At 65.0% G+C, this 55,832-nt stretch carries 58 protein-coding genes, 1 tRNA gene and 2 pseudogenes (1 of these 61 running past the window's edge); 32 read left to right on the top strand and 29 right to left on the bottom strand.

From position 1 onward, the window contains the following. Positions 1–37 precede the first annotated feature (37 nt). From AC1D34_RS17445 to AC1D34_RS17475, 7 genes are all read left to right on the top strand, one after another. The gene (locus tag AC1D34_RS17445; protein WP_476824845.1) at positions 38–199 is read left to right on the top strand and encodes a hypothetical protein; all 162 of its coding nucleotides are present in this window, start codon (positions 38–40) and stop codon (positions 197–199) included. Positions 200–231: 32 nt separating this feature from the next. Beyond that, the gene (locus AC1D34_RS17450) at positions 232–495 is read left to right on the top strand and encodes a hypothetical protein (protein ID WP_476824846.1); all 264 of its coding nucleotides are present in this window, start codon (positions 232–234) and stop codon (positions 493–495) included. A gap of 104 nt (positions 496–599) precedes the next feature. Further along, the gene (locus tag AC1D34_RS17455) at positions 600–773 is read left to right on the top strand and encodes a hypothetical protein (RefSeq protein WP_476824847.1); all 174 of its coding nucleotides are present in this window, start codon (positions 600–602) and stop codon (positions 771–773) included. A 294-nt stretch (positions 774–1,067) separates the two neighbouring features. Next, complete coding sequence (locus tag AC1D34_RS17460; protein ID WP_476824848.1) at positions 1,068–1,586, top strand: WYL domain-containing protein; 519 nt, start codon at positions 1,068–1,070, stop codon at positions 1,584–1,586. Positions 1,587–1,625: 39 nt separating this feature from the next. Next, a complete protein-coding gene (locus AC1D34_RS17465) occupies positions 1,626–1,754 on the top strand; it encodes a hypothetical protein (protein WP_476824849.1) in 129 nt (42 codons plus the stop codon). A gap of 52 nt (positions 1,755–1,806) precedes the next feature. After that, positions 1,807–2,088 (top strand): hypothetical protein, encoded by a 282-nt coding sequence (locus AC1D34_RS17470; protein WP_476824850.1) that lies wholly within the window; start codon positions 1,807–1,809, stop codon positions 2,086–2,088. Positions 2,089–2,601: 513 nt separating this feature from the next. After that, positions 2,602–4,221 carry a recombinase family protein gene (locus AC1D34_RS17475; protein WP_476824883.1) on the top strand — a complete coding sequence of 540 codons (1,620 nt, stop codon included), beginning with the start codon at positions 2,602–2,604 and terminating at the stop codon, positions 4,219–4,221. Here AC1D34_RS17475 and AC1D34_RS17480 read toward each other — a convergent pair. Continuing rightward, a tRNA-Met gene (locus AC1D34_RS17480) sits at positions 4,178–4,254 on the bottom strand. The two genes, AC1D34_RS17475 and AC1D34_RS17480, sit on opposite strands and share 44 nt — an antisense overlap. 315 nt (positions 4,255–4,569) lie before the next feature. Between AC1D34_RS17480 and AC1D34_RS17485 the strand changes: the two genes are divergently transcribed. Continuing rightward, positions 4,570–4,917, top strand: coding sequence for a hypothetical protein (locus AC1D34_RS17485; protein WP_476824851.1), 348 nt, complete (start codon positions 4,570–4,572; stop codon positions 4,915–4,917). A 37-nt stretch (positions 4,918–4,954) separates the two neighbouring features. Here AC1D34_RS17485 and AC1D34_RS17490 read toward each other — a convergent pair whose 3' ends face one another. Next, complete coding sequence (locus tag AC1D34_RS17490; RefSeq protein WP_441489575.1) at positions 4,955–5,593, bottom strand: class I SAM-dependent methyltransferase; 639 nt, start codon at positions 5,591–5,593, stop codon at positions 4,955–4,957. A gap of 49 nt (positions 5,594–5,642) precedes the next feature. After that, positions 5,643–6,827 (bottom strand): tRNA 2-thiouridine(34) synthase MnmA, encoded by a 1,185-nt coding sequence (mnmA, locus tag AC1D34_RS17495; protein WP_476824852.1) that lies wholly within the window; start codon positions 6,825–6,827, stop codon positions 5,643–5,645. A 239-nt stretch (positions 6,828–7,066) separates the two neighbouring features. Here mnmA and AC1D34_RS17500 point away from each other — a divergent pair, with 239 nt between their 5' ends. The 3 genes from AC1D34_RS17500 (at position 7,067) to sciP (ending at position 9,587) form a co-directional block, all read left to right on the top strand. After that, positions 7,067–8,527: a flagellar hook-length control protein FliK gene (locus AC1D34_RS17500; protein ID WP_476824853.1), complete on the top strand. Its 1,461-nt coding sequence runs from the start codon at positions 7,067–7,069 to the stop codon at positions 8,525–8,527. Positions 8,528–8,540: 13 nt separating this feature from the next. Beyond that, entirely contained in the window at positions 8,541–9,206 is a 666-nt protein-coding gene (locus tag AC1D34_RS17505; protein ID WP_476824854.1) for a flagellar hook assembly protein FlgD, read from the top strand. Between the two features lie 105 nt (positions 9,207–9,311). Beyond that, positions 9,312–9,587 (top strand): CtrA inhibitor SciP, encoded by a 276-nt coding sequence (gene sciP, locus AC1D34_RS17510; protein ID WP_038359348.1) that lies wholly within the window; start codon positions 9,312–9,314, stop codon positions 9,585–9,587. Between the two features lie 84 nt (positions 9,588–9,671). On the opposite strand, the gene AC1D34_RS17515 is transcribed toward sciP, so the two are convergent. Genes AC1D34_RS17515 through AC1D34_RS17525 form a run of 3 tightly spaced genes read right to left on the bottom strand, consistent with a single transcriptional unit; the run spans position 9,672 to position 12,115 of the window. Continuing rightward, positions 9,672–11,507: a carbamoyltransferase family protein gene (locus AC1D34_RS17515; protein WP_476824855.1), complete on the bottom strand. Its 1,836-nt coding sequence runs from the start codon at positions 11,505–11,507 to the stop codon at positions 9,672–9,674. A 10-nt stretch (positions 11,508–11,517) separates the two neighbouring features. Continuing rightward, on the bottom strand, positions 11,518–11,667 hold the full coding sequence (locus AC1D34_RS17520; protein ID WP_162835449.1) for a DUF5989 family protein: 150 nt from the start codon (positions 11,665–11,667) through the stop codon (positions 11,518–11,520). Positions 11,668–11,680: 13 nt separating this feature from the next. Then, the gene (locus AC1D34_RS17525) at positions 11,681–12,115 is read right to left on the bottom strand and encodes an SxtJ family membrane protein (RefSeq protein ID WP_476824856.1); all 435 of its coding nucleotides are present in this window, start codon (positions 12,113–12,115) and stop codon (positions 11,681–11,683) included. 252 nt (positions 12,116–12,367) lie between these two features. Here AC1D34_RS17525 and fliF point away from each other — a divergent pair, with 252 nt between their 5' ends. The 5 genes from fliF to flbD all read left to right on the top strand — a co-directional run bounded on the left by fliF (position 12,368) and on the right by flbD (position 17,517). Further along, positions 12,368–14,044, top strand: a complete 1,677-nt coding sequence (gene fliF / locus AC1D34_RS17530) for a flagellar basal-body MS-ring/collar protein FliF (protein ID WP_476824857.1) — start codon at positions 12,368–12,370, stop codon at positions 14,042–14,044. 98 nt (positions 14,045–14,142) lie between these two features. Beyond that, a complete protein-coding gene (fliG, locus tag AC1D34_RS17535) occupies positions 14,143–15,147 on the top strand; it encodes a flagellar motor switch protein FliG (RefSeq protein ID WP_441477659.1) in 1,005 nt (334 codons plus the stop codon). A gap of 2 nt (positions 15,148–15,149) precedes the next feature. Next, the gene (locus AC1D34_RS17540; protein WP_476824858.1) at positions 15,150–15,761 is read left to right on the top strand and encodes a FliH/SctL family protein; all 612 of its coding nucleotides are present in this window, start codon (positions 15,150–15,152) and stop codon (positions 15,759–15,761) included. Beyond that, positions 15,758–16,108 (top strand): flagellar motor switch protein FliN, encoded by a 351-nt coding sequence (gene fliN / locus AC1D34_RS17545; RefSeq protein WP_113510893.1) that lies wholly within the window; start codon positions 15,758–15,760, stop codon positions 16,106–16,108. Before AC1D34_RS17540 ends, fliN begins: the two co-directional genes overlap by 4 nt. 44 nt (positions 16,109–16,152) lie before the next feature. After that, positions 16,153–17,517 (top strand): sigma-54-dependent transcriptional regulator FlbD, encoded by a 1,365-nt coding sequence (gene flbD, locus AC1D34_RS17550; protein WP_441505135.1) that lies wholly within the window; start codon positions 16,153–16,155, stop codon positions 17,515–17,517. 26 nt (positions 17,518–17,543) lie between these two features. On the opposite strand, the gene AC1D34_RS17555 is transcribed toward flbD, so the two are convergent. From AC1D34_RS17555 to AC1D34_RS17565, 3 genes and pseudogenes are all read right to left on the bottom strand, one after another. Continuing rightward, complete coding sequence (locus tag AC1D34_RS17555; protein ID WP_476824859.1) at positions 17,544–17,861, bottom strand: hypothetical protein; 318 nt, start codon at positions 17,859–17,861, stop codon at positions 17,544–17,546. Between the two features lie 131 nt (positions 17,862–17,992). Next, a pseudogene (locus AC1D34_RS17560) lies at positions 17,993–19,251 on the bottom strand (MFS transporter). Positions 19,252–19,345: 94 nt separating this feature from the next. Beyond that, positions 19,346–19,675 (bottom strand): hypothetical protein, encoded by a 330-nt coding sequence (locus AC1D34_RS17565; RefSeq protein WP_476824860.1) that lies wholly within the window; start codon positions 19,673–19,675, stop codon positions 19,346–19,348. A gap of 288 nt (positions 19,676–19,963) precedes the next feature. Here AC1D34_RS17565 and flhA point away from each other — a divergent pair, with 288 nt between their 5' ends. Next, positions 19,964–22,048 (top strand): flagellar biosynthesis protein FlhA, encoded by a 2,085-nt coding sequence (gene flhA / locus AC1D34_RS17570; RefSeq protein WP_476824884.1) that lies wholly within the window; start codon positions 19,964–19,966, stop codon positions 22,046–22,048. A gap of 7 nt (positions 22,049–22,055) precedes the next feature. On the opposite strand, the gene AC1D34_RS17575 is transcribed toward flhA, so the two are convergent. Beyond that, the gene (locus AC1D34_RS17575; RefSeq protein WP_441505139.1) at positions 22,056–22,610 is read right to left on the bottom strand and encodes a helix-turn-helix domain-containing protein; all 555 of its coding nucleotides are present in this window, start codon (positions 22,608–22,610) and stop codon (positions 22,056–22,058) included. Between the two features lie 153 nt (positions 22,611–22,763). On the opposite strand from AC1D34_RS17575, the gene AC1D34_RS17580 reads away from it, so the two are divergent. Beyond that, entirely contained in the window at positions 22,764–23,651 is an 888-nt protein-coding gene (locus AC1D34_RS17580) for a DMT family transporter (RefSeq protein ID WP_476768091.1), read from the top strand. Positions 23,652–23,712: 61 nt separating this feature from the next. Here AC1D34_RS17580 and AC1D34_RS17585 read toward each other — a convergent pair whose 3' ends face one another. Both AC1D34_RS17585 and copM read right to left on the bottom strand, forming a co-directional pair. Further along, entirely contained in the window at positions 23,713–24,750 is a 1,038-nt protein-coding gene (locus tag AC1D34_RS17585) for a lysylphosphatidylglycerol synthase transmembrane domain-containing protein (RefSeq protein WP_441489561.1), read from the bottom strand. A 150-nt stretch (positions 24,751–24,900) separates the two neighbouring features. Continuing rightward, complete coding sequence (gene copM, locus AC1D34_RS17590; RefSeq protein ID WP_476824861.1) at positions 24,901–25,284, bottom strand: CopM family metallochaperone; 384 nt, start codon at positions 25,282–25,284, stop codon at positions 24,901–24,903. A 100-nt stretch (positions 25,285–25,384) separates the two neighbouring features. Here copM and AC1D34_RS17595 point away from each other — a divergent pair, with 100 nt between their 5' ends. Beyond that, positions 25,385–26,080, top strand: coding sequence for a GNAT family N-acetyltransferase (locus tag AC1D34_RS17595; RefSeq protein ID WP_476824862.1), 696 nt, complete (start codon positions 25,385–25,387; stop codon positions 26,078–26,080). A gap of 31 nt (positions 26,081–26,111) precedes the next feature. Here AC1D34_RS17595 and fliJ read toward each other — a convergent pair. Beyond that, positions 26,112–26,507: pseudogene (gene fliJ / locus AC1D34_RS17600) on the bottom strand (flagellar export protein FliJ); the annotation flags it as partial. A 241-nt stretch (positions 26,508–26,748) separates the two neighbouring features. Here fliJ and AC1D34_RS17605 point away from each other — a divergent pair. Continuing rightward, entirely contained in the window at positions 26,749–27,954 is a 1,206-nt protein-coding gene (locus AC1D34_RS17605; protein WP_476824863.1) for an MFS transporter, read from the top strand. Here AC1D34_RS17605 and fliI read toward each other — a convergent pair. Then, entirely contained in the window at positions 27,941–29,281 is a 1,341-nt protein-coding gene (gene fliI, locus AC1D34_RS17610; RefSeq protein WP_476775241.1) for a flagellar protein export ATPase FliI, read from the bottom strand. The genes AC1D34_RS17605 and fliI overlap by 14 nt on opposite strands. 344 nt (positions 29,282–29,625) lie before the next feature. Between fliI and ctrA the strand changes: the two genes are divergently transcribed. Then, positions 29,626–30,327, top strand: a complete 702-nt coding sequence (gene ctrA / locus AC1D34_RS17615) for a response regulator transcription factor CtrA (protein ID WP_069882553.1) — start codon at positions 29,626–29,628, stop codon at positions 30,325–30,327. Positions 30,328–30,546: 219 nt separating this feature from the next. On the opposite strand, the gene AC1D34_RS17620 is transcribed toward ctrA, so the two are convergent. The 6 genes from AC1D34_RS17620 to chpT form a co-directional block, all read right to left on the bottom strand. After that, on the bottom strand, positions 30,547–31,437 hold the full coding sequence (locus tag AC1D34_RS17620) for a CheR family methyltransferase (protein WP_476824864.1): 891 nt from the start codon (positions 31,435–31,437) through the stop codon (positions 30,547–30,549). Beyond that, on the bottom strand, positions 31,434–32,552 hold the full coding sequence (cheB, locus tag AC1D34_RS17625) for a chemotaxis-specific protein-glutamate methyltransferase CheB (RefSeq protein ID WP_476824865.1): 1,119 nt from the start codon (positions 32,550–32,552) through the stop codon (positions 31,434–31,436). Before cheB ends, AC1D34_RS17620 begins: the two co-directional genes overlap by 4 nt. Before the next feature lie 103 nt (positions 32,553–32,655). After that, the gene (locus AC1D34_RS17630; RefSeq protein ID WP_043237911.1) at positions 32,656–33,021 is read right to left on the bottom strand and encodes a response regulator; all 366 of its coding nucleotides are present in this window, start codon (positions 33,019–33,021) and stop codon (positions 32,656–32,658) included. 30 nt (positions 33,022–33,051) lie between these two features. Further along, entirely contained in the window at positions 33,052–33,546 is a 495-nt protein-coding gene (locus AC1D34_RS17635; RefSeq protein ID WP_441505145.1) for a chemotaxis protein CheW, read from the bottom strand. Continuing rightward, positions 33,543–36,155 carry a hybrid sensor histidine kinase/response regulator gene (locus AC1D34_RS17640; protein ID WP_476824866.1) on the bottom strand — a complete coding sequence of 871 codons (2,613 nt, stop codon included), beginning with the start codon at positions 36,153–36,155 and terminating at the stop codon, positions 33,543–33,545. Before AC1D34_RS17640 ends, AC1D34_RS17635 begins: the two co-directional genes overlap by 4 nt. Positions 36,156–36,270: 115 nt before the next feature. Further along, complete coding sequence (gene chpT / locus AC1D34_RS17645) at positions 36,271–36,912, bottom strand: histidine phosphotransferase ChpT (protein ID WP_476824867.1); 642 nt, start codon at positions 36,910–36,912, stop codon at positions 36,271–36,273. Between the two features lie 138 nt (positions 36,913–37,050). Between chpT and AC1D34_RS17650 the strand changes: the two genes are divergently transcribed. Next, the gene (locus AC1D34_RS17650) at positions 37,051–37,914 is read left to right on the top strand and encodes a 3'(2'),5'-bisphosphate nucleotidase CysQ family protein (RefSeq protein WP_476824868.1); all 864 of its coding nucleotides are present in this window, start codon (positions 37,051–37,053) and stop codon (positions 37,912–37,914) included. A 92-nt stretch (positions 37,915–38,006) separates the two neighbouring features. On the opposite strand, the gene AC1D34_RS17655 is transcribed toward AC1D34_RS17650, so the two are convergent. Further along, positions 38,007–38,657, bottom strand: coding sequence for a YHS domain-containing (seleno)protein (locus AC1D34_RS17655; protein WP_441505148.1), 651 nt, complete (start codon positions 38,655–38,657; stop codon positions 38,007–38,009). A 45-nt stretch (positions 38,658–38,702) separates the two neighbouring features. Here AC1D34_RS17655 and AC1D34_RS17660 point away from each other — a divergent pair, with 45 nt between their 5' ends. The 4 genes from AC1D34_RS17660 to AC1D34_RS17675 all read left to right on the top strand — a co-directional run bounded on the left by AC1D34_RS17660 (position 38,703) and on the right by AC1D34_RS17675 (position 42,538). Then, on the top strand, positions 38,703–39,281 hold the full coding sequence (locus AC1D34_RS17660) for a DUF1134 domain-containing protein (protein WP_043237907.1): 579 nt from the start codon (positions 38,703–38,705) through the stop codon (positions 39,279–39,281). Between the two features lie 86 nt (positions 39,282–39,367). Then, positions 39,368–40,630, top strand: coding sequence for a coiled-coil domain-containing protein (locus AC1D34_RS17665; protein WP_441505149.1), 1,263 nt, complete (start codon positions 39,368–39,370; stop codon positions 40,628–40,630). A gap of 103 nt (positions 40,631–40,733) precedes the next feature. Continuing rightward, on the top strand, positions 40,734–41,672 hold the full coding sequence (locus AC1D34_RS17670) for a sugar kinase (protein WP_441505150.1): 939 nt from the start codon (positions 40,734–40,736) through the stop codon (positions 41,670–41,672). Positions 41,673–41,677: 5 nt separating this feature from the next. Beyond that, positions 41,678–42,538, top strand: coding sequence for a TIGR01459 family HAD-type hydrolase (locus AC1D34_RS17675; RefSeq protein WP_476824869.1), 861 nt, complete (start codon positions 41,678–41,680; stop codon positions 42,536–42,538). A gap of 7 nt (positions 42,539–42,545) precedes the next feature. Here AC1D34_RS17675 and AC1D34_RS17680 read toward each other — a convergent pair whose 3' ends face one another. The 3 genes from AC1D34_RS17680 to ribA are packed head-to-tail and all read right to left on the bottom strand — an operon-like array spanning position 42,546 to position 45,748. Next, entirely contained in the window at positions 42,546–43,097 is a 552-nt protein-coding gene (locus tag AC1D34_RS17680) for a hypothetical protein (RefSeq protein WP_476824870.1), read from the bottom strand. Continuing rightward, complete coding sequence (locus AC1D34_RS17685) at positions 43,000–44,637, bottom strand: hypothetical protein (protein ID WP_476824871.1); 1,638 nt, start codon at positions 44,635–44,637, stop codon at positions 43,000–43,002. Before AC1D34_RS17685 ends, AC1D34_RS17680 begins: the two co-directional genes overlap by 98 nt. A gap of 31 nt (positions 44,638–44,668) precedes the next feature. Next, positions 44,669–45,748: a GTP cyclohydrolase II RibA gene (gene ribA / locus AC1D34_RS17690; protein WP_476824872.1), complete on the bottom strand. Its 1,080-nt coding sequence runs from the start codon at positions 45,746–45,748 to the stop codon at positions 44,669–44,671. Between the two features lie 325 nt (positions 45,749–46,073). Here ribA and AC1D34_RS17695 point away from each other — a divergent pair, with 325 nt between their 5' ends. Then, positions 46,074–46,655 carry a cytochrome b gene (locus AC1D34_RS17695; RefSeq protein WP_441505154.1) on the top strand — a complete coding sequence of 194 codons (582 nt, stop codon included), beginning with the start codon at positions 46,074–46,076 and terminating at the stop codon, positions 46,653–46,655. Between the two features lie 10 nt (positions 46,656–46,665). Here the strand turns inward: AC1D34_RS17695 and AC1D34_RS17700 are convergent, their stop codons facing one another. From AC1D34_RS17700 to AC1D34_RS17715, 4 genes are all read right to left on the bottom strand, one after another. Beyond that, positions 46,666–47,505 carry an SAM-dependent methyltransferase gene (locus AC1D34_RS17700; RefSeq protein WP_476824873.1) on the bottom strand — a complete coding sequence of 280 codons (840 nt, stop codon included), beginning with the start codon at positions 47,503–47,505 and terminating at the stop codon, positions 46,666–46,668. Beyond that, positions 47,502–48,296 carry a glycosyltransferase family 4 protein gene (locus AC1D34_RS17705; protein ID WP_476824874.1) on the bottom strand — a complete coding sequence of 265 codons (795 nt, stop codon included), beginning with the start codon at positions 48,294–48,296 and terminating at the stop codon, positions 47,502–47,504. The genes AC1D34_RS17700 and AC1D34_RS17705 overlap by 4 nt, the downstream gene beginning before the upstream one ends. 57 nt (positions 48,297–48,353) lie before the next feature. Further along, positions 48,354–48,755 (bottom strand): 6-pyruvoyl trahydropterin synthase family protein, encoded by a 402-nt coding sequence (locus AC1D34_RS17710; RefSeq protein WP_069879596.1) that lies wholly within the window; start codon positions 48,753–48,755, stop codon positions 48,354–48,356. A gap of 63 nt (positions 48,756–48,818) precedes the next feature. Then, positions 48,819–49,826, bottom strand: coding sequence for a zinc-dependent alcohol dehydrogenase (locus AC1D34_RS17715; RefSeq protein WP_476824875.1), 1,008 nt, complete (start codon positions 49,824–49,826; stop codon positions 48,819–48,821). 45 nt (positions 49,827–49,871) lie between these two features. On the opposite strand from AC1D34_RS17715, the gene mdoH reads away from it, so the two are divergent. Continuing rightward, the gene (mdoH, locus tag AC1D34_RS17720) at positions 49,872–51,692 is read left to right on the top strand and encodes a glucans biosynthesis glucosyltransferase MdoH (protein ID WP_476824876.1); all 1,821 of its coding nucleotides are present in this window, start codon (positions 49,872–49,874) and stop codon (positions 51,690–51,692) included. Continuing rightward, positions 51,689–52,447 (top strand): FkbM family methyltransferase, encoded by a 759-nt coding sequence (locus tag AC1D34_RS17725; RefSeq protein ID WP_476824877.1) that lies wholly within the window; start codon positions 51,689–51,691, stop codon positions 52,445–52,447. Before mdoH ends, AC1D34_RS17725 begins: the two co-directional genes overlap by 4 nt. Before the next feature lie 22 nt (positions 52,448–52,469). Here AC1D34_RS17725 and AC1D34_RS17730 read toward each other — a convergent pair whose 3' ends face one another. After that, entirely contained in the window at positions 52,470–52,850 is a 381-nt protein-coding gene (locus AC1D34_RS17730; protein WP_476824878.1) for a hypothetical protein, read from the bottom strand. Positions 52,851–53,009: 159 nt separating this feature from the next. Here AC1D34_RS17730 and AC1D34_RS17735 point away from each other — a divergent pair, with 159 nt between their 5' ends. The 3 genes from AC1D34_RS17735 to AC1D34_RS17745 form a co-directional block, all read left to right on the top strand. Further along, a complete protein-coding gene (locus AC1D34_RS17735; protein WP_476824879.1) occupies positions 53,010–53,990 on the top strand; it encodes a hypothetical protein in 981 nt (326 codons plus the stop codon). A 174-nt stretch (positions 53,991–54,164) separates the two neighbouring features. Beyond that, positions 54,165–54,944: a 2-oxo-tetronate isomerase gene (otnI, locus tag AC1D34_RS17740; RefSeq protein ID WP_476824880.1), complete on the top strand. Its 780-nt coding sequence runs from the start codon at positions 54,165–54,167 to the stop codon at positions 54,942–54,944. Between the two features lie 3 nt (positions 54,945–54,947). Next, a protein-coding gene (locus AC1D34_RS17745) for a glucokinase (protein WP_476824881.1) crosses the window boundary here: on the top strand, positions 54,948–55,832 show its 5' portion. 120 nt of this gene lie beyond the right edge of the window; the window shows 885 of its 1,005 coding nt (coding positions 1–885); it begins with the start codon at positions 54,948–54,950; its stop codon lies off the right edge, out of view.

Below are 55,832 nucleotides of genomic sequence, written 5' to 3' on the forward strand. Positions count from 1 at the left end.
CGCATGACCAACCCCCGCACGATTGAGGATTAGGAAGATGACTCCCGCCCAGGAAGCCCTGTTGCTCGAACTCGCCCGTAGTACCGCCCAGATCCAGCTCGCCCTCGTGATGCTGGTTGGGAAGACCTGCGAAAGCTACAAGAACACCGCCGCGTACCAGATGAACGCTGAGCTGCGCCAAAGGGAAGTGCGTTTTTAGGATGCCATCGCCCAGTTGACGGGAGTCGAGAAGTGAAGATGCAGGGCGGGACACAGCAGATCGTAAAGGCCCAGCGCTCCGTCATAGGCGGAGAGGGCAGCGTCGTAATCTACGGGGAAGATCGCGCCGGCTTCTGGCAGGGTCAGGCCCCCGCAGTCGCCGCCCTGGTCCAGGCAGCAAACAAGACGCAGCCCGAGGGCCTCGGCCTGAAGGCGTATTTCTACGCGACCCTGGTCGACACGCCGAACGGCACGCAATGGCGGATCGAGGGTGAAGCACCTTGGCAGGACTGGTGAAACATTCTCGGCCGATAATATGCAATTAATTGCAAAACCCGGCCACTCTGCTAGAACGAAAGGCAGGGGCTTCGGCCCACGGTCATACCGCCAAGGAGGGCACCATGCGCCGCAAGATTTTCAGGATCGCTTTCACCTATGCCGGCCGCGAGAACCGTCAGGACGTGATGACCGCGCCGCGTGGTTGTCTGACCCTCGCCGGGACCGAAGACTGGTTCCTCGCCAATTACTGCACGCAGGGCTCGCTCTACAGCCTCGACCCCGTGCGGGAAGTCTGATGCCCTGCAATTAATTGCAATGAACAAGGAGAGCGACGATGCCGATCAAGATCGTGAAGAAGCGTCATGTCGAGACGGCGCGAGAACCGGCCCCGCTGGTGGAGGAGCCGCGCAAGAAGCCCGACGCCCCGCTGGCATCAAAATCGTCCGAAAGCCCTAAGCCGGCCCTGACCAACCCCGTCCTCGTCGTCTGCAGCTTCTGTAAGCACGGCTACCTCCAGCCCTGCCACGGCGAGAACGACAACTGCATGAACGCCCGCTGGAAGCGCGAGCGCCTCGCCCAGGAGAACACCGTTGTCGTCGCCCAAAGACCTGACGCCCACCACGAAGCTGGCCGAAGCCGAGCGCGAGTTTCTGCATCAGGTCCACAGCCGCCAGAAACTCCCGCTTGCGTCCAAGGAAATTGAGCGCGCCCGCGCCGCCTGCCGCCGGATGGGGCTGTGCACCTTCGACCGGCAGAACAATCGCTGGACGCTGACCCCGCTGGGTCGCGCGACGCTCGTTGCCCAGACCGGCCAGACGGCCACCGCAGAGGCAACGCCAGCCAGGCCCAGCCAGCCCGCCAAGCCGAGCATGGTCAATGCCGGCCTGATGCGGGACATCGTGCTGCAGTACACAAACTGGCAGGGCGAGTTCGGCATCCGCCGCGTCCATCCGGTCGGCCTGCTCTGGGGCGTCAACGAGTGGCACATCGAGCCACAATGGCTGCTCGAAGCCTGGGATCTCGACAAGAAGGTGATGCGGACCTTCGCCCTGCTGAAGATCAGCGCCATCGAAGCCGTGAAGAAGGGAGCCCGCAATGCGCCTGCCTGAAATCGCTCACGACCAGCTCGCACCCGGCAGGCGACGCTGATGCCGATCATCATCAAGAAGAAAGTCGTCTCACCCACGCCGGACGAACTGGTCTCCCAGGGCGGGGCAGGGGTGCCAGCGGTCAATCCGGCCCTGGAGGCACTCTCTATCCCCCCTTGGCAAACCTGACCCCTCACGGCCCTACGCCGATGGCCAATATGCCTTCGTCCGCAAGACCGGCATGAAGGGGCTCGTCTCCTGGTGGCTGATCTGCTCGTACCTGAGACAGCACCACGCCTGCGAGGCGGTCTCGCCCGAGGTCTATGCCGACATGGCGCGCGACCTGAAGCAGAACTTCGACAAGCTCGAAGGGCCGTATGCCCATCTCGTGACGCAGGCGCGGATCGAGGCAGGCGCTCCGCTCGACCTCAAGGCCACCGACTTGCCGGCCGCCACCCGCACCGCCGCCTCCGCTCTGGTCCATCTGAACTGGGGCCTGAAGATCGACCACGTTCACGCCTGATTGCAATTAATTGCACAGCACTGTAATTTAACAGCCATGAAGGAAGGCTACGCCATGACCGTCGAGATCAAGGACGACACGCCGCTCCGGCTTGCTGCCGTAGCCCGCCATCTGCCGGGGGCCGGTGGGATCGCCATGCTGCGCGGCCTCATCGCCACGGCCAAGCTGTCCACCCAGCTGATCAACGGCCAGCCGCATGTCACGCTCAGCGATGTCCGCGCCGCGCTCGCCCCCGATCCGGCACCCGAGCCCGAGGTGGTCGCCGAACCGTTCCCGGCTCCGACACGCGGCTTCAAGGTGGTCAAGAAGAAGCGCTGAGCCGTGGCCATCATCATCCGAAAGGCGGTGCGGGCTGCGCCGCCAGACCCGCTCGTCGGGGCACCGGAGACCGGCACAAAGCCTGTGCTGGTCAAGTATTCTGTGGGCGAGCCCTTGATTGACCTCGAATATGTCCGCAGACTCGCCCGCAAAGCCGCGCGTGAAGACCACGCATTGGCGATGCGGAAGTGAGCCATGCGCAGAGCAGCCATTTACGCCCGTTTCTCGACCGACCTTCAGAACGAGCGCTCCACCGAAGACCAGATCGACCTGTGCCGGACCTACGCTGACCGCGAAGGGCTGGAAGTCGTCAAGACATACGCTGACAAGGCTCGCTCCGGGGCCTCGCTGATTGGACGTGACGGCCTCCTGACCTTGCTGACCGCTGCCGAGCGCGGCGAGTTCCAGGTCGTCATCGTCGAAGCTCTCGACCGCCTCTCCCGCGACATGGAAGACCTCGCCGGCCTCTACAAGCGGATGACGCATTGGGGCGTCGAGATCCGCGCCGTCCACGAAGGCGTCGCCAATACGCTGATGGTCGGCCTGCGCGGGCTGATCGGCCAGATGTTCCGAGAGGACAACGTCCACAAGGTCCGACGCGGCATGACCGGCCTGGTCAAGCAGGGCCTGTCGGCTGGCGGCATCGCTTATGGCTACAGGCCCGATCCCGCCAAGAAGGGCACGCTCCTGATCAAGGATGACGAAGCCACCATCGTCCGTCGCATCTTCGACAGCTATGTCGCCGGCATGTCGCCGCGCGCGATCTGCTACCAGCTGAACGACGAGAACGTCAGACCGCCTCGCGGCCGGAACTGGAACGCCTCTGCGCTGAACGGCTCGCTGGATCGTGGCTACGGCATCCTGCACAACCAGCTCTATGTCGGCCGTATCGTCTGGAACAAGGTCCGGATGATCAAAGACCCAGACTCCGGCAAGCGGCTCTCCCGCGCGAACCCGAAGTCCGAATGGCAGTCCACCGATGTGCCGGAGCTGCGCATCATCCCGCAGGATCTCTGGGACGCCGCCCACGAGAAGGAGCGCAGCCCGCACGCGGAGACCACGAAAGATCATCGTCGTCCGAAGCGGCTGCTCTCGGGCCTGCTGAAGTGTGGGGCCTGCGGCTCGGGCCTGTCGACCAATGGCAAGGACAAGAGCGGCAAGGTCCGTGTCCGATGCACGTCGGCAGCGGAGAACGGCACCTGCCCCGACCCTAAGACATTCTACCTGGAGCCCATCGAGCGGACGGTGATCAGCGCGATGAAGGAGGAGCTGACGCACCCGAAGCTGATCATCGAGTACATCGAAGCCTATGTCGCCGAGCGTAAGCGACTCGCCCATGAGCGCATCGTGAACCGCTCGAACCTGCAGCGGAAATGGGACGCCCTCAACCGCGAGGGCGAGCGTCTGCTGGACATGCTTCAGAAGCTCGACGATCCCGGCCCCGATGCGATACCGCGTATGAACGCCGTGGCCAGGGAGAAGAAGGCGCTCCAAGCCGAACTCGACGCCGTGCCCCAGGAAGAGCAGGTGGTGGTCCTGCACCCCGCCGCACTCAAGCGTTACCAGGACCAGCTGAAGCAGCTGTACCGGGATCTGAACCATGGAGACGATGCGGACGGCGTCGCGGCCATCAGCTACCTGCGCGACCTCGTCAGTGCCGTGACGGTGTACAGGGACGAGAGCCGCAAGGGCGGCATCCGTGTGAAAATCACTGGAAAGCTGAACGCTTTGCTCGGCGCTCCCGCTCCGGAAAACGGAGTGTGGGGAGCGATGGTAGCGGGAGAGGGACTCGAACCCCCGACACGCGGATYATGATTCCGCTGCTCTAACCAGCTGAGCTACCCCGCCCCAAGACCGGCGACAGCGGCGCCGGTGGCTTGCGATGGCGCGGATATAGGGGGCACAGCAGTGAGCCGTCAAGCCTGCTGGTGCATGCTTCACATCCTTTACACAGATGCGGGGGGCTTCCCCGGAGGCAGACATGGCAATTGTCCAGGGTCCGCCATGCTTACCTGCAATGACGGGACGCTTGATCCTGGCCACGCCATGCCTAGTTCACATGAAAGGGGTACAAATGTTGGTCATCGCTGGCTGGGCTGCATGTTGCTGCCGTTGCCGCAGTGCGCTGTCGCTCGCGAGGCCATGATCCAGGAGCCCTCGCATATGAGCTCGCTCGTACAAGAACAGTTCAGCTTCTCGATGGGTTTGAAGCTGCTCGCCCGAAGGAGCCTGCTCGCTGCCGCAGCTGTGCTATCGCTGGTGACCGTGCCCTTCGTGATGATCGCTCCCGCCGCGGTGCAGGCTGCCGAACCCTGGCAGCAATCCTGCGCCTACAAGACCCAGTTCGGYGTGCTCGGCTCGGGCATGGGGATTGCCGCCGACTACTGCACGCGTCTGAGCTTCTGCCAGAGGATGGCTGAGCAGAACGATCCGAACATGGTGCAGAAGGGCTGCTTCGGCTTTGCGCCGCAAGCGGCGAACGCGCAGGCCTCCTCCAGCAAATATCGCTGAGCGCAGGTTTCGCTGAGTAACTGCGCTCGGCCGGGCTTCAGGCCTTTGCCGGGCGCTTTCTCAGTCTGACGACCTTGAAGTAGCCCTTGCCGACATGGACGGTGTCATAGCGGCCTGTCCGCGCGGCCCAATCCGTCAGCCGGCGGACCTTGAAATCCGTGCTCCAGCCGATCGCCTTGGCGATCGGTGCGAGCGCGGCCCAGAGCGGCGCTGTCAGCGCACTGTCGTCGACCAGCCGGCTTGAGATGATGATCTCGCCACCTGGCTTCAGGACGCGGTCCATTTCATCGAGTGCCTGTTCGGGGTTTGGCACCAGCGTGATGACGAACTGCGCCGTCACCGCATCAAAGCGCTCGTCGCCGAAGCCGAGGCGGCAGGCGTCCATCACCATCAGCCCCTTCACATGCTTCAGCCCCTGGCTGGCGACCTTGCGGTTGGCCACTTTCAGCATGTCGAGCGAGAGATCGGCGCCAAGCACACGGCGGTCCGGCGTGAAATAGGCAAGCGTCAGGCCGGTGCCGACGCCGATTTCGAGAATATCGGGGCCACAGGCACAAGCAGCCGCAACGGCTTCGCGCTGGGCGCGGGCGAGCAGCCGCAAATAGACCTTGTCGTAGAACTTTGCCCAGGTGGCATAGACCCGCTTCTGGCCTTCGAGGTCATAGGTCACAGGCATAGGGCAGCTCGACTGGATCGGAGTGGCGTGGGGGGAGGCGGGGCCGCAGTCACGAGGCGGCGAGGGCAAGCTCGAGCCGGGCAGCGGCAGCCTGGGCCGCAGGCGAGATGATGGTACCGCCGCCCAGGACACGAGCACCGGATCCGGCATGGTCGTAGATCACGCAGGCCTGGCCGGGAGAGACGCCTTCCTCCTCGCCCGCGAGCACGATGATGAGGCCGGAATCGTCACGCCGCAGCCGGGCTTCGCGCGGGGCGCGGGTCGAGCGGACACGTACCGCCACATCGAGGCCTTCAGCCGGCAGGGCGTCCAGCGCGACATCGCCGATCCAGTTGAGATCGCGCAGCCGGACTTCACGCACGCCGAGAGCCTCGCGCGGTCCGACGATGACACGCGCCTGTTCGGCATCGAGCCTCAGCACATAGAGCGGTTCCGTCGTGCTGATCCCAAGCCCCTTGCGCTGTCCGACAGTGTAGCGAAGGACACCTTCATGGCGGCCCAGCACGCGTCCATCGAGATGGACGATGTCGCCGGGGCGCGCAGCACCGGGCTTTAGCCGTTCGATGACGTCGGCATAGCGGCCATTCGGCACGAAGCAGATGTCTTGGCTGTCTGGCTTGTCGGCGATGGCCAGGCCGAGCTCGGCGGCAAGGGCGCGGGTCTGAGCCTTGTCGATTTCGCCGAGCGGGAAACGCAGCAGGTCGAGCTGATCCTGCGTCGTCGCATAAAGGAAATAGCTCTGGTCGCGGGCTTCGTCCGCGGCGCGAAAGAGGCCGCGATGGCCGCTGCCAAGGGCCCGGCTGACGACATAGTGTCCCGTCGCCAGCGCATCGGCGCCGAGTTCGCGGGCGAGCCCGAGCAGGTCGCGGAACTTGACGGTGCGATTGCACTCGACGCAGGGAATGGGCGTCTCGCCGGCGAGATAGCTCTCGGCAAAGCGCTCGATCACGGCGTCGCGGAAGCGGCTCTCATAATCGAGAACATAATGCGGGATGCCGATCGTCTCGGCGACGCGGCGGGCGTCATGAATGTCCTGTCCCGCGCAGCAGGCCCCGGCCCGATGGACAGTGGCTCCGTGATCGTAAAGCTGCAGGGTCACGCCGACGACATCATAGCCTTCGCGCTTGAGCAGGGCGGCCACCACCGACGAGTCCACGCCTCCGGACATCGCCGCGACGACGCGCGTCGCCGCGGGCGGCTTGGCGATGTCGAGGGAGTTGAGGGGGGAGGTCATGGCGAACGGGATCATCCTGGCGAAGGCGACTATGTGGCGGTTCTATACCGGCTTTGACAGGGGCGGGCCAGTGAGCGATCGGCAAATCCTGCCGCCTCATCGGAGAGGGCAAGGAGAATCTTGCCGCGAACGGTCCAGGCATGGCCGCTACCGCCTTGAAAACAAAGGAAGGGCATCCTGGCGCGAGACTTGCTGCTCGCGGCCTGGGCATGTTCCTGCCCGCGGTCCGGATTTACCTGATGTCTGCCGTCTCCTCCTCAGTCGCCTCGACCAATGCCGAGCAGGCTGCCTCGCGTCGCCGTGCGCCAGAGCGTGGCTCTGATGGCGCCGCCGCGCCATTCAGTCTGCCTGAGGGCAGCGGCGATCAGGACGCGTCGGCGACGGTGAAGGACGACGCTGCGGCGACTAAGCCGGAGACAGGGGGCAAGGCCGGCGCGGCGCAGGAGCAGAAAGCCGCTGCATCCGCGCCGGCGGCGGTGCAGCCCCTGGTGCTGCTCAAGGGAGCTACCGCGGTGGCGCCGGCCGCGGAGACCGCCGAAACAGCTCCGACTGCGCCCCAGCCCAAGCCGGATATAGGCGCGCTCGTCGCCATCGTCGTGGCCGAGCAGGCCGCAGCCGGCAAGGCGCCCGTCGATGGCAAGCCCGGCGCCGAAGAAAAATCCGCGGATTCCGAGCCGAAGGAAGCGGCCTCGGCTGACAAGCCTGTCGAGGCCGCTGTCGTGATGGCAACTCCCGTGCCCGCGATAATCCCGGTCACCATCACTCTGCCGCTGGTCAGTGGCGATGGCGTTCCGGCAGGCAATGGCGATGAAGCCGCGGCGGCCAGCGCTAAATCAGCTCAGAGGATTCCCGCTGGGATGGAGCAGGCAACTGCTCCCACCCTGAATATTGTGCCCGCGGTGTCCGCTGCCGAGGCGCCTGGAATGGTTGCTGGCTCCGCGACCGATGCCGCCGCGTCGACCTCCGAAGGCGACGAGGTCGGCAAGCCGGCGGAGAAACCTCATACGGGACCGGCGGTCGCCGCATCAAAGGAAATCGCGACCGGCCCGGCTGCTAGCACCGTCGCCGCGGGACCACCGCTCACCGACCTGTTCAAGCCCGTCGAAGCCGTACAACAGGCGCCGCTGCCGATTGATCTGTCCGCGGCCGTGGCACCGCGCTCCGGTAAACCGGAAGGCGTTGCCGGTCTGCCCGATATCGATCCGGCCAAAGCGGCGCAGCAGTCCTCGGCCGGCATGCATCGCGGCATGGCTGATGGCCAGCCAACACCTCTCCATGTCGTGCCGATCGAGATCGGCCTGCGCGCACTCGCCGGCAGCAGGCGCTTCGATATTCGGCTCGACCCGCCCGAACTTGGTCGCGTCGACGTCAATCTCGAGATCTCAGAGAAGGGCGAGGTCAGCGCAAAACTGGTCGTCGACCGGGTCGAGACCTTGCACCTGCTTCAGCGGGATGCCCGAACGCTCGAGCGTGCCTTCGAGCAGGCCGGTCTCAAACCTTCCGATAGCGGCGTCGATATCACATTGCGCGATCCGAACGATCAGCCCGGTTTCCGTCAGCAGCGGCAGGATGACGAGGCGCCGCGCCGTGCCCGTATTCAGCTTGATGCCGCCGAGCTCGGCGACGCCTCAGCCATTCCGGCGCAGCCCGCGCCCATCCGCCGCCTCGTCAGGCTCGGCGGCGTCGATCTCAGCATCTGAAGGGGCGCGGATCATGACCGTTTCCAACACCTCGTCGAGCACCTCCACCAATTCCGCCACCAATCTCAGTGGCGGCGGAAGTTCTATCGCCAATAATTTCGATCAGTTCCTGACCCTGCTGACGACCCAGCTCAAGAACCAGAGCCCGCTCGATCCGCTCGACACCAACCAGTTCACGGCGCAGCTCGTGCAGTTCGCTGGCGTCGAGCAACAGCTCAAGACCAACGAGACGCTGGGCTCGCTGCTTGGTCTCAGCGCCGCCAGCACTGCGACCAATGCGGTGGGCTTCATCGGCGCGACGATTACGGCCGAGGGCGCGACGGCGCGGCTGAAGGACGGCGACGCCTCATGGAAGATCAACGCGCCGAGGGGCGGCTCCGCGACCATCACCATCAAGAATTCCACCGGTAGCGTCGTCCAGACCTTGACCAGAAACCTCGATGCGGGCGACCAGACCTACAAGTGGGACGGCAAGACCTCGACCGGCGTGAATGCGCCTGCGGGCGATTACACCATCAGCATCGACGCCAAGGACACCACCGGACAGGCGATGACCGCCAAGACCCAGATCAGCGGCGTCGTCGACGGCGTTGACTTCACCAGCTCGATCCCGATGCTCAAGATCGGCACCATCAGCGTTCCGATCGACAAGGTGAAGACCGTGGTGCGGGGGCAGTGAGCATTCGTGCCGATACCGAAATCCGACGCTATCGCTTTAGGCAATTCTTAAAGCCGCGGTCTTAAGGTCAACACAACTAGGTCTGTTGAGTTGTGTGAGTGTATCATGACCGAGCCGTTGCGACCGCGGGTGAAGTATGTGATCGGCCCGGACGGAAGTCCGCTGACGATTGCCGATCTTCCGCCAATGAATACGCGCCGCTGGGTCATCCGGCGCAAGGCCGAGGTGGTTGCTGCCGTGCGCGGCGGCCTGCTCAGCCTTGAAGAGGCTTGCCAGCGCTATACCCTGACCGTTGACGAGTTCCTGAGCTGGCAGATGTCGATCGACCAGCACGGGCTCGCCGGGCTGCGCACCACGCGCATCCAGCACTATCGTCAGTAGGCCGGAAGAGCGGAGCGTTCGCGCTTTGCAAGATCGGTCCTGTCCGGACACAAAAGGCGCGCCGCGAGGCGCGCCTTTTGTGTTTCAGTCGAGCTCGAAAGCTTCCTTGTAATCGAGCTTGAGGCCGGGATCCTGCACCTCCTTGCGGAGGATGCAATTGCCGGCGACGAGGATCTCGATCTCCGACCCCATGAAGCAGCGGAAGGCGTCGGTGGCGTTGCAGATGATGGGCTCGCCGCGCACATTGAAGCTCGTATTGACCAGCACCGGGCAGCCGGTCAGGTCCTTGAAGCGGCTGAGCAGCGCATGATAGCGCGGGTTGGTATCCTCATGCACCGTCTGGATGCGTGCGGAGTAATCGACATGGGTCACGGCCGGAATGTCGGAGCGCGGTACGTTGAGCTTGTCGATGCCGAAGAGGGCCTTCTCGGCCTCGCTCATGTCGCGGCGGCGCTCTTTGCGCACATCGGCGACGAGGAGCATATAGGGCGAGTCGGTATCGAGCTCGAACCAGGTCCCGACATCCTCGCGCAGCACCGATGGCGCGAAGGGGCGGAAGCTCTCGCGGTACTTGACCTTGAGATTCAGCGTCTTCTGCATCGCCGGCGAACGTGGATCACCGAGGATCGAGCGGCCGCCGAGCGCGCGCGGACCGAATTCCATGCGGCCTTGCATCCAGCCGACCGCCTTGCCCTCGGCCAGCGCCTGGGCGGTGGCCTCGATCAGGGCGCCGTCACCGAGAACCTCGAAGCGCGCGCCGGCAGTCGTCAATTCGGCCTCGATCTCGGCTTGCGCGAAGCTGGGGCCGAGATAGCTGCCCAGCATTGAATCACCGCCGCCTGGATTGAGCCTTCGCGGGTGGCCACCGAAAAGGTGATAGCCGGCAAGCGCTGCGCCAAGCGCCCCGCCAGCATCGCCGGCCGCCGGCTGGATCCAGAGGCCGTCGAATATGCCCTCACGCAGGAGCTTGCCATTGGCGACGCAGTTCAGCGCGACGCCACCCGCCAGGCACAGGTTCTTCTGGCCGGTTTCAGCCCGCACCGAACGGGCGAGGCGCAGCACGATCTCCTCGGTCACCGCCTGGATCGAGGCAGCCATGTCCATGTGGAACTGGGTCAGCAACTGTTCGGGCGCACGCACCGGCTGGCCAAACAACGCGGCGAAGCGCTCGTTCGTCATGGTCAGGCCGGTGGCGTAGTTGAAATAGCTCTGATCGAGCTGGAAGCTGCCGTCCGGCTTCAGATCCACCAGTTTTTCGAGCATCAGGGCGGCGTAGCGCGGCTCGCCATAGGGCGCGAGGCCCATGACCTTGTACTCGCCGGAATTGACCTTGAAGCCGATGTAATAGGTGATGGCGGAATAGAGCAGCCCGAGCGAATGCGGGAAGTGCAGCTCCTTATGGATCTTGAGATCGCTGCCCTTGCCGATGGCGAGCGTCATCGTCGCCCATTCGCCGACGCCATCCATGGTCAGGACGGCCGCGTCCTCGAAAGGCGAGGGGTAGAAGGCCGAGGCCGCGTGCGAGAGATGATGCTCGGTGAAGAGCAGTTTCTCGGCATCGAAGCCGGGCGCGATCTTGCGCAGTTCCTTGCCGATGATGTGCTTCTGGAACAGCTTTTCACGCAGCCAGAGCGGCATCGCCATGCGGAACGAGCTGAAGCCGCGCGGGGCGAAAGCGAGATAGGTCTCTAGAAGTCGCTCGAACTTGATGAAGGGCTTGTCGTAGAAGACGACCGCGTCGAGTTCGTCCAATCCGCAGCCGGCAACCGAGAGGCAGTACTCGACCGCGCGATGCGGAAAATCGGCATCGTGCTTCTTGCGGGTGAAGCGCTCCTCCTGAGCGGCGGCCGCGATGGTGCCATCGACGACGAGCGCGGCGGCGCTGTCGTGATACAGGCCCGAGATCCCCAGAACGCGCATGCGGGCCCGATCAGAACAGGGTGTAGACGAAGGGCGCCACAGCGCTGCCATGCGTCAGCACGAGCAGGCCGCCGAACAACAGGCTGATCAGCAGGATCGGGATCAGCCAGAACTTCTTCCGGGCCTTCATGAAGCGGAAGAACTCTCTCAGAAACGACATCAGGGCTGTCCCATTAGAATTGATCTTTCATCGAGAGCGGCTCTGGTCCCGGCGGATCGCGGCGGACCCAGTAGCTCGCGACTTCAGGCTTGCGCCGAAGTCTCAGGAAATCCTTGCCGAGAAGCCGGGCCAGCAGGCCGATCGGCGTGAAGACGGCAAAGAACAGCAGCCCGAGGACGATTGGGTTGACGACGCTGGCGAGCAGCAGTCCGAAGCGGGTCCACAGCTTGTTCAAAGGCGCGAGCAGCGAAGCGCGCACCAGCGTGATCCCGAGAAAGACCGCGGCGATTCCGGCGAGCCATGGCCACGCTCGGCCGTGGTGCCAGCCATTATAGAGGGCCAGCAGCGCAAACACGCCGGTGAAGACCAGCCCGAACGAGCGATCGCTTGATCCTTCGACAGCCCCGTGTCCGGAGCGGAATTCGTGATGCTCGCCTTGGCCTGCCACTCGGTTCTCCTCCGACGTTGCGTGCTGTCTAGACGATAATCGGGGTCGGAGGAAACGGGATTTGCCCGGTCTGGGCTCCTGAACGCCGGCCCGCGAGGCGGGCGACGGCTGCCGAGACACAGGCCCATCAACAGCATTCTTTACAGCCCGCTCCCGGAAATTAACGGGTTGCTAACCATGCACTGGGAAAAACTTGCCTAGTGAGCGGCGTTGCGCGCGTTGCTCTGACGGGGTTGTGAAACGGATGACGGCGTGAACGGGATCGTCGAGCAGTTTACGAAATTCGGAGCGGCCCGGCTGCCGGCGATGCTGGCCGTCACGCTCGCACTCGTCGGCTTCTTCGGCTTCGTCATGCTGAAGATGTCTCAGCCCGCCATGAGCGTGCTGTTTTCGGATCTGTCGACCCAGGATGTGAACGCCATCCTGAAGGATCTCGACACCCGGGGCATCAAATACGAACTGCGCAGCGACGGTCAGACGGTGCTGGTCGCCAAGACGGATGTGCCGCGCCTGCGACTGGACCTTGCCGGCAAGGGCATCCCCTCCGGCGGCGGCGTCGGCTACGAGATCTTCGACAAGGGCGATGCCTTCTCGTCGACCAGCTTCGTCCAGAACATCAACCATCTGCGGGCGCTCGAAGGCGAGCTGTCGCGGACCATCCGCTCGATCGGCCGGGTGCAGGCGGCGCGCGTCCACCTCGTCATCCCGGAGAAGCGCCTGTTCGAGCGCGATCGCGAACCGCCGCGCGCCTCGATCGCGCTGAAGCTCGCAGGCGAACTCGATCCGGCCCAGGTTCGTGCGGTTCGTCACCTCGTGGCCTCCGCCGTCGACGGCCTGAAGCCGGAGCGCGTCTCGATCGTCGACGAGCGCGGCCGGCTGCTGGCCGATGGCGCCCAGGGTGAGCAGGGGCTGGCCGGGCTCGGGCTCGACGAGCGGCAGACCGCGATCGAGAAGCGGATCAAGACACAGATCGAGGACATCGTCGCGAGCATCGTCGGCCAGGGGCGGGCGCGCGTGCAGGTTTCGGCCACGCTTGACAGCAATCGCATCGAGAGCCGGTCCGAGACCTTCGATCCCGAGAGCAAGGTCATCCGGTCCAGCCAGAATCGTACCGAGAATTCCGCCACCAACGAGGCGCAGAACGGCGCCGTCACCGTCGGCAACGAGTTGCCCGGCGCGCAGCAGCAGGGGCAGAACGCCCAGAACCAGCGCGATGTCTCCGCCAAAAACGAAGAGGTGGTGAACTACGAGATCTCGCGCACGACTCGGACCGAGGTCCTCGAGGGTGGGAGGGTCAAGAAGCTCTCCGTCGCGGTGCTGGTCGATGGCAGCTATACCCGTGGCCAGGGCAGCGAGCTCGGCTATCAGCCGCGCAGCCCGGAAGAGCTTGAGCGCATCAACCAGCTGGTTCGCACCGCTGTCGGCTTCGACCAGGCCCGCGGCGACAAGGTCGAGGTCGTCAATCTGCGCTTTGCCGAGGCTCCTCCGGCTGTTGCCGACCTCACCGAGCAGACGATGATGCAACAGCTGATGTCCTTCACCCGGGAGGACGTCATTCGGCTCTTCGAGATGGGCGTCATTTCGCTGCTGACCCTGATCGTGCTGATGGTGGTGGTGCGTCCGCTGCTGAAGCAGGTGCTGGCAAGCGACAAGTCTGTGCGCCCGATCCCGACTTTCATGCGCAACGGCGTGGCAATGATCCAGGACGATGGGACAGGCGACCCTGCGAGCCCGCGGGTCATTGGCCCCAATGGAGAAGTGACGGCCGTCGAGGTCGAGGCGCCGTCCGAGCGGATGCTGGCGATCGCGCAGATCAAGGGCCAGCTCAAGGCGCAGTCGGTCGAAAAGATTGGGGCAATGGTCACGCAGAATCCCGCCGATACGGTCGCGGTGCTGCGCGGCTGGATTCACGAAAAAGCGCCGGCGTGACGGGGCTCTGAGGCATGGCAGCAACCCGATCCATCGCGACACGCAATTCCGGAAGCGACGGAGGCGATGCCTCCGACTACGATCCCGCGCCGGTGCCGATGAATTATGCGGGCATGAGCGGGCCGCAGCGGGCTGCCGTCATTCTGCTGGTGCTCGGCGAGGATCACGGCCGACCCATCTGGCAGGAGTTCGACGACGAAGAGATCCGCATCATCACCCGTGCGATGGCCGAGCTCGGAACGGTCGATTCTGACATGGTCGAGCGGCTGATGCTTGATTTCGTCAGCAAGCTCTCGAGCGCGGGCGCGATCACTGGCTCCTTCGACCGCACCATTTCACTGCTCGAGAAGATCCTGCCCTCCGATCAGGTTGCGCTGATCATGGAGGAGATCCGCGGTCCGGCCGGGCGAAACATGTGGCAGAAGCTCGGCAATATCGACGCTGTCGTGCTCGCGAACTTCCTGAAGAACGAGTACCCGCAAACCATCGCCGTGATCCTGTCGCGCATCCGGCCCGAGCATTCCGCCAATGTCCTGCGCAACCTTCCGAACGAACTTTCGATCGAAGTGGTCGCCCGCATGCTGCGGATGGAGTCGGTGCAGAAGGAAGCGCTCGACCACATCGAGAACACGCTGCGCTCGGAATTCGTCGCGACCCTGACGCAGACGCGCAGGCGTGATCCGCACGAGATGATGGCCGAGATCTTCAACGGCTTCGACCGCCAGACCGAGATCCGTTTCATGTCGGCGCTTGACGAGTCCAACCAGGAATCGGCCACGCGTATCCGCGCCCTGATGTTCACCTTCGAGGATCTCGCCAAGCTTGACCAGGCCGGGCTGCAGACCCTGATGCGGCAGGTTGACAAGGATGTGCTGGCCCGGGCCCTGAAGGGCGCCAGCGAGGACATGCGCGCCTTCTTCTTTGGCGCCATGTCGCAGCGCGCCGCCAAGAACATGCAGGACGACATGCAAAGCCTCGGGCCGCTCCGGCTGAAGGAGGTCGATGAGGCCCAAACCAAGATGGTGACCCTGACGAAGGACCTTGCCGACAAGGGCGAGATCGTTCTGTCCAAGGGCAATTCCGAAGACGAGTTGGTCTACTGACGATGAGCACCGCCAAGAAATTCATGTTCGGAACCGATTTTCGCGAGGGCAATCGGCGTGCCGTCAGCGAAGCGGATCTGGCGGCGGCGCGCTCGGAAGGGTTTGCCGCCGGGCAGGAGCAGGGCCGGCGCGAGGCCGACGCGCAGCTGAACGGGCTGCTTGCCCATCTCGTGCGATCGGTCGAGCGCCTGCTCGTCGAGGAGGACAAGCGTGCCTTCGCCATCGAGGAACAGGCCGCCCAGGTCGCCATCGTGACGGCGCAGACCCTCGCCGGCGCGGCCTTGGTCGAGCGGCCGCTCGCGAGGATCGAAGCTGTGGTGCGCGAATGCCTGAGCCACGCCCGTCTCGCCCCGCATCTGGTGGTGCGTGTCCACGAGAGCGCGGTCGAGACGATGGAGAGCATGCTCGCGGGGCTCGCCCGCGAAACCGGCTTTGCCGGCCGCCTCGTCGTCCTGGGGCAATCCGATATCGGGCCGGGTGATGGCCGCATCGAATGGGCCGATGGCGGCATGGCCATCGACAGCGCCTTGATCGGGCAGAAGGTCGAAGAGGCCGTGCGCAGCATCTTCGGCCATATGCCCCAGTCCAACGCCACCCAGGGAGGATCGCTATGAGCCAGGAGAACGATCTGAACCTGCCGCCGCTGAGCCCGGCCGATCTCTCATTCGACCACAACGCGGCCTCTGTCGCTCGCTCCGGGCCCGTTCCGATCAAGACCGCCGAGGATCTGGAACAGGTCTTCGACGTTCCCGTCACGGTCTCTGCCGTGCTCGGCTCCTCGCGGATCGCGGTCGGCGATCTGCTTCAGATCGGACCGGGGGCGGTGCTTGAGCTCGACCGGCGCGTCGGCGAGGCGATCGACATCTTCGTCAATGAGCGCCTGGTTGCGCGCGGCGAGGTCGTCGTTGTCGAGGATCGTCTGGGCGTCACGATGACCGAAATCATCAAGGCCGACCGGTGATGTTCGCCCGGCCTGTTACGCACTCATCCGGAAAGGCCTGAGCCATGCGCCTCATCATTGTCGGCGGTCTCAAGGGACAGATCATCGCTGCGGCCAAGATCGCCATCTCGCATGGCGCCGCCGTGACCCATACTGACGGCCTCGATCAGACCCTGGCGGTGTTGCGCGCCAAGGGCGCCGACCTGCTGATGATCGATGTCGCCCAGCCGATCGCGCAGTTTGTCGCGGCTTTGGAGAGCGAGCGCATCCGCACGCCGATCGTTGCCTGCGGTACCTCGACCGATGCCCGTGCGGCAGTTGCCGCGATCCAGGCCGGCGCGCGCGAATATGTGCCGCTGCCGCCTGATCCGGAGCTGATCGCGGCGGTGCTGGAAGCCGTCGCTGCCGACCAGTCCAGCCTGATCTGGCGTGATCCGGCCATGGAGCGCGTGGTGCAGCTCGCCGGCCAGATTGCGCGCTCGGAGGCGCCTGTTCTGGTGACCGGCGAGAGCGGCACCGGCAAGGAGGTCATTGCCCGCCATCTGCATCAGAAGTCGCTGCGCAAGGACAAGCCCTTCGTTGCCGTGAATTGCGCGGCAATTCCCGACAATCTGCTAGAATCGGAACTGTTCGGCCATGAGAAGGGCGCCTTTACCGGTGCGATCGCGCGGCGCATCGGAAAGTTCGAGGAGGCTCATGGCGGCACACTCCTGCTCGACGAGATTTCCGAGATGGATGTCCGCCTGCAGGCGAAACTGCTGCGCGCGCTTCAGGAACGGATGATCGACCGCGTCGGCGGCTCGCAGCCTGTGAAGGTCGATCTCCGGATCATCGCGACCTCGAACCGGAATCTCGGCGAAGCGGTTCGCGAAGGCTCCTTCCGTGAAGACCTGTTCTATCGCCTGAACGTCGTGCATCTGCGGCTTCCCGCCTTGCGCGAGCGGCCGGGCGACATCCTTGTGCTGGCGGATCATTTCGCCAAGAAATATGCCGAGATCAACGGTATGCCCCTGCGTCCGATCGCGGCCGATGCCCGCAAGGCACTCCTGGCCAATGGCTGGCGTGGCAATGTGCGGGAGCTCGAAAACACGGTTCACCGCGCGGTCCTGCTGGCCCAGGGCGCGGAGATCGGACCTGATGCGATGGTGACCCCGGAAGGCGAGTCGCTGGGCCCGTCGTCAGGTCACGACGTCGCAAGCCGTGTCGTTCAGACCGCCGAGGCCGTGACGCGCGGCCTGGTGGGCCGGACCGTTGCCGATGTCGAGCGCGACCTTATCCTGGATACGCTGGACCACTGCCTCGGAAACCGCACGCATGCGGCCAAGATCCTCGGAATCTCGATCCGCACGCTCCGCAACAAGCTCGGCGAATATACCTCGGCTGGTATTGCGGTTGCCGAGCCGGGACAGGCGCGCGTCAGCGTCGCCTGACCCCGGGGGCAATTCCGAAGAGAGGGTCAGTAATAGTACCGCCGGCGGTAATAGGGTCGCGGGCGGTAATAATACCGAGGGCGATAGTACCGCGGTCGATAATAGTATCTCGGGCGGTAATAGGGGCGGCGATACCCATAATAGCGCCGCCTGTAATAATAACTGTACTCGGCGTCCGCCTTGTCCAGCGCTTCGCTGGCTTCGGCGGCAAGCTTGCCTTCGTCCTCGGCCGGTTCAGGGGTGGGAATGAGCTTGGGCTCGGCCGCTGCGGCGCCAGCCGTCCCGCCAAGGCTGGCCATAGCCATGCCGCCGAACAGGGTCATCATGAACGAACGTCTATCCACGGCGTCCTCCAGACAGGGTTTCGGCCACCCTTTCGGCATCCCCRAAATGGTGCCAGGTGCTAACGCTTGTCGCAGCGCATTGTTCCAACCGATCGCGCTCCCTCCCGCATCGGCCACGCCGCCCGGCGGGCTCAATCCGCGGCATTCAAGGGCCGGGCGACGCTTTCCAGCGGCCGGCGTTCAGCCCTGACTGCGTAGAGCGCTGCAATGACGGCAGCAGCCAGCATGAGGGCCGCGCCAAATAGGTAGCCGCCGAAGACGCTTGCCCGCGATCCGGTGTCGATCAGCGCACCGAACAGCCAGGGACCGGCAATGCCACCCGCGCCGGTGCCGATGGCGTAGAAGACCGCGATGGCGAGCGCGCGCATCTCGACGGGGAACGTCTCGCTGACCGTCAGATAGGCCGAGCTTGCGGCGGCGGACGCGAAGAAGAACACGACGCTCCAGCACAGCGTGAGCTGGGGGGCGGTCACCAGATTACGCGCGAACAGATAGCCGGTGCCGGCCAGCAGAAGCGCTGACAGAGCATAGGTCGCCGCGATCATGGTGCGCCGGCCCAGCGTATCGAAGAGACGCCCGATCAGGAGCGGACCCAGGAAATTCCCGGCGGCGAAGGGCAGGATGAACCAACCGATCAGATGCGAAGGCACCTGGTAGAAATCGGTCAGGATCAAGGCGTAGGTGAAGAAGATCGCATTGTAGAAGAAGGCCTGCGCGACCATCAGCGCCAGCCCGACGAGCGCTCGCTGGCGATGTGTCACGAAGAGGGAGTGAAAGACCTCGCCAAGTGGCGTCGCCGGTCGTGGCCGCAGGCGGATCTGCGCCAGGCCTTCACTGGCGCTGTAGCTGACGCCGGCTTGCGTCTCGATGCGTGTCACGATCGCAGCCGCTTCCTCAGCGCGGCCATGGCTGATCAGCCAGCGCGGGCTTTCAGGGATCCAGCGCCGCAGGATGAGAATGATCAGGCCGAGCGCCGCGCCGATGAAGAAGGCGAGCCGCCAGCCGAGTTCGGGGTTGATGGTGGCGGGGTCGAGCAGGACGATCGCTCCGATTGCGCCCAAGGCTGCTCCGACCCAGAACGAGCCGTTGATGACGAGATCGACCCACCCGCGCACGCGCGCCGGTACCAGCTCCTGAATGGTCGAGTTGATCGCCGTGTATTCACCGCCGATCCCCATACCGGTGAAGAAGCGGAAGATCAGGAAGCTCGTGACGCTCCAAGAGCCCCCGAGACCGATCCGGCAAGGGTCACTTCCAGCCCATCCAGGATCCAGGTGATCCCGAGAGCCACCACGGCCAGCGTGTGAAAGCGCGACCATGGCAGGCGATCGAGCCGGGCCGGGATATCCGTCGCGATGACCGCGGGCAGAGCCGCTTCGTGCGGCGACATGGCGATCCTCCCTCATCGTCTGGCGTGCCTCATGGCTTCGCCTCATGCGAAGAAGGCGGCGCCCTTCGGCACCGCCTTCCCCAAATCCTGCGTCTCAGCGCACGATCACATTCCGGCGCACCACCACGGGGCGGCGATAGCGCGGGGCGGGGCGGCGCACGACCACACGCTCGCGTACCACGACCGGACGCCGGTAAGCCGGACGAGGCCGCCGAACGACGGTGCGTTCGCGGACCACCACCTGACTGAAATCGGCATCGGCACGGTCAAGCGCGGCCTTGGTTGCGGCATTCAATTCGTTGGCAGGCAATATCTCCGGCGTCGGGGTGGTCTTGCCCGTCGCTGCCTGGGCAATGGCGGTCCCGCCAAGGCCGGCCGCTGCGAGGCCACCGAAAAGGCTCAAAACAAACGAACGTCTATCCACGAATATCTCCAATCAAGTCGGCCGGAAAAGCTAGTATGTCGACCCCGCTCGCGAGTTGTTCGGTCGAATGGGGCCAGAACGCGGCAGTTCAATAACGATCCATTCAGGAAGGGGTTCCACGGCCCGATTTTCTGGTCGGCTTAACCATTCGTTCACCATGAACCCGGCAAGAATTGCCGGGTATCGTCGCGGAAGCTGGAGGGGCATGGTTGCCTGACGGCCGCGTCGCGACGGGGAGTGGACTGGTCGATGACGGATATGACGGCGGGCGCCGGTGGCGGTTTCAAGATGCCCAGCGGCGGTGCCATGGGGAATTTCCTCAACCGGCCCGACCTGTTTCTTGCCATCGGCGTCATGGGCATCCTCGTGGTGCTCATCTTCCCGCTGCCGGCACTGCTGCTCGACCTGCTCCTGGCCTTGTCGATCATCCTGTCCGTACTGGTGCTGATGACGGCGCTCTTCATCGAGGAGCCGCTGGAGTTCTCGGCTTTTCCGACAGTGCTGTTGATCGTCACGATGCTGCGGCYGGCACTCAATCTCGCCTCGACGCGCCTGATCCTCGCTCACGGCCACGAAGGCAGTGCCGCTGCCGGCCACGTCATCGAAGCCTTCGGCAATTTCGTGATGAGCGGCAATTTCGTGATCGGGGTGATCGTCTTCACCATCCTGATCATCGTCAATTTCGTGGTCATCACCAAAGGTTCGGGCCGCATCGCCGAAGTTGCGGCGCGCTTCGCTCTGGATGCGATGCCCGGCAAGCAGATGGCGATCGACGCCGATCTCTCGGCCGGTCTCATCGATCAGGACGTCGCCAAGGAGCGCCGCAAGGCGCTGGAGGACGAGGCCAACTTCTTCGGTTCGATGGACGGTGCCTCGAAATTCGTGCGCGGCGACGCCATCGCCGGCTTGCTCATCACCTTCATCAACGTCCTCGGCGGCATCATCATCGGCGTCGCGCAGCAGGGCATGGGCTTCGGGGATGCGGCGCGCGCCTATACACAGCTGACCGTCGGCGATGGCCTCGTCAGCCAGATTCCGGCCCTGATCGTCTCGACGGCGGCCGGCCTCCTGGTCTCCAAGTCAGGCGTGCGCGGCGCCGCCGACAAGGCGCTCGGCAGGCAGCTCTCAGGTTACCCGAAGGCGCTCGGCATGTCGGCGGCGGTAATGCTGCTGATTGCAATCCTGCCCGGTATCCCGATGCTGCCCTTCCTGCTGCTCGCCGGTGGTTCGGCCTGGCTCGCGCGCCATTTCGGTCAGATCGCCAAGGCACGGGAAGTTCAGGTGGCGGAGGCTGCGCAGGCTGCATCGCCGCTTGCCGCCGATGGCACGCCGAAGGAGGAGACGCTCAACGATCTGCTCAAGCTCGACGAACTCAAGATCGAGATCGGCTACGGGCTGCTGCCACTGGTCAACGCGGCGGGCGGGCAGGATCGGCTGACCGATCAGGTCCGGGCACTGCGGCGCCAGCTCGCTGCCGAGCTCGGTTTCGTGATGCCAGCGGTGCGCATCGTCGACAACGTCCAGCTCGAAGCGAACCACTACTACATCAAGATCAAGGAGATCGATGCGGGGCACGGCATCGTCTATGCCGGCCAGTTCATGGCCATGGACCCGATGGGCGGCAGCGTGAACCTGCCCGGCCACAACGTGCTGGAGCCGACCTTCGGCCTGCCGGCCACCTGGATCGACGCGTCACTGCAGGATGAGGCGCAGCTGCGCGGCTTCACCGTGGTCGATGCCGCGACGGTGATCTCGACGCATCTGACCGAAGTGCTGAAGTCGCATATGCCGGAGCTGCTCTCGCATGGCGAAGTGCAGAAACTGCTGCGCGAATTGCCCAAGGATCATGCCGACCTCGTCAAGGAGATCGTGCCGAGCCAGATCTCGACCACCGGCATCCAGCGCGTGCTGCAGCTGCTGCTCGCGGAGCGCATCTCGATCCGCGATCTCGCCACCGTCGTCGAAGGCATCGCCGAAGTCGCCGGCGGCATCAAGAACCCGCGCGACATCGCCGAACATGTCCGGGTGCGGCTGGCCCGGCAGATCTGTGCCCAGTTCTCGAACCAGCAGGGGCATTTGCCGATCATCACGCTCTCGCCGGCCTGGGAGAGCATCTTTGCCGAGTCGATCGTCGGCCAGGGCGAGGACCGGCATCTGGCCATGCAGCCCTCGCGCCTGCAGGAGTTCGTGCATCAGGTCCGCGACAAGTTCGAGGACGCGGCGCGTATCGGCGAGATGCCGGCGCTGGTCACCTCCGGCATGGCACGACCGTTCGTGCGCCAGATCATCGAGCGCTTCCGCCGCGAGACACCCGTGCTGTCGCAGGGGGAAATCCATCCCCGCGTCCGGCTGAAGACGGTTGGAAGCGTCTGAGCCGGCTTCAGCGGCGCACGACGACAACGAGATAGCGCACCGGTTCCGGTCCGGGATTGCTAAAGCTGCAATCGCTGGGCGCCCCCAGTTCAAGGCAGTCGCCGGCCTGCAGCCGCTTCATCGTCTCGCCTTCGCGGAAGTCGAGCGTGCCGGATTGCACCCAGATCTGCTGCCTGATGAACGCGTAGGAGCTTGCGGGATACGAGATGCGTGCACTGGGCGGCAACTCGGCATCGACCAGCTCGATGCCCGCTTCGCCAGCCGGCGAAATGGCGCGCCGGGTGAAGCCGGTTTCGGGATCGCGCCAGAATGGTTGATCCGCGCAGCGTCGGAGAAACTCGCTCGGCGTCTCGGCTCGCGCCAGAAGGTTCGACAAGGTCAACCCGAAGGCGCCGGAAAGCCGACCGAGGAGGACAGCGGTCGGGCTCGCTTCTCCCCGCTCGATCTTGCTGATCATCGCGCGGGACACCCCGGATTTGTCGGCGAGATCGCTCAGGCTCCAGCCGCGGCTTTCCCGCTCGATCCGCATGCGTTCGGCAAGCCTTGACGTCAAATCGTCCATTATCATAGCGTTGATTCTTCTATAGTAGATCGTTCAGAGTGCAACCCATGACTGACGGCGCGGAAGCGCAGGACGCCCGCTTGCGTCGCGCCCATGCAGCCGTCGCCAATCCGGCATTGGCCCTGCCGTTTCCGCATCGCTAAGGACCGGGGCATGTCGCGCAACGCCTTTTACTTCGCCCTGATGTGTCTGGTCTGGGGGCTGACCTTCCTGCCGGTCAAGATCGGCTCGGCCCATGTTCCGCCGATCTTCCTTGCAGCGGCACGGTTCTCGATCGCTGGTGTCCTGATGCTGCTCTGGGCCGGGCGCGATCTTCTCGCCGTTCCACCCGCAGCGCGGCGGCGCCTGCTGATCACCGCACTCCTGGTGAATACCGGCAACTACACCTTTCTGTTCTGGGGGACCGCGCATGCACCGTCGGGGCTCGCCGCCATCGTCAATCTCGCGACGATCCCGATCTATACGCTGATCGCGAGCCGCTTGATCGAGGGGCAGCGGATCACCGGCCAGCGCATCGCGGCCATCGTGCTTGGGCTCATCGGGCTGTGTTTTCTGTTCGCGACGCGCGCCTCCAGCGGCTGGAGCGCGGCGCATGGCGATCCGATGGAGATCTGGGGGCTGGCGGCCGTGGCCTTTGGCACGCTGCTCTACTGCTTCGGCGCCGTGTTGACGCGGCGGATCGCCGGCACCATGCCGACGCTGACATTGGCCGGCTGGCAGACGGTCATTGGTGCGCTCGGCCTTGCGGCCGTCTCGTTCGCTGTCGAGCCCGTGACACTCGCTGATATGCGCGCGCTCGGAGAGTGGCCGGTCTGGCCGGCCGTTGCCGTCCTGGTGATTGGCGGCTCGCTGATCGGCTTCACCATCTACATGCGGCTGCTGCGCGACTGGGGCGCCTTCCATGCCGGGCTGTACGCCTTCGTCAGCCCGGCCATCGCTGTCACAGCCGGAGTTGTCGTGCTGCACGAGCCATTCGGCCTGTCCGAGGCAATCGGCGCGGTGTTGATGTTCGGCGCAGCTGCGATCGCGCTCAGACGCTGAGGCCATGCTCTAGCGCCTGATGCTACCCGAAAGCCGGTTCCCGCCTTCGGCATCATGCTTGTCAGGGAGGGGGGGCGATGCGGGTGTTCTTCCTGAGCTGGCTGCGCTCGAAGGCCAGCACGATCGGCAGCGAAATCACCAGCGGCAGGATCAGGTAGAACAGCCGCCAGATCAGCAGGGCCGCAAAGACAGCCGGTGCCGGCACGCCCGGCATGACCGCGAGGAAGACCGCTTCCATTACGCCGACCCCGCCCGGCACCTGGCTGAGCAGCCCGGCCGAGAAGGAAAGGAGGAAGGCGCCGAGCACGATGAAGAAGCCGGGGTTTCCCTGATCGGGCAGCGCGAAATAGATGATGCCGGCGGCACCCATCAGTTCCAGAGGCGCAGCGAGATATTGCCGCGCAACGACCGGCAGCCGGGGATAGATCAACTCGAACTTGCCGATCTTGAGCGGCCTGAACTTCAGCCAGGAGCCGACCGTGTAGAGCCCGACGAAGGCGAGCAGCCCGAAGCCGATCAGCCGGGCAGTCGCATCGCCGAGGGTGAACCAGTGCGAGAGCCGACCGAGCGGGCGCAGGATCTGAGGCTCCCCGATCAGGACGAGCCCGAGCAGCAGAATGGTTCCGAAGGCGAAGGTAAAGGAACACAGGGCCACCAGAACAGCGACATCGGCCGTTGTCAGGCCCTTCGCGGTATAGGCGCGGAACCGGACCATGCCGCCCGAGAAGACCGAGGCGCCGATATTGTGCGAGAGCGCATAGGTCACGAAGGAACAAAGCGCGATATAGGGCCAAGAGATGCCCTTCTCCTTGCCGAGATGGATCAAGGCAATGCGGTCGTACCAGGCCAGCGCAGCGTAAGCGACAAGCGTTGCGAGGGCTGCGTGCAGGAAGGCGTCCGGGGAGATCAAGGCGATCTTCTGGCCGATGCCGGCCGCAATGATCTTGATGTTCTGCCAGAGGGTTCCTTGCTCCAGCAATGCCTGGACGGCGGCATCCGTGCCGGCCTCGGCCTTGAGCTTGTCCCAGAGCAACTCGACCGACCAGACGACCGCGACGAGACCGATGAGCGGCCAGAGATAGTCGAGATAGCGTTTCATGAAACCGGCAGGCTGCGAGGAGGCGTCGAAGGCGGTGTCGCGGCGCGCAGGGGAAGGCCTGGATAGCCGGCCGGAGCGAACCTTCGCCTGTGTGCCAGCGAGGGAGGGCGAGGGCAAGCGGCGTTGCCCGCGCCAGGCCGCACGGACGGCCTATTTTCCGTTTTTCTTCAGCCAGTCCCGCATGAAGGCGATCTCCTTCTCCTGGGCGGAGATGACCTCAGTGGCCAGCTTCTTGATTTCCGGGTCCTTGCCATGAGCAAGCACGACCTTGGCCATGTCGATGGCGCCCTGATGATGCGGAATCATGCCACGCACGAAATCGGCATCGGCGTCGCCGGTGAAGGAGGTCGCCATGTCCTTGTGCATCTTGTCATTGACCGCCTTGTAGGCGGCCGTCGCCGGCGTGTCCGCGACGCCGGTCGCCGAGCCCTGCATGGCGCCGTGACCCTGGTGCTGCTGCGCAACGGCGACACCGCCCAGTGTCGCGATGCCGAAGAGAGCGGCGGCGAGCTTCAGCTTTACACGTCTGGTCATCGAAAAGAATCCTCATTCGTTTGAAGCGGCGCGCCACAGCTTCTCCTGATGGGAATGGGCCATGCACCGTACGAACTGATCTTTCACCCGGGATCATGTCATGATCGAGGCGATCTCCGGCAGCCTCGACGGCGCAAGCTTCGAGCGTCTGCCTCACGGCCAACGTACCGCAGACAGGACCATGAGCGACAGCATTCCCATCAGCCTGACCGGCATCACCGACCTTCCGCCCGGCAAGATCGCGGCGATCGTCACATCTCTCGAGATGTTTGCACCGCCGGCCAAGCGGGCCGATCCGCCTGGCCTTTCGGGCTTCTCCCTCGAGCCGATCGGGAGAGACGATGTCACGCGCTATCTCGCGATCTACCGCGTGCTCGGCGAGCGCTGGATGTGGTTCAGCCGGCTGATCAAGCCCGTGGCGGAGATCGAGGCGATCCTGGCGGATCCAGCCGTCGAGTTCTTCGCCGTTCGGGCCGATGGCCGCGACGTTGGATTGCTGGAGCTTGATTTCCGCGTGGCGGGAGAGGGAGAGCTCAGCTTTTTCGGGCTGGACGAAACCGTGCTGGGCCGCGGAGCCGGCCGCTGGTTGATGAATCGGGCGCTGGAACGGGCCTGGGCCCAGCCGATTTCGCGCTTCTGGGTACACACCTGCACGCTCGATCATCAGAGCGCGCCGGAATTCTATCAGCGCTCGGGGTTCACGGTCTTCAAGCGCAGCGTCGAGGTCGACGATGATCCGCGGCTGGCAGGGCATATGCCGCGCGGCTCCGTGCGGCATCATCCGGTGATCGAATGAAAAAGGGGCGGRAGGCCAACGGCCTCCCGCCCCTTTTTCGTGCGATCGAATCCATCATCGACTGGTCGCGCGCTGCTTCGGCGGCCCGCTCGGAAGCACGCTCGCGATCGTCGAGAATCTCGACCTTCTTCATGTCCTCGAAGGCTTCCTGAAGCTCGGCCTTGGCCTCGTCGAGCTGGCCCTTCAGATTATCCGCCGACTGCCGCAGGTTGTCGCGGCGCCCGAGCGCCGCCTTGGCATAGGTCGGGTAGGCGAAATGAGCAGGGTCGGAGATACCGGCCCGTGTCTCCTCGCTCTGGATCTCACGATCCAGATCGGTCGCCATGCGATGGAAATCCGCAATCATCATCTCAATCTGGCTTACCCGGCGACGCTTTTCGTCCACCTGGAAGCGTTTGAGACGCAAGAGGGTCTCTCGCGACTTCATGTCGTGTCCAACTCCTGGTTACGCATGGCGGCTCCCCGACCCCTCGGTTCGCCGCCGGAACTTGATCCGCGAGACGAAAAGGACAATGGCGCAAGGAGGTTGACCGTTTCTTACCGAGGCCGCCCGCTTTCGACGCATATTGAGCCCGCGTCGCTGCTGCTGCCGTGCCCTGTGTGTCCCCTATAGAGTCTGCGCAATTACCAGGGCGCTCGCCCGTCTTTCCCTCCCGGATCGCCTTCCCTTGCTCGCCTCATCACGCCTTCCGGAGCACTGGCCGCTGCTCTGCGGCCTCGCTCTCACCCGCATTATCGGCTGGGGATCGACCTATTACGCGCCATCGGTCCTTGCCGCCTATCTCGATCGAGATCTGGGGATGAGCGGGGAGATCGTCTTCGGAGGCATCACCATCCTGCTCGTGACCGGTGCGGTGGTCGCGCCGATGGTCGGGCGACATCTCGATCGTCGCGGAACGCGGCGTGCCATGTGTGTCGGGGCCATCATCTGCGCACTGGGCTTGGCCTTGCTCGCGGCGGCACAGGGGCCGATCAGCTATCTCGCGACCTGGTTCGTCATCGGTATCGGCCACTCGTTGACGCTCGCCAATGTCGGCAATGTCACGGTCGCGCAGCTGATGGGAGAGCGAACGCGTCGCGTCATCGGCGTGATGATGCTGGTCACCGGGCTTGCCTCAAGCGTGTTCTGGCCGCTTTCGGCAGCCCTTTGCGCTGCCTATGGCTGGCGCGCGGCCCTGCTGATCTTCGCCGCGATCCAGATCGTGATCGTGCTGCCGATTCATCTTGCCATCCCGGTGACAACGCCTCACGCTCCCGCTGCCGGCCCGACAGCGGCGGCTCCGCCTGCCGATGAGGGCAGGGTGCCTGCGCACGAGCGTCGCCCGATCTTCTGGCTGCTGGCGTTCGCCTTCTCGGCAAGCGGCTTGGTCTCCTGGGGGCTGCCGCTCCACCTCATCGGCCTGCTGGAGAATTCCGGACTGACCAGCGCCACGGCGGTCACGATCGCTTCGCTAGGCGGGCTTGCAACGCTTGTGGCCCGTCTGGTCGACGTCCTGGCCGGGGAACGCTTCGCTGTCGAGCGTGTGGCCTTGGTCGGCCTCGTGCTCGGGCCGCTCTCCTGCCTCTACATGGCGCTGGCGTCAGGAGCCGCGCTTTCGGCCATCGTCTTCGTCGCTGCCTTCAACGCTGCCATGGGCGTCATTGCTGTGGCTCGCGCCACCTTGCCGCTCTCGCTGTTCGGCCGGCGCGGCTTTGCGACCATGCTCGGGCGTCTGACGGTTCCGCAGAACCTGACTTTCGCAGCCGCGCCGCTGCTCTTTGCGGTGATGATCGAGCGCTTTGGCAGCAGCGCGACGCTGATGATCTCGGCGGTGATCCAGACCGGCGCGCTGGTGGCGATGCTGATCCTCGTGCGCCGCGTCAGCTCGCCATGATGGCTGCGAGCCTGGCGTAGCCTTCCCCCAATGACGTCGCCTCGTCCTTGGCCTGTTTCAGGAAGGCTTCGAGCTGCGGGTTGAGGCGGATGGCCTCGTCGACCTCTGCCGATGCGCCCTGGCGATAGGCGCCAAGCCGGATCAGCTCCTCCATGTCGGAATAGGTCGCGAGTGTCGCGCGGGCCTTCTGGACGACGGGATAGTAGGAGGGGTCGCAGGAGCGCGGCATGGTGCGCGACACGGATTTCAGCACGTTGATTGCCGGGTAGCGCCCACGCTCGGCAATGGAGCGTTCCATGACGATATGGCCGTCGAGAATGCCGCGCACCGCGTCGGCGACAGGTTCGTCATGGTCTCCACCATCGACCAGCACGGTGAACAGACCGGTGATGGCACCTTCGCCGATGCCAGGGCCGGCGCGTTCGAGCAGGCGCGGCAACTCGGCGAAGACGGTCGGCGTATAGCCCTTGGTGGTTGGCGGCTCGCCGGCGGCAAGGCCGATCTCGCGCATCGCCATGGCAAAGCGCGTGACCGAGTCCATCAGGCACATCACCTGCGCGCCCTGGTCGCGGAAGTACTCGGCCAAGGTGAGGGTGGTGAGAGCGGCCTGCTTGCGCATCAGCGCCGGCTCGTCGGAGGTGGCGACCACGACCACGGAGCGCGCCAGGCCTTCCGGACCGAGGTCGTCCTGCAGAAACTCCTGGACCTCGCGGCCGCGCTCGCCGACGAGCCCGATGATGTTGACATCGGCGCGTGCGTAGCGGGCCAGCATGGAAAGAAGAACCGATTTGCCGACGCCCGAGCCGGCGAAGATACCCATGCGCTGGCCAAGGCAGCAGGTCAGGAAGGCGTTGAGGGCGCGGACGCCGAGATCGAGCGGGGAGCCGACGCGGCGGCGTGCATGCGCGGGGGGCGGGTCGGCGCGGAAGGCGCAAAGATGTTCTCCCTGAGGCAGGGGCGGGCCGCCATCCACAGGTCTTCCGAGCGCATCGACAACCCGGCCGAGCCAGGCATTGGTCGGCCGGATGCCCGGGGCTGCCTTGTCCACATAGGCGGGGCAGCCGCGGCGGACTCCGTCGAGGCCGCCATAGGGCATCACCAGCGCCTTTTCGCCGGAAAAGCCGATCACTTCGCAGGGGACACGCGTTCCCGGCGCGATCTCGATCTCGATGCGTCCGCCAAGGCTCATGGCGCCGATCGGTCCGGAGACCTCGACCATCAGGCCACGCACGCCCGTCACCCGGCCGAATGTCGTTACCGCATCGAGGTTACCGATTGTGGCGGCGAGGTCGGATAACCTGTCTATACCGTGCTTTGCGCCGCTCATTCCCCGTCCCGTCAATCTTTCATTTACCTCTGTGATTAACACTGTGCATCGAGGCTGTGTCGTGTTGCAGGGGCTTTTTGTCCCTGTTCCTCGGAACAGTCCTCCGCGAAAGGCGATTTCGCGGGCGAAGGTCTCCCGATCCGTGTCAATTTCGACTCACCTCGACAAGGATCGTTCACTTTCTCCCTGGAAGCGCTTGCGCTCGGGAATCACGGTTTGTTAACCATTTTCCCAGTAGCGTGTCGCGTGGCGTTTCATCGGGCAAGCGCCTGGTCGTCCAGAGCCATGAGGGTTCGGATGAGAATGTGGTCGAGCTTGCCTCGGGGCGAAATTGGGGACGTGACATGCGGGTTCTGCTGATCGAGGACGATAGCGCAACCGCCCAGAGCATTGAGCTGATGCTCAAATCAGAGAGCTTCAACGTCTATACGACCGATCTGGGCGAAGAGGGTGTCGATCTCGGCAAGCTCTACGATTACGACATCATCCTCCTCGACCTGAACCTGCCGGACATGTCGGGCTATGAGGTGCTGCGCTCCCTTCGCGTCGCGAAGGTGAAGACGCCGATCCTGATCCTCTCCGGTCTTGCCGGCATCGAGGACAAGGTGAAGGGCCTCGGCTTCGGCGCCGACGACTATCTCACCAAGCCCTTCCACAAGGATGAGCTTGTCGCGCGCATCCACGCCATCGTGCGCCGCTCGAAGGGCCATGCGCAGTCGGTCATCACCACCGGCGATCTCGTCGTCAATCTCGACACCAAGACCGTCGAGGTCGATGCCGCCCGCGTGCACCTGACGGGCAAGGAATACCAGATGCTGGAGCTGCTTTCGCTCCGCAAGGGCACGACGCTGACCAAGGAGATGTTCCTGAACCATCTCTATGGCGGCATGGACGAGCCGGAACTCAAGATCATCGACGTTTTCATCTGCAAGCTCCGCAAGAAGCTCGCCAATGCGTCGGACGGAAAGAACTACATCGAAACCGTTTGGGGCCGCGGCTACGTGCTGCGCGAGCCGAACGATGTCGAGGAACGCATTCCGGCATGATCGGTGTCATCCGGTCGTCACGATCGGATGCGACAAGAGATACAGCCTGATCGTCGGATGTACACGACAGGTTGACGGGACCCCGCCGAGAGGCGGGGTTTTTGTTTATGGCGGCAGCGGCCTAAAGCATCGGTCCGAAAGTCGATTGCGGTTTTCGGGCAAGCCGATGCAAACACAGAAGGTTCGATCATCGACCGGATACGGTATCCAGTCCGATGATCAGAGGCGGGAGCCGGCCGTGGGCAGCGGACGCGGCCGGTCGAAGGGGTAGCCGAGACCGAGCGACTGAGCCTTGCCGGAGCGGCCGTCGCGGTAGAGGCCGCGATGCTGCTTGTCCGGAACGATGCTGGTGGTGATCCCGATCACCGTCTCTGCGGCGCCAAGCAKGAAGGCTCCGTCCGGGGCGAGCCGCTGGGCCAGTGCGGCCATCACCCGCGCCTTGGTCGGAACGTCAAAATAGATCAGCACGTTGCGGCAGAGGATCACGTCGAAGAGGCCGAAATGACCGCTCGAATCGAGCAGGTTATGCTGCCGCAGCGCGACCATCGCGCGAATCTGCTCCGAGATGCGCCACTTGTCGCCTTCCTGCCGGAAGTGCTTCAGCAGGAGTTGGATCGGCAGGCCGCGCTGGATCTCGAACTGGGTGTAGAGCCCGCCACGGGCGCGCTCCAGGACTTCGGCGGAGATGTCGGTTCCGACGATCTCGATCCTCCAGCCCGCCAGCTGCGCCGCCATCTCATCCAGGATCATGGCAAGGGAATAGGCTTCCTGTCCGGTCGAAACTGCGGCGCACCAGATCCGCAGGGAGCGGTGGGCCGCATTCGCAGCGAGTTTCTCGGGGAGGATCACATTGCGGAACAGATCGAATGGGGTCCGGTCGCGGAAGAACAGCGTCTCGTTGGTGGTCATCGCCTCGACGACGGCATTCTCCAGGCCGCGGTCGCCTTCGAGCCTGAGGCGCTGCACAAGCGGACCGAGCCCCGCGATATTTCGCTTTCGGCAGAGGATGCCGAGCCGGCTCTCGACGAGGTAGCGCTTCTCGGTGCTGAGGGAGAGACCCGAGCGCAGGTGCAGCAGCGTGCGCAGGAAGTCGAAATCGGCCTCCGTCATGCCGAGGATCCTCCACGCACCAGCGCACGAATGGCGGGGCCGATGCCGTCGAGCGCGACAACGGTGCTGGCATGGCGAGCGCGCACGACGGAGCCTGGCATGCCCCAGATCGTGCTCGATATTTCATCCTGTGCGATTACGGCGGCGCCGGCGCGGCGCAACGCGCCCGCGCCATCCGTGCCGTCACTGCCCATCCCGGTCATCACCAGGCCGAGCGCGGCCGGACCGAGGTGATTGGCAGCTTCGGTGAAGAGCACATCGACGGCGGGTCTGCAGAAGCGTACCGGCGGCCCGTCGCCGATGCTCGCGACGATATGGCCAAGCCTGCGATCGATGCCGAGATGGCGTCCTCCCGGCGCGATATAGACCGTGCCCCTGCTCAGTCTTTCGCCATCGAAAGGCTCGCGTGCCCTGACACCGATCTGTCCGGAGAGCTGTTCCGCGAAGGACGCCGTAAAAAGCGGAGGCATATGCTGGACGACAAGCGTCGTCAGGTCCTGGRGGCCATCGCCAATATCGGTGAGGACCTTGGCCACGGCGCGGGGGCCGCCTGTCGAGGCGCCGATGACGAGGTAGCGCGGCATCATCGAGATCAGCGGCCTGAGATCCATGATGCCGCTCGGCAGACCCGGCTCAGGCGGGACTTCGCTGAAAGGCAGCAACGCCTCGTGCGAGGATTGTGCGATGCTGCTGAGCTTGAGCAGGAATTCGCTCCGGAAATCCAGCGACAGCGTCATGCCGGCGCGACTTTCGGGCTTGGGCAGCACGTCCATGGCGCCCATGGTCATGCCCTGCAGGGCGAGCCGGGCATTGCGTTCCGTCAGCGTCGTGGCCAGCAGGACGGCAGTCTTCGGGCTCTCCCTGACGATCTGGGGCAGTGCTGCAAGACCGTCGAGGCCGGGCATGTCGAGGTCGAGGACCATGATATCCGGGCGGTAGCGCGTGGCATGCTCCACGGCCATCTCACCGTCGCCTGCCACCGCGACGACGTGAAACTGGCCGCTCTCGCCGAGCCAGCGTGCGAACAGCCCGCGCACGACGACGGAGTCGTCGGCGATGACGACGGTCTTCGGACGTATGGCTGTTCTGCCATGGCTGGATGAGCGAGGGCTCATCATTCGGCACGACCCCTGTGCGTCGAGTGCAGGGCTGGCTGGGTGGGCCACCAATGACCTGCCGAGAAATAGGCCGCGACAGCACGGGCCGCGGCGCGACGTGTCACAGCAGGCCGACCTGATGGAACTTGGAGGCGACGATCTCCTTGTCGAACGGCTTCATAATGTATTCGTCGGCGCCGGCGTGCATGGCGCGCGCGATATGGGCAATGTCGTTCTCGGTCGTGCAGAAGACGACCTTGGGCCGTTTGCCGCCTGGCATCTGCCGCAGGGTGCGCAGGAAATCATAGCCGTCCATGATCGGCATGTTCCAATCCAGCAGCACAGCGTCCGGCATCTCGCCTTTGCAGGCATCGATCGCCCGGGCGCCGTCCTCGGCTTCTGCGATTCGGAACTGGAGACCCTCGAGAATGCGGCGTGCGACCTTGCGGATCACCGCTGAGTCATCGACGACGAGGCAATATTTCATGGTCATTCTCCAGAATGAGCGGGCCGCGGCTCAGGCAGCCAAAGGCAGGTCGATCTTCAGCACTGCGTCGATGTCGAGCACGACGAGAAGGCGGTCTTCGAGGCGATGAACGCCGGCTGCCAGGGAGGCCCAGGCGCGGTCGAGATGGACCGGCACGGGCTCCAGCGTGGAGTGATCGAGACGGATCACCTCGCCGACCGCGTCGACGATCAGTGCGTAGGCCTCTCCACCATGATCGATCCCCACCGCAACCAACTCCTTGGCTCCGCTCGGCAAGGGCTCCCGGCCGAGCCGCTTGCGCAGGCAGAGTGCGGTCACCACCCGCCCGCGCAGGTTGAGCAGGCCGATGATTTCGGGCGGGGCCAGCGGCACCGGCGTGATGCGGCTGGTATTGAAGACGTCCTGCACGCGGCCGATCGGCAGCCCGAGCAATTGCTCGCCAATGGTCACGGTGACGTAGTCGAGGGATTCCGTGAAGCCCGTCGCGTCAGGGGCGGGACGTGGGTTGATCTGCTGAGAGCTCATGCCGCCTGCCTCAGCCTGGAGCGGTTGTCCGCCAGCTCGGCGAGCAAGGCACGGCGATCGAATTTCGCGACGATCGCGTCCATGCGCGCCTGCGTTGCGAGCGCGTAGAGCTCCGGGGTGGCGAAGGTCGTCATGCCGAGGATCCGGAACGCATCGCCGTCTTCGCCGTCACGTAGTTCGGCCGCAAAGCCGAGCGCTGCTTCGGTGTAGCGGTCGAGGTCGATCAACACGCCGTTGAGCCCGCCGGCGGCGACATGCTGGCGGGCGCTGGCGATATCGGCGGCGAGTGTGACGCGAAGTCCTGCGGCCTTCAGGACGGGGGCCAGCATTTCGCGCAGGAATTCGGAAGGCTCGACCATCAGGACATGCGCGCTGCTGGACACGCCTTCGCGGCGGCTGGCCCGCAACCAGTTCGGATCGCCCTTGGGCAGGTAGTGCGCCAGATCGAGGATCTCGGTGGCGCGCCCCCTGATGATCGCCGACCCGACGGCGCCCTGATCGAGCATGGCCTGCAACTCGACATCGAGAACCTCGTCAACGATGTCGACGATCGCGTCGACGGCGAGGCCCATGGTCAGCTCGCCTTCCGCGATGATGACGAGTGCCTGCAGACCCTTGCTCTTCACCTGTGTTTCGCCGACGGGGATAATCGGCATCAGACGGCCGCGATAGTTCAAAAGCACGCGACCGCCGCTGATCTCGAACCGCTCTGCCTCGACCTCTTCCAGCCGTGTGACGAGCGAGAGCGGTACGGCTTTCAGGCTGTCGGCGCCGGCGCGAAACACCAGCATGGTCGTGCGCTCACCGACAGGGGAGGGGCCGCTGGCCGCGTTCTGCTCGGGGGCATCGGCAGAGGTCGTCGCTCCGACGAGGCTGGCGACGCCATTGGGGTCGACGATCAACACGACCGCGCCATCGCCTAGGATGGTGTTGCCGGAGAAGATCGGGATGTGACGCAGCTTCGTCGACATCGGTTTGACGACGATTTCCTCGGTGTGGAACACGGTGTCGACCAGAATGCCGAACTGACGTTCGCCGATCTGTGTCACCACGATGAACCCGTCTTCTGCTGCCGCGGGACCGGCGTTCAGTAATCCGGCAAGTGCGATGATCGGCAGCAATCGGCCACGCAGCCGCAGGACAGGTGTGCCGTTGATCTGCTCGACGCGGTGATCGGCCCCGGCCTTCACGCGGACGAGCTCGCGCACGACGATCTGGGGGATGGCGAAGCGCTGTTCGCCGCAGGCCACGATGAGGGCTGCGACGATAGCGAGGGTGAGCGGGATCTTGATGGTCAATGTGGTGCCGGCACCCACCGTGCTGGCGATGTCGATCAACCCACCAATGGCGTCGATATTAGACTTGACCACGTCCATGCCAACGCCGCGCCCGGAGATCGCGGTGACATTCTCCGCGGTCGAGAAACCGGGATGAAATATCAGGCGGCTGAGCTGCGCTTCGCTCATGCGCTCGATCTCGCCCTCATGGGCAAGACCTTGCTGCAGTGCCTTGCGGCGAATGCGCTCGAAGTCGAGGCCGCGCCCATCGTCCGAGATGGAGATGGTGACCGACCCGCCCTCGTGATAGGCGGCGAGGCGAATGGTGCCGTGGGCCGGTTTGCCAGCGGCGACACGGTCGGCAGGTGGCTCGATCGCGTGATCGGCGCAGTTGCGCACCATATGGATCAAGGGGTCCTTGATCAGGTCGAGGATCTGCCGGTCGAGCTCGGTATCGGCGCCTTCGGTGACGAGCTCGATGCGCTTTCCGAGCTCGCCGCTGAGGTCGCGCACGATGCGCGGCAGCTTCGACCAGGCATTGCCGATCGGCTGCATGCGGGTCTTCATCACCCCATCCTGCAGTTCGGCGGTGATCAGGGACAGACGCTGGAGCGGCGCCTTGAGCGCGGCGTCATCCTGGCGACGCGAGATTTCGAGCAACTGGTTGCGGGTCAGCACGAGCTCCGAGACCATCGTCATCAGATGCTCGATCGTGTCGACATTGACGCGAAGGCTCGCCGGACCCGCCGAGCGGCTCTCGCGGGGGGAGGCGTCTTCGGCGGCAGCATCGTGGCGGGCCGCGCTTTCGATGCGCCCGTCCGGTCCGCGCTGCGGTCCGGGTGCGCTCTGGAAGACGAGGTCGAGGCCGTCATCGGTCGCGGACAGAGCGTGCCGGGCCAGGTAGGCGGCGACCGGATCCGATAGGTTGACCGAAGGGGACTGTGCCAGCTCCTTCTTGGCCTGGTCGGCCAGCGCCTGCAATTCGCGGATCAGGACCTCGTCGCTGCCGGTTGGCTCCTGGCCCTTGTCGGCCAGCTCCGCCAAGATCTCCTTGATGCGATCGATGGTTTCCAGAATCGCGGTCACCGCGATCGCGTTCACGGTTGCGCCGTCGCGGAACTGGCCCATCACGGTTTCTGCCGCATGCGTCAGGGCTTCGAGGCGCGGCAGGCCAATGAACCCGCACGTGCCCTTCACGGTATGAACCAACCGGAAGATGTTGCGCAGGATGTCGCGATTATTGGGTTCCTGCTCGAAGCGCACGAGCTCCCTGTCGACCGTGTCGAGATGCTCGCCAGTCTCGCCAAGGAACTCTTGGAGCAATTCGTCCATGCCGAAGACCATTACCCACGCAACAATGCAGCGCCCATCTATGCAGCGGAAGGGTTTATGATCGGTTGAGACAGGACTGAAAGCGCTATGTTCCTGCGCTCTCGGCCGAAATGGCTCAGTCCGCCTTGTCGGCCGTGATCGTCACGGTGTCGCCGTCGATGGCGAAAGCGACCTTCATACTGGCTGCGCGGGCGACCATGCCGGCGTAAAGCGGCTGCACGGCGTGGGCGTCGATCGTGCCGGTCTCGGAGCGGCCGGCGAGCAGTTCCTCGACATGGGCCGGAATGCGGGCATGAGAACCGGTGGCGGTGATATGGAAGCTGCCCTGCTCGCCCTCCAAGGTGGTGCGGGCGACGAGACGTCCGCCGCGCGGCACCGCCTGCGTCGCGAGGATCAGCAGGTTGAGCACGAGCTTGACCTGATTCTTCGGCAGCAACGCGCGCGGGGCCTCCCAGTCGAGCGAGAGCTTGTCATCGTTCAGGAAGCCATTCGCGACCGTGCCGGCATCGCCGAGGTCGATCATCGCGCCTGCCGATCCCGCCGCGCCGAAGGCAAGCCGGGCGAATTGCAGGCGGGCGGACGCGCTGCGCGCGCTCTTCTTGATCAGCTCGAGTGCGAAATCGCGCATCGAGGGATCGTCTTCCTCCAAAACCTCGAGCGCGTTGACGATGGCGCCGACCGGGCTGATCACATCATGGCAGACCCGGCTGCAAAGAAGCGCAGCCAGATCGAGCGGCTCGAGCGAGATGTCGGTCATGGCAGATGTCCTGGGAACAGCGTTTCGGGGCGCTCATGGCAAATGAAGCGCCGATAGGATAAGGTATGAGGCGATCTTGGTTTGCATGTGGTTAACTGTGTTTTGGCCAGCAGAACAGCGAATGGGCGCCCAATCCGCATGATAGCGCCCGATGATCCGCGCCTTTCCGACCGCAATGCGCTGGCTGAGAAGCTGGCCGAGGCGGCGCGCCTCAGCGGCGCCGTGCTTTTGGCCATGCGCGCGGCAAGGGATGTGCGGAGCAAGGCGGACGGTTCGCCCGTCTGTTCCGCTGACCTCGCCGCCGATCACGCCGCGAAGGCGGCCCTCGCGCGGCTGCTGCCGGATTTTCCTGTGATCAGCGAAGAGAGCGTCGAAACCGCTCAGCCTGCCCCCGTTTTCATCCTGCTCGACCCGCTGGATGGCACGCGCGAATTCCTGGCGGCGGGTGGCAGCTACTGTGTCGCGATCGCCATCATCAGCGGCACGCGGCCGATCGCGGGGGCGATCGCCGCGCCGGAGATCGGGCGGCTCTGGTTTGCGGGGGAAGATGCTTTTGCGCAGGCCATCGCGCCGGATGGCTCAACGCTCGGTGCGGCGCAACGCATCGTCGCCCGCCCCACTCCGGCGACCGGTCCAGTCGTGCTAGTCAGCCGCTTTCACGGAGACGCGCTCAGCAGCAGCGTTCTCAGCGCGATGTGCAAGAGTGAACAGATGCCGATGTCCTCGGCGGTGAAATTCGGCCTGATCGCCAGTGGCGAGGCCGATCTTCATGTCCGCGGAGGAACAACGATGGAATGGGATATTGCCGCCGGCGACGCGATTTTGACCGCAGCTGGCGGTGTCGTCCGGCAACTCGACGGCAATGTGCTGCGCTATGGCGGCGCCGAGCGGCACTATCGCAACCCGTCCTTCGTGGCGGCCAGCAATGAGGGATTGGCCGGGCGCGCGATCGCCCTTGCGAAGGAACTGACGCCTGTCGGCCAGACGGGTACCGTAGGTTAGATCACAGGACCGGATAATCGTATCCGGTCTCCTAACCTTCCAGGGTGCATCGGCTTGTCCGAAAACCGCAATTCGTTTTTCGGGCCGACGCTTCAGCGAGCGATCTGCTGGCTGACGCGCTGCCAGTTGGATTCCGCAAGTTGGCGCAGGGAGGTTTCCTGGGTGAAGCGGCGCCTGTTCTCTTCGCTTCGAAAGAGGAAGAGCCGCGAATCAATGATCGCGAAGCGACGCGGGTCGGTCTCGACGACACGTCCATCGGCTACCGCGAGCGGGTCGAAGCCTGCAAAGGCTGGCTCGTAGACGCCGGGCGAATCACGAAAGGCTTCGCGGTTGCTGGCCGTGCTGAAGCGCCAGACTGCGCCGTCATAGATCAGCTCATAGTCCGGGCGACCGGAAACCGCGCGACCTTCTGCCTGATAGGCAACGGGGTCGTAGCCGCCCAATGCCAGCCCGGAACGGCTGTCGCGCTGCATTTCCTCGCCAATTGCAGGCAATTCCGGAAGGCCATGGGGCAGCGCCGCCGGCTGGGGCAGCACCGGCTGGACCGCGATGGCAAGGGCGAGGACGCCGACTGCGATCGAAATCCAGCGCTGCCATTTTACGGCCTTCATCACAGATTCCTTTGCTGGGTGACGACGGGGAAGCACCTCCGCGCAATCTTCACGGGTTGGATACTCTTGGGGCGTATCAAACTGGTTACTGAATTGTCGCGCATTCGCGTGATGCCGTGCCCCGCCGCGCATCCGGCCACCCGGCCGGGATGCGACGCCTAGCCCGGAGTTTCCTCAATGGATCTCACTCGCCGTTCTCTTCTGGCCGGTGCGGTTGTCTCGGCCACTCTTGGCCTGAGCAGCCTGCCGGTCCTGGCGCAGCGCCAGAATCCGCAGTCCTTTTCCCAGACCGAGCTTGTCAGCTCCGGTCATCAGTTCTTTGGCAATGTCTCGCGCGGACTTGCGCTGACGATCGAGGAGGCGGTCCGGCGCTGGGGCGAACCCAATGGCTATGTTCTCGGCCAGGAGGCGTCCGGTGCCTTCGTCGGTGGCCTCCGCTTCGGCGAGGGCACGCTGTTCACGCGTAATGCCGGCGATCGTAAAGTGTTCTGGCAGGGCCCGTCCGTCGGCTTCGACTTCGGCGGAGAAGGCGCTCGCACCATGATGCTGGTCTACAACCTGCCGGTCGTCGATGCGCTCTACCAGCGTTTCGTCGGCATTGACGGCTCGGTCTACTTTGTCGGCGGCTTCGGCTTCACTGCAATGGCAGCCGAGGGCGTGACGCTGGTGCCGATCCGGACCGGCGTCGGCTGGCGGCTCGGCGTCAATCTCGGCTATCTCAAGTTCACGCCGCAGGCGACCTGGAACCCGTTCTGACCGGGAGGGCTCGTTTTGCTGGCCATGGCGCTGTTGTCATGGCAGGGTTTCGTTCTTGGAATCGTTCCTGATCGGAGCCCGGTGAATTGATCGAAGCCGTCATGCTCGTCACGCTCGGCTTCCTGACAGCCATTCTGCTGGCGCTGGCGGCATTGCCGGCGCTTGCCCGACGGGCCGACCGCCTGGCTCGCAAGCGGGCAGAGGCGGCGTTCCCGCTCTCGCTGGCGGAGATCGCAGCCGATCGAGACCATCTGCGGGCGGAACTGGCGATGCAGGCGCGGGCTCTCGAGCAACGGGCGGAAAGCGGGTTCGCTGCAAGGGCTGGGGCGATGGAAGAGCTCGGCCGCCGCGACATGGCGATCGGGCGGCTCGAACGGGAGCTCGGTGCCCGCGAAGAACGCATCAGCGGGCTCGAGGGCGATCTGGCGGCCACGCGCACCGATCTCTCCGAAACCCGCGACGCGCTGGCCAGGGAAATCGCAGCGGCGGCGCTGGCCAGTGGTACGATCGAACAGCGGATCCATGATCTAGGTGCATTGGAGCACAGCCTGAACGAGGCCAGGCTTGCGTTACGTGGCACTGGCTCCGATCTCGATGCACGCACCGGAGAGCTGGCAGAATTGCGCGCGACGCTYGAGCAGACCCAGGCACTGCTTGCGGAGCGTGAGGCCGAGCTCGCGCAATCCCGCCAGGAAGGCGATGCTCATCGCGTTGCGCAGGTCGAAGGCCGCACGCGCATCATGGTGATCGAGGGAGAGCGCGGCGAGCTCGCAGCCCAATTGGCGGCGAGCCGGCGCGCCGTCGATCAGGCGACGGCCGCGCTCAAGGCGATGACGACCGATCGGGATAGCGAAAGACTGCGCGCCGACGCCCTGGCCGCACGCGCGGTACAAGCAGAGGCAGGCCTTGCGGCGGCGGATTCCGGAGCAGTTGAGGTGGCTGCGGAGGCTGGTCGTCTCGCGGCGCTCGCCCGCAAGGTCGAGGAGGAGCGCGACCAGCAGGTGCGGATGAAGCAGGAACTCGAAGCGGAGTTGGCGCAGGAGAAATCCATGAACGCGTCCAGAAAACAGCGGGCCGCCGAAGAGGTCGCGCAGGCCCAGAACGAGTTGCGGGCTCGGGATGCCCGGTTTGAAACCGAGCACGCGGAAGCGCAGACCCTGCACGGGGCACTGGCTCAGGTGCGAGCCGAGCTTGCGCGCACCAAGCAGGAACTGTCCCAGTTGCGACGCGAGGCGAAGCCCGTCGATGATCCGGCTGCGCGGAGCGACAATGCCGCCCTGCGGCAGGAGATTGTGCGGATCGCCGATCAGCTCCTGGCGCCGCCGCCGAGCCGGGAAGCGGCGGAATAGCGCGCAATCCCGCGGAAAACCGTTTCCACCTTGGGCGCTTGATGCTTTAGGAAGGCGCGCAGGCTTTTCGCCGCGTCCAACAGCTCTGGCCTGAGACGGTGCCGTGACGGATAAGACACTCGATATTCTCTGCATCGGCGAGCCGCTGGGCGAGTTCAATGCGACCCGCGGCGAGGCCGGTTCGTTCCGCTTCGGACATGGCGGGGACACCTCGAATTGCGCGATCGCCGCGGCGCGGCAGGGTGCCAGCGTCGCCTATGCCGGCGCTTTGGGGGATGACAGCGCAGGCCGCTCCTTCCGTGAGCTCTGGGCCAGGGAAAACGTCGATGACAGCCATGTCACGACCCATCCGACCGCGCCGACCGGGCTCTATTTCGTCGATCACGGACCGAACGGGCACGTGTTCTCGTATCTGCGTGCGGGGTCGGCCGCGAGCCTCTGCGGACCGCGCGACCTGCCGCTCGACTTGGTTCGGTCGGCCAAGGTGGTGCAGGCATCGGGGATCAGCCAGGCGATTTCGGCAAGTGCCTGCGATGCGGTATTCGAGGCCTTTGCCGCGGCTCGTGCGAGCGGCGTCACCACGGCCTACGATACCAACCTGAGGCTGAAGCTCTGGCCGCTGACCCGGGCGCGAGCGATCATCCATGCGGCCTGCGCCATGGCCGATATCGTGCTGCCAGGCTTTGACGACGCGACCCAGTTGACCGGCCTGAGCGAGCCGGATGCGATCGCGGATTTCTATCTCGGCCTTGGCGCAAGGATTGTCGCGCTCACGCTGGGCCACGAGGGCTCGCTGGTTGCGACGCCGGAGCGGCGTCAGCGCTTCGTGCCGATCAAGGTCGACGCGATCGATGCGACCGGAGCCGGCGACTGCTATGACGGCGCCTTCCTCGCAGAATATGTGCGTACGGGCGATCCCTTTGTCGCTGCCGCCTACGCCAATGTCGCGGCGGCACTTTCCACGCTGGGTTATGGCGCAGTCGCGCCGCTGCCAAGGCGCGCCGATGTCGAGGCGCGGATGGCCGTTGAGGCAAGGGCTTGATTGAGATGAACGTTCCGATCCTGAGCCAGGCCGGCGATCTGCTCGCCGGCTATGACGTGCTCATCAGCGATGTCTGGGGCGTCGTGCATGACGGTGTCTGGGCCCTCGAACCCGCTTGCGATGCGTTGATCAAGTTCCGGCAGCGTGGCGGGGCGGTCGTGCTGCTCTCGAATGCGCCCGGCCCCTCGGAGCAGATTGCCGGCGTTCTCGACGACAAGCGCGTTCCGCGCGAGGCCTGGGATCGGCTGGTGACCTCCGGCGATGTGACCAAGGCGCTCATCGCAGCGAGCCCGACACGGAAGATCTATCATATCGGCTGGCATGCGGACCGGGCCGTGTTTGCGGGCCTCGATGTCAGTCTCGTCGACGAAGCGGAGGCGGAGCTCGTCGTCGCGACGGAGCTGAACGACTATCGGCGCGAGACACCAGAGGATTACCGTCCGCTGCTGACGCGCCTTGCGGCGCGCAAGCTTCCCTTCATTTGCGGTAATCCCGATCTCGTCGTGCATGTCGGCGAGGATCTGCTGCCTTGCGCCGGAGCGCTCGCGACGATCTACGAGGAACTTGGCGGCTCGGTCGCCTGGGCCGGCAAGCCACATCGCCCGGCCTATGACCTGGCGCTCTCTGCTGCCCGGGAGGCTCGTGGCGGGCGCGCGATCGAAGCCGACAAGGTTCTGGTGATCGGCGATGCGGTGCGGACCGATCTTGCTGGTGCTCGCATGATGGGTTTCGACAGCCTCTTCGTCGCCGGTGGCATCCATCGCGAAGAGACGATCCTGGATGGAGAGGTCGACCCGGCTGGCGTCACCCGTGTCCTGGCAGGGCAGCTGGCCGTGCCTGTCGCGGCCATGGCCGCGCTCGCCTGAGCGCACTTCAGACCGGAGGCGCCCGCTGCGCCTTCAGCCAGGCTCCGATATCGGCGTAGAGCCCCTCGAAGGGGCGGAAGACGAAGCGGATCTTCGATCGGCCCGGCGGCACAGCGACCGCCCGGAACAGGACATTGGCGCGAAGCAGCTGAGCTGGCTTGCCGTCGACTTCGACCTGCCACCAGTGATGCCAGACATCATTGAGAACGACATAGCCTCCGCGCGGTGCATCCGCCTCGAGAGCAACTTCGGTGGTGCCGTAATCGGCGATGCGGACCGAGCCGGACTGAGCCGGCCCGACGGGCAGAGGCGGCGGGGCCCGCTCCAGCAGGACCGTGGTTCTCGGGTCGAAACTTGCCGGCCATTGGCCGCTTGCCAGGATCGCGCCGAAATCGACCCGCTCGGCCTTCTCGACAAGCAGCACGCGTGGCAAGGCGCGCGGGTTCTCGTAGACATAAGCATCACGCGTCCTGGCGATCTGAACGAGGTCGCCGGGCTTCAGGGTCTTGTCGATCTGTTCGACGGGGACGCCGGTCGCGATGAAACGCAGGCCGAGCATGTCGGCGAGCAGCGAGCGGTAACCCGGCATCAGCGGCGAAAACGTGCGTTGGTCTGGCAGTCTCGCGCTTGAGCAGAGCAATCGTCTCGTTCGTACTGTCGGCGCGCAGGACGTCATAATTCTGCGAGGGCAGGGCGGTGGATTCGCTCGGACCGTTATTGACGGAGAGATCCACCGTCAGCGTCGCCGCCAGCAGGGCAGCGGCCGCCAGCGTTGCCCCTCTCAGCGCGAGTCCGCGTGCCGCAACCAGTGCGCCCGCGCTCAAGAGGGCGCAGAGCAGCRCCGTGACGAGCGGGATCGTCGCGACACCGACACGTCCGACGGTCCAGGCGAGCCAGAGGGCAAGCCCAAGGCCGCCGGCCAGGAGCGCGGCCTGGACGAGCACCTGCCAGAGCCGCGTCGGTGGCGCCGTGTCGGTCATGACGAGATGGGTCAGGTAGCCGCCGAGGATCGCAAGCAGCGCCCCCAGGATGAAGAGCGCGTCGGCCGGCCGCCGGTAGAAACTCACGCCGGGCAGCGCCTCGAAGATCAGCCGGAAACCGGGTGTGTAGCGACCGAGTGCGTAGACCAGCACCAGCAGCGCTGCGATGGCGATCGCGATGATCTCACGCCGCAGCAGCGCGCCACGCACCAGTCCGACGGTCAGGATCAGCAACATCGGCAGGAAGCCGAGATAGAGCTCGCCCATGTTGCGGGCGAGATAGAGATCGAGCGGTCCGAACCGCTGTTCCCAGGCAGGACTCGGCGGCCCCCAGAAGTTCTCGAGCGGCCCTGCCGCGCCATAGAGATTGGCGATCAGCCCGGTCAGCAGGGATGCAGGGTGCAACGAACCCTTGCCGGCACCGATGAGATCGATGGCGGGCCGGTTCGATTCCTGGGCCAGGAAGGCGGTGAGCAGGATCGGAACGGTCGCGACGAGGATGGCGCCGAGCGATCCGGCGAGGAGCGGGAGGATGCTTGCGCGCAAGGCCCGCAGCGGCCTGTCGGCCATGGCAATGGCGGCGATCACCAGCCCGGCCAGGACATAGACGCCGAGCAATGCGACCTGATCGCGGCCGAGCACCATGAAGCCGGCCACGATGCCTGCTGCCAAGCCGTAGATCAGCGAGCTGCGTTCAAGCGCACGCGACAGCAGCAATAGCGTTATGGCGAAGTAGCCGAGACTGAGCACCTGCCCGATATGTTGGATGCGCCAGGCTGCCGAGGCGCCGAAGGCGAAGGCGAGAGCTGCAACGACGGCACCGGCCGGATGCCAGTTGCGATCTCGAAACAGCAGCACAACCGCGAGGGCGCCCGCCAGCAAGGTGCCGAGCACTGCGCCGTCGCTCCAGCGAAAGCTCGGCGCCGGATTGAAGATCGCGATCAGCGCGAAGGGGGGTGAAAAGATCAGGGATTGCGGGTCGGCGACCTGCGGCGATCCGGCAAAGGCATAGGGGGGCCAGGACAGGGCCAGCCAGGCGCAGAATACGATGCAGAACACGCTGGCCAACGGCCAGCGTGTCGAGGGAACCAGAGGGGGGGCGGTGCCGGGCTCGGACATCAGTGAGCTCTGCCCGAAGCTGCTGCCTCGATCAATCTGTCGGGGCGGCGCGAGCCATCAACGCGTCCATGTCGATGAAGTGACCGGCACGGTCTCGCTTGGAGGCGAGATAGCGGACGTTGTGGACGTTCGGCCGGCCGAGCACGCGCTGGGTTGCGGCGACCTCGAGGCCCGCGGCCTTGATCGCGCCGATCTTGAGCGGGTTGTTGGTCAAGGCGGTGACGCTCGTCACGCCAAGCTGCTTCAGCATCRTGGCGGCAAAATCGAAATGGCGCTGGTCGAGGTCGAAGCCGAGCACTTCGTCTGCGTCATAGGTATCCCAGCCCTGACTCTGCAGGCGGTAGGCGCGCATCTTGTTGGAGATGCCGTTGCCGCGGCCTTCCTGGTCCAGATAGAGCAGAATGCCACCCTCGTTCTCTGCCATCCACTGCACGGTCTCGCGCAGCTGGTCGCCGCAGTCGCATTTCAGCGAACCGAAGAGATCGCCCGTCAGGCAGGCCGAATGCAGGCGCACAGGCACGGCCGTGTCGAGATCCGGCTTGCCGACGATGATCGCAACCTGATCGCGCAGGCCCTCGCCGCCGCGGAAGACGACGAACTCGGTTTCCGGCGCACCTTCCAGCGGCACCGGCGCCCGCCMGACGATCGCCAGCGATGCGACCTGTTCGCCCCGGTAGGCGTTGATCGCCTGAATGGTGACCTCGACCAGCGGCTCTCCGGCGATCTCGTCAGCTGCGACCGGAACAAGGATCGTCGCTGGCAAGACCAGCGAAAGCCTGGCGAGCTCGATCGCGGCTTCGTCGAGCGAACCGGCTGGCGCAACGGGCGCATCGACCTTGGCGTCGATTTTCAGGGCAAGGGTTTCGATCCGGGCAAGATCGAGCGTCGGCATCGCCAGGATGCCGGTCTCGCTCCGGCCCTTGGCTCCGAGCCTGCGCAAACGCGCCGCGCTGAGAATGAGGTGCGCTCGGCCACGGGCAAGTTCGTCGAGACGCTGAACCAGATCAGCGTCCGCGAGCTCCGCGGACAGAGCCAGAGCCAGACTGACGCCATCGCGCAAGAGCACCGGTCGGGCGGCGCGGAATTCTGCGATCGCACGATCGACCGTCACGAGGCTGGTTTCTTGCGAGCGGCCGAAGAGTGTACGCGACCTAGACATCGGCGACTTGGGCATCGAACTGTCCGTCAGATTGCACCGGCGAGCGGCGGAGGAATGTTTATTCTACGATCAGGAAATCGCTAGGGATGCGCGACTGACCCCGGTTTCGAAACGTTCCCGGGGGCAGACGGTTCCCGTTGCCAAAACCCTCACGTCGGCTGAACTTAGCAGCCATCCAATCTGTTGCCGCCAGCTGTATAGGAAGGCGAGATTGAACGCGAGATGAATGGGCGAAGGTAGCGGCATACCCAATCACAGGAAGCCATGGGAGAGCAGGGTGATCAGTCACGACGCCAAGGCCGCCAAATCGGGCATGGGAGAGATCTACAGCCCGGTCGCGCGGGGTTTCCACTGGCTGATCGTTGCGCTCGTCCTCGTGATGATCCCGCTTGGCCTGGCGATGACCTATCGCGGCAAGACGCTCGATATCTGGGATGCACTGACCAACTCTCTCTACAGCGCGCATAAGCTGATCGGCTTCACGCTGCTCTGGCTGATGGCCGGGCGATTGGCTTATCGCCTGCTGCATGGCGCCCCGTCCGACGAGCCGACCCTGCTGTGGTGGCACAAGGCCGGTTCGCATCTGGTGCATTGGCTGCTCTACGGCCTGCTGCTCATCGTGCCCATCCTGGGCTGGATCGGTGTGTCGCTCTTTCCAGCGCTGACGATCTTCGATCTGTTCGATCTACCGGCACTCGCTGCGCCGAATGAGGATATGGCGAAGAGGGTGCTCAATATCCACGGGTGGCTGGCGCTCGGCATGGCCCTGCTGATCGCAGCGCATATCGCAGCCGTGATCTATCACCGTTTCATCCGCAAAGACGGCGTGCTGCGGCGGATGTGGCCGGGATCGCGCTAGCCGACCCGCTTCAGACGGGCCGGGCCCAGAGATCCTGATGGCCGACGAGCCCGGACACGGTAGCGCGCTTGGCCTCCAGCCAGTCTGCGACCGTGGCGGGGTCGACATGGCCGGTTTCGGTGACCGCCTCGGCGATGCCCTTGGTCAGGGCCTCCGCTAATTCGCGCTGGCTCTCGTCGATCAACCACGGACTTTCGCCGGTGGAAACCGCGAAGCCGGATTTGCGGAAAGCCTCGGCCATCGCCTCCGTAGCATCCGGTCCAGCGGCTGGACCAAAGCCCTTGTCGCTGTGCTGATGATGGTGGAAGGCCGCCAGGACTCTGGCGTCGGCGTCATGCTTCGGCTGCCACTGCTCGCGACCGTCATAGGTCAGCACCGTGTAGAGCGGGACGTTCTGGCTCACGAGTGCGGCGACGAAGCGTTCAAGCCATCGCTTCGAGGTGAGGTCGAACAGGGCGGCGGCGGTCACCAGATCGGGCTGCCAGCCCAGGACCCATTCGAGATCCTTGTTCAGGTCCGCCTTGCGGGTATCGACGGTGATCGTCTTGCCGCCCTTGCTCAGGACGAGCTCCTCGCCCTGCTCGCGGACGTCATCGGCCCAGGCCGCGAGGCGCTCGCGAGCGACGCCAAGCAGGCGCTCGTCGAAATCGACGAGCGTCCAGTGCTGCCGGGCGGGGAGCGTGGAATAGGTGCCGCGTAGGTTGGAGCCTGCGCCACAGCCGAGATCGACGATGGTCAGCGATGGACGGCTGGAGAAATGGGCGCCAACGGCTGCAAGCAATTGCGGGTTGCGTGCCGCGTGATCGGCCGGCTCGCGCAGGGCCAGCCAGTCTGGAGAAAAGCCGCTCATGCAAACACCTTTCGGCAGGTCTCGGCGACGATCGTCGCGGTGTCTTGCCAGCGAGGCAATGTCTCGGCCGCGGCCCAGGAGGCATCGGCGAGGCGCTTTCTGCCAGTCGGTTGAGCCAGAAGCTCGCTCAACGCCCGGGTCAATGCGCCGGCATCGCCGGGAGCAACCTTGATGGCGGCGTCGTCCGGCACTGTTTCAGCTGCTGCGCCGCCGGTGGTGCACAGGATCGGCAGGCCTCGCGCCATCGCCTCGGTCAGCACCATGCCATATCCCTCGAAGAGGGAGGGCATGACGAAGATGTCGGCCTTGTCATAGGCCTGCGCCAGCTCGGCGTCGCCGACGGCCCCCGCCAGCGTGATCCGGTTCTGAAGCCCGGAAGACGCGATCTGTGCCTTGAGCGCGAGCGTTGTCGCGGGCGCCCGGTCGGCCGCGCCGATGATCGTGAGCCGCCAGGCAAGGCCCTGCAGCGGGTGCAAGGCCTCAACCAGGATGTCGTAGCCTTTGCGCGGGACGAGAGACCCGACCGCGAGCAGTTGCAGCGGCTCGTCCGGGCGGCCGCCGGCAGCACGCGGCGCCCGATCGACGCCGGGTTCCGCCACTGCGATGCGCCCGGCGGGGACTCCGAAATCGGAGACCAGAAGGCGCTTGGTCGCCGGACTCGTGACGATGATGGCGCTCGCATGACGCAGAGCGGCGGTTTCGCGCGCAATCAGCGCGCGGGGAGCCGGGCAGGGCGAGATGCCGCGCTGCGACGCCGTTCGCGCGCCATTCCCGCAGGAGGCGACGATCATAGCCATAGCCGCCCGTAGGTAGGTCGATCTCGCCGGGGATCGCGAAGACGATCTCGCTCACGCGAGGGCGCCCTCATAGCTGGCGCGGGCGAGGTCGGTCTCATGCAAGGTGACGCGGATGCGGGACAGCCCGGCGCCGTCCTCGCCGAGGGCCCCCGACTTCGCGGCTCCAGCGATTGCGTCGAAGATATATTTGCAGAGGAATTCGGTGGTGGTGAGCACGCCAGAAAACTGCGGCAGCGCATCGAGGTTCTGATAGTTCAAAGGCTTCAGCGTCTTGTTCAGCACGTCGAGCGCGGCGCCGATATCGACCACGACATTCTGGCGCGTGAGCCGCTCGCGGAAGAAGGCGACATCGACCACGAAAGTTGCGCCGTGCATGTTCTGCGCCGGGCCGAAGAACGGATCGGGCAGCGAGTGGCCGATCATGATGCGGTCGCGGACTTCGACGGAAAACATGTGCAACTCCCTTGAGCCGGCGCGTCGGCAGGCTCCTGTCTTGGCCAACGCGCCGGTGTCAGGTCAATAGCGCAGCACTGCCGCAAGCCCGCGCCAATCTGCTGACAGCACGCCGGGAAGCTGCGCCGGAGCGTCGGCGAAGAGGATYTCCTGCGTGATCAGCCCGTCCAGACGTTCGTCGGCGAGGAGGGCCATCGCGGCCTGGGCGCGCCTGGCGTAGTCCCATCGGGAACGGCGCGAAGGTGAGACCTGCCCAACCTGCGAGGAGACGATCTGCAATCGCTTGGAATGGAAGGCGCCGCCGAGCGGGGCGGGCACAACGCCCTCGCCATACCAGCTCAGCTCGACGATGCGGGCCTCGAAACCGGCCGCTGCTATCGCCGTGGCAAGCCCTGGCGCCGAGGCGCTGGCATGGAAGACGAGATCGGCGTTCTCGGGGGCGGCGTCGGGCCGTGCGAAACCGAAGCCGAGCTGTTCTGCCAGCGTCGCGCGGCCGGGGTCGATATCGACAAGCGTCACATCGGCACCGGGCATCCGCGCCGCAAGCCAGGCGACCAGCAGGCCAAGCACGCCGCCACCGACGACGACGATGCGGTCGCCGGGACCTGATGCGGCATCCCAATGCGCGTTCAGGGCGGTTTCCATATTGGCGGCGAGCACCGCGCGGCGAGCAGGAACGGCATCGGGCACGACCGTCAGGCGTTCGTGCGGCGCAACGAAGCGGCTCTGATGCGGATGGAGGCAAAACACCGTCTTGCCAATGATATCGGCCGGCCCAGCTTCAACCAGCCCGACGGCACAATAGCCATATCTGACCGGGAACGGGAACGCTCCTTCCTGGAAGGGCGCGCGCATGCGCTCGTGCTCGGACGGCGGCACGCGCCCCTCGAAGACCAGGCGCTCGGTGCCACGGCTGATGCCGCTCCAGAGCGTGCGAACAAGGCAATCGCCCGGTCCCACCGGGGGCACCGTAACGGTGTTCAGGGCGCATTCAYGCGGCGCCACATACCAGAGGCCCATCGCCGTCGAACTTGCGCCGGCTGCGAATGCCGGCTTTAGCTCCTGCGCCATGTTGAGCAGACCCTCGCCTTGCACCACCGCATGACGGAAACCGCCATGAACCAGCGCCCCGCTCCGACCACGTTCCAGCCGGCGGCGCAAGAGGCAGGCGATACGCTGCCGGGGCTAACCCCCGCCGGACTGCAGACGATCGGCGTGCTGCGGGCCCGCCGACTGCTGGTTCTCGTGCTCAATCTCGTCACGCTCGCCGGCCTTCTCTTCGGGTTGTCGCGGGTGCTGGGGGCGGGCGGCTGGACGCTTGCCGATATGGTGATCTTCGTCGCCTTCCTGTTCGGCGCTCCCTGGACCGTGCTCGGCTTCTGGAATGCTGCAATCGGGCTCTGGCTGCTGCATGGCGTCGAGGACGGGCGCGAGCAGGTTGCGCCGTTCGCCGCTGACGGCGATGTCGCGACACCGCTGGCGGTTCGCACTGCAGTCTTGATGACCCTTCGCAACGAGGACCCCGCGCGGGCCTTCCGTCGCCTGCGCGTGGTCAAGCAAAGCCTTGACGCGACAGGGCAAGGCGGCTGGTACGACTATTTCGTGCTCTCCGACAGCAATGATCCTCGTGTCGCCGCTGCGGAGGAGGCGCTCGCCGAGGGGTGGGCGAGCGAGCTCGGCGAGAGCGGCCGGGTGACCTATCGCCGCCGGACCGATAATGCCGGCTTCAAGGCCGGCAATGTCCGTGAATTCTGCGAGCGCTGGGGCGATCGCTACGAACTGATGCTGCCGCTCGACGCCGACAGCGTGATGTCGGGCGAGGCGATCGTCAGGCTGACCCGCATGATGCAGGCCCATCCGCGGCTCGGCATCCTGCAGAGCCTTGTCGTCGGCATGCCGAGCAGGTCGGCCTTCGCTCGGATCTTCCAATTCGGCATGCGTCACGGCATGCGCCCTTACACGATGGGCTCGGCCTGGTGGATCGGCGAGTGCGGGCCGTTCTGGGGGCACAACGCCATGGTGCGGATCGCGCCCTTCCGCGATGAATGCCATCTGCCCGTGCTGCCTGGCGGACCGCCGCTGGGCGGGGCGGTGATGAGCCATGACCAGGTCGAGGCGACGCTGATGCGCCGCGCCGGCTATGAGGTGCGCGTGTTGCCGGAGGAGATGGGAAGCTGGGAGGAGAACCCCCCGACCATGCTCGAATTCGCCAAGCGCGATCTGCGCTGGTGCCTGGGCAACCTGCAATATCTCAAGCTGCTCGATCTGCCGGGCCTGAAGCCGATGAGCCGCTTCCAGCTCGTCTGGGCGATCCTGATGTTCCTCGGCCTGCCCGCCTGGACGATGATGATCGCGTTGCTGCCCTGGAAGGTGCTCGAGGATGGCAATATCGCCGGATACCCGGCGGGGCTCGCGGCTTTCCTCTACATGGTGTTCTTCACGATGTATCTCTCGCCCAAGCTGGCGGGCTTTGCCGATATCCTGCTGACCAGAGGAGGCACGAAGCGTTACGGCGGCACGGACCGTTTCATCGCCTCGTCGCTGATCGAGATCGTCTTTGCCTTCCTGCAGGGAGCGGTCTCGACCTTCCGCACGACGCTGTTCATGATCGGCCTTGCCTTCGGGCGAGCGAAGATCGGCTGGAACGGCCAGTCGCGCGATGCACACGCGCTATCGTTTGCGACGGCATTCGCAGGTTTGTGGCCGCATCTGCTTTTCGGGCTCTATATCTTCGTTACGCTCGCCATCCTGTCGCCGACGGTACTGCTCTGGTCGCTGCCATTGACCGCCGGCTATGTGCTGGCGATTCCCTTTGCCATGCTGACCGCCGCACCGGCGCTGGGCGAATGGTTCGTCGCCCGCGGTCTCTGCGGTATCCCTGAGGATTTCGATGCTCCGGCCGAACTCGTCGCCATCCGGGCGGAGACGCACGCGTGACGGGGGTGGCCTATCCCAAGGGTACGGCCAAGGCGATTGCGCGCTCGCTCAGGGTCTATCATCGTGATCGTGAACGCCACGCGGCAATGGATGCGCTCTATGCAAGTTTCCTGAAGCCCGGCGATCTCGCTTTCGATATCGGAGCCCATGTCGGCGACCGGGTTTCCTCCTTCCGCCGGCTCGGTGCGCGGGTTGTTGCGCTGGAGCCGCAACCCGGTCCGGCACGCGCCATTCGCCTCATTCACGGTCGGGATCGGGACGTCATTCTGGTGCAGGCCGCGTGCGGCGATCGGGGCGGCACGGTGACGCTCAGGATCAACAGTGCGAATCCGACCGTCTCGACCGTGTCCGAGCAGTTTGTCGGTGCCGCCCACGGCGCCGAGGGCTGGGCAGACCAGGTCTGGGATCGCGAGATCACGGTGCCCTGCACGACGCTCGACGCTCTGATCTCGCGCTATGGCGAGCCTGCCTTCATCAAGATCGACGTCGAAGGTTTCGAGGCCAATGTCCTTGCCGGGCTCTCGCGGCGGGTGCCGGTGATCTCGTTCGAGTTCACAACGATCCAGCGCGATGTCGCCGAGGGCTGCCTCGCATTGCTCGAGACACTGGGGCCGTACCGCTTCAATGTCGCACTCGGTGAAAGCCAGTCCCTCGAACTCTCCGAGGAGGCCAGCGCCGAAGCAATGGGCGGGTTCCTGCGTGATTTGCCGCATTCGGCCAACTCGGGCGATGTCTACGCCGTACTGCAGGGCTGAGCGGCGGGCATCGTCGCATTGCTCAAGCGGCCGGCTGCCCGAGCCAGGCCAGCGCTGCCGCCGCAAGAAGGCCCAGCCAGCCGGGATGCCTGCCCTTCGTCGCAACCAGCACGAGGACGGAACCGACGGCCAGCGATACCGCCACGATGCGGACGACGAGGGCTGGCGCCACGGGCTCGCCTGCAGAGGCTGCGATCGAGATCAGCAGAATGCCGAACGCCCAGCCGAGAATGCTCGGGAGATGCCAACTCGCCCAGAGGATACGGACATGCCGTTCCCGTAGCAGCGGCTCGCCCATCGTCGGGATCAGGCCGCCCCGGCGCATGCGCCGGAAGAYCAGCACTTCGCCGAGAACGGAGTGGACCAGCCCGATGAGGAGCACCGGCGCGAGCGATCCGCGCATCAACGCCTATCATCGGTTGAAATGGCCGCCTGCGGCAACGTCCGTCCCTTGGGGCGCATCCTTTCATCGGCCGCCCTCACGTCCTAAGAGGGACCAGCCAGCTTGCATTCATCAGGCCTTCGCCATGCTGGCGTCGAAAGCCGTTTTCGAAGGATGGTCATGTTCAGCCTCGCCCGCCCAATCGCTCTCTCGCTCTCTCTCCTGCTTCTCGCCGCGCCGGTGCACGCTGTGGGCGATGTCGCTGTCGAGGTGAAGAACRAGTCGGAGCCGGTGCTTTGCGCCGAGAAGGACAACGTCACGATCAAGGCGATCTCGCCTGAAGTGCGGCGGTTCCAGATCGAGGCGGCACATCCGGCCTATATCGCCGGGCTGGTCCGCGATAACTGGGACGCTGACTGGACCGCCTGCGATATGACCGGCGACCCGGTCTTCACCGCGCCGACACCGCCGCGCCGGGTCACCTTCTACGAGAGCATCGATTACTGGCTCGTCGGTTACACCTTCCCGACCTTCTGGCGGCCGTCTGACACGACTTTCAAGGTTGGAGACCGGGTCGAGAAGGGCCTGCATCTCGTGCAGCTCTGGAAGCTCGGCAAGGACAAATCCTACGAAGTCCTCGTGGTCTATCCGCAGGACGGCTACTGGCGCGCCCGGCCGATGCCGCCGCAGCATCTCGGCTTCTCCTCCTACGGCTCATCCTTCCTGTTCGGACCGATCGAACAGGATGGCGCAAGGCCGGTGGTGAACATCAAGGAGATCGAGTTCGACCCGAAGACGACCTCCTTCAAGATGAACTTCAAGGATGGCTCGGCTGCGACGCTCAAGCTCGACAGCGTCGACGAGAACCGCATGGTGCTGGATGCCGTGCTCGACAAGCCGGTTACCGGCGGCAAGGCCTTTGTGGCGCTGCGCTCGATGTACGTCACCGAGTTCAACAACGACGTCGCCCGCATCGCCATACGCGAGCCCGGAGCCAAGGGCTGGCGCGAGGAACTGCTGATGCCCTTCAGCGGCGGCAAGGCGAGCGATATCTGGATGGGCCGCACGACCCACTCGCGTCACAATACCTCTTCGCCGGACATGGTCTTCCGCAATTTCTCCAGGGATCCGAACCCGCCGGCGGCGCCTGCCAAGAAATAGCAGCGCTCCCGCGCTCCCTCGCGATGTCGCCGGCGCCTGCTGGTCATCCGGGCTGACTTCGCGACGAGGAGGCTGATCTCCCATCGGAACGCAAAGCGCCTCTGTTGCGTTCTCACATGACGCAGGGCGTGCGGCCCGATAGGTTGGCGCGCGTTTCGTTTGCCTGAGGATGCCATGCCGCGTTTTGCCGCCAATCTGTCGATGATGTTCAACGAGTGGGAGTTTCTCGACCGCTTCAAGGCGGCCGCGGAAGCTGGCTTCGAGGCCGTGGAGTTCCTGTTCCCCTATGAACACCCGGTCGAGCAGGTGAGCCTTGCGCTCGCGGGGGCTGAACTCGAGCAGGCGCTGTTCAATCTGCCGCCGGGCGACTGGGCCAAGGGCGAGCGCGGCATGGCCGCCATTCCGGGCCGGGAGGCGGAATTCCGCGCCTCCGTCGAAACCGCGTTGACCTATGCGCATGCCACCGGGGTCAAGCGCCTGCATATGATGGCGGGACATGCCGATCCCGGGGATCCGGCAGCCCAGGCGGCCTATCGTGCCTCGCTCGCCCATGCCGCCGACAAGCTCGCCGAGCAGGGCATCGATCTCCTGCTCGAGCCGATCAACGGCAAGGATATGCCGGGCTATTTCCTCAATGATTTCGATGCGGCCGCGGCTTATATCCGCGAGTCAGGGCGGCCCAATGTCAGGCTCCAGTTCGATATGTATCACTGCGAGCTGATCCACGGCGATGTCTCTGGCAAGCTGAAGGCGCTCTATCCGCTGGTCGGCCATGTCCAGATCGCCAGCGCCAATGGCCGCCATGAACCGGACGCACTCGGCCCTGATTATCCGCGTTTGTTCGCTGAACTCGACGGTCTCGGCTATACTGGCTTTGTCGGCTGCGAGTACCGGCCAAGGGCCGGGACGCTCGAGGGGCTAGGCTGGTTCTCCGACTGGAAAAAGCAGGCCTGAGCGATGCGCGCCGAGCCCTTTGCCTACCCGGTCCTCGTTGCTGATATTGGCGGGACCAATTCCCGCCTTTCGCTCGTGCAGCACGCCGGTGCACGGCCTGAGCCGCTGGCGCGTATCCAGACCGGCAGTTATCCTACACCAGATGCAGCGCTGGCCTCAGTTCTGGCATCTCTCGAACCACGCCCTCGCTCGGCGGTTCTTGCGGTAGCAGGGCCGCTCGATGGACGTACTGCCCAGCTGACCAATGCCAATTGGCATTTCGATGGGCCTGGCATGGCCGCCGAGCTTGGGCTGGTGCAGGGGCTGCTGGTGAACGATTTCGAGGCGCTCGCCGCCTCGCTCGCTGTCTTGAAGCCGCAGGACATGGTCACCTTGGTGCCGGGGCAGCCCGAGGCGGAGGGAGTGCGTCTCGTGCTCGGACCCGGGACCGGCTTTGGTGCGGCAGCTCTGGTCAGCCGGAATGGCAGGGGCGCATTGATCCCGACCGAGGCCGGGCATATCGGCGTCGGGCCCGAGGATCAGGCGGAGGAGAAGATCTGGCCGGCGCTGGCGGCCGGTCTGCCGCGCGTCACGGTCGAGGCGCTCTTGAGCGGTGATGGTCTGGTGCGCCTGCATCGCGCCATCGCCAGCGAAACAGGCATGGAGGAGGCGCGGGTCAGCGCCGCTGATGTGACGACACTGGCGCTCGACGGCAACCCTGCCGCGCTGATGGCGGTCATCCGCTTCTGGCGCTTGCTGGCGCGGGTTGCCGGCGATCTCGCCCTTATCTTCAAGGCGACCGGTGGCGTCTATATCGCCGGCGGAATCGTACCACGTCTCCTGCCGCTTGCGGGCAATGCCGCACTCCATGCCATGTTCAATGGCAAGCCGCCGATGGAAGAACTTGCG

It is taken from the genome of Allobosea sp. P1_A7 (assembly GCF_056406775.1).

Bases quoted from the DNA above. Each gene is read 5' to 3' on its own strand.
- AC1D34_RS17445 (WP_476824845.1), top strand. From the start codon at position 38: ATGACTCCCGCCCAGGAAGCCCTGTTGCTCGAACTCGCCCGTAGTACC.
- AC1D34_RS17455 (WP_476824847.1), top strand. From the start codon at position 600: ATGCGCCGCAAGATTTTCAGGATCGCTTTCACCTATGCCGGCCGCGAG.
- AC1D34_RS17465 (WP_476824849.1), top strand. From the start codon at position 1,626: ATGCCGATCATCATCAAGAAGAAAGTCGTCTCACCCACGCCGGACGAA.
- AC1D34_RS17470 (WP_476824850.1), top strand. From the start codon at position 1,807: ATGAAGGGGCTCGTCTCCTGGTGGCTGATCTGCTCGTACCTGAGACAG.
- AC1D34_RS17490 (WP_441489575.1), bottom strand. From the start codon at position 5,593: ATGCCTGTGACCTATGACCTCGAAGGCCAGAAGCGGGTCTATGCCACC.
- mnmA (WP_476824852.1), bottom strand. From the start codon at position 6,827: ATGACCTCCCCCCTCAACTCCCTCGACATCGCCAAGCCGCCCGCGGCG.
- AC1D34_RS17500 (WP_476824853.1), top strand. From the start codon at position 7,067: ATGTCTGCCGTCTCCTCCTCAGTCGCCTCGACCAATGCCGAGCAGGCT.
- AC1D34_RS17505 (WP_476824854.1), top strand. From the start codon at position 8,541: ATGACCGTTTCCAACACCTCGTCGAGCACCTCCACCAATTCCGCCACC.
- sciP (WP_038359348.1), top strand. From the start codon at position 9,312: ATGACCGAGCCGTTGCGACCGCGGGTGAAGTATGTGATCGGCCCGGAC.
- AC1D34_RS17515 (WP_476824855.1), bottom strand. From the start codon at position 11,507: ATGCGCGTTCTGGGGATCTCGGGCCTGTATCACGACAGCGCCGCCGCG.
- AC1D34_RS17520 (WP_162835449.1), bottom strand. From the start codon at position 11,667: ATGTCGTTTCTGAGAGAGTTCTTCCGCTTCATGAAGGCCCGGAAGAAG.
- fliG (WP_441477659.1), top strand. From the start codon at position 14,143: ATGAATTATGCGGGCATGAGCGGGCCGCAGCGGGCTGCCGTCATTCTG.
- AC1D34_RS17540 (WP_476824858.1), top strand. From the start codon at position 15,150: ATGAGCACCGCCAAGAAATTCATGTTCGGAACCGATTTTCGCGAGGGC.
- fliN (WP_113510893.1), top strand. From the start codon at position 15,758: ATGAGCCAGGAGAACGATCTGAACCTGCCGCCGCTGAGCCCGGCCGAT.
- flbD (WP_441505135.1), top strand. From the start codon at position 16,153: ATGCGCCTCATCATTGTCGGCGGTCTCAAGGGACAGATCATCGCTGCG.
- AC1D34_RS17575 (WP_441505139.1), bottom strand. From the start codon at position 22,610: ATGGACGATTTGACGTCAAGGCTTGCCGAACGCATGCGGATCGAGCGG.
- AC1D34_RS17580 (WP_476768091.1), top strand. From the start codon at position 22,764: ATGTCGCGCAACGCCTTTTACTTCGCCCTGATGTGTCTGGTCTGGGGG.
- AC1D34_RS17585 (WP_441489561.1), bottom strand. From the start codon at position 24,750: ATGAAACGCTATCTCGACTATCTCTGGCCGCTCATCGGTCTCGTCGCG.
- copM (WP_476824861.1), bottom strand. From the start codon at position 25,284: ATGACCAGACGTGTAAAGCTGAAGCTCGCCGCCGCTCTCTTCGGCATC.
- AC1D34_RS17595 (WP_476824862.1), top strand. From the start codon at position 25,385: ATGATCGAGGCGATCTCCGGCAGCCTCGACGGCGCAAGCTTCGAGCGT.
- fliI (WP_476775241.1), bottom strand. From the start codon at position 29,281: ATGAGCGGCGCAAAGCACGGTATAGACAGGTTATCCGACCTCGCCGCC.
- ctrA (WP_069882553.1), top strand. From the start codon at position 29,626: ATGCGGGTTCTGCTGATCGAGGACGATAGCGCAACCGCCCAGAGCATT.
- AC1D34_RS17630 (WP_043237911.1), bottom strand. From the start codon at position 33,021: ATGAAATATTGCCTCGTCGTCGATGACTCAGCGGTGATCCGCAAGGTC.
- AC1D34_RS17635 (WP_441505145.1), bottom strand. From the start codon at position 33,546: ATGAGCTCTCAGCAGATCAACCCACGTCCCGCCCCTGACGCGACGGGC.
- AC1D34_RS17640 (WP_476824866.1), bottom strand. From the start codon at position 36,155: ATGGACGAATTGCTCCAAGAGTTCCTTGGCGAGACTGGCGAGCATCTC.
- chpT (WP_476824867.1), bottom strand. From the start codon at position 36,912: ATGACCGACATCTCGCTCGAGCCGCTCGATCTGGCTGCGCTTCTTTGC.
- AC1D34_RS17650 (WP_476824868.1), top strand. From the start codon at position 37,051: ATGATAGCGCCCGATGATCCGCGCCTTTCCGACCGCAATGCGCTGGCT.
- AC1D34_RS17655 (WP_441505148.1), bottom strand. From the start codon at position 38,657: ATGCGCGGCGGGGCACGGCATCACGCGAATGCGCGACAATTCAGTAAC.
- AC1D34_RS17660 (WP_043237907.1), top strand. From the start codon at position 38,703: ATGGATCTCACTCGCCGTTCTCTTCTGGCCGGTGCGGTTGTCTCGGCC.
- AC1D34_RS17675 (WP_476824869.1), top strand. From the start codon at position 41,678: ATGAACGTTCCGATCCTGAGCCAGGCCGGCGATCTGCTCGCCGGCTAT.
- AC1D34_RS17680 (WP_476824870.1), bottom strand. From the start codon at position 43,097: ATGCTCGGCCTGCGTTTCATCGCGACCGGCGTCCCCGTCGAACAGATC.
- AC1D34_RS17700 (WP_476824873.1), bottom strand. From the start codon at position 47,505: ATGAGCGGCTTTTCTCCAGACTGGCTGGCCCTGCGCGAGCCGGCCGAT.
- AC1D34_RS17705 (WP_476824874.1), bottom strand. From the start codon at position 48,296: ATGATCGTCGCCTCCTGCGGGAATGGCGCGCGAACGGCGTCGCAGCGC.
- AC1D34_RS17710 (WP_069879596.1), bottom strand. From the start codon at position 48,755: ATGTTTTCCGTCGAAGTCCGCGACCGCATCATGATCGGCCACTCGCTG.
- mdoH (WP_476824876.1), top strand. From the start codon at position 49,872: ATGAACCAGCGCCCCGCTCCGACCACGTTCCAGCCGGCGGCGCAAGAG.
- otnI (WP_476824880.1), top strand. From the start codon at position 54,165: ATGCCGCGTTTTGCCGCCAATCTGTCGATGATGTTCAACGAGTGGGAG.